This is a genomic window from Aurantimonas aggregata, from assembly GCF_010500835.1.
GTDB classification, from domain to species: domain Bacteria; phylum Pseudomonadota; class Alphaproteobacteria; order Rhizobiales; family Rhizobiaceae; genus Aurantimonas; species Aurantimonas aggregata.
Genome location: NZ_JAAAMJ010000002.1, coordinates 113,225 through 170,895 on the forward strand (window position 1 = coordinate 113,225; position 57,671 = coordinate 170,895).

General features: G+C 68.6%; 41 protein-coding genes (2 of these 41 running past the window's edge). 18 read left to right on the forward strand and 23 right to left on the reverse strand.

The features are described 5' to 3' along the window. Positions 1-148: the 3' end of a sterol desaturase family protein gene (locus GTW51_RS04905; protein ID WP_203565895.1), read on the forward strand. It extends 278 nt beyond the left edge of the window; the window shows 148 of its 426 coding nt (coding positions 279-426); its start codon lies beyond the left edge, outside the window; the stop codon is at positions 146-148. Positions 149-302: 154 nt separating this feature from the next. Here the strand turns inward: GTW51_RS04905 and GTW51_RS04910 are convergent, their stop codons facing one another. From GTW51_RS04910 to GTW51_RS04935, 6 genes are all read right to left on the reverse strand, one after another. Next, positions 303-1,307: a phytoene/squalene synthase family protein gene (locus GTW51_RS04910; RefSeq protein ID WP_246232641.1), complete on the reverse strand. Its 1,005-nt coding sequence runs from the start codon at positions 1,305-1,307 to the stop codon at positions 303-305. Beyond that, positions 1,294-2,808, reverse strand: coding sequence for a phytoene desaturase (locus GTW51_RS04915; protein WP_163042789.1), 1,515 nt, complete (start codon positions 2,806-2,808; stop codon positions 1,294-1,296). Before GTW51_RS04915 ends, GTW51_RS04910 begins: the two co-directional genes overlap by 14 nt. Continuing rightward, complete coding sequence (gene crtY, locus GTW51_RS04920; protein ID WP_246232643.1) at positions 2,805-3,959, reverse strand: lycopene beta-cyclase CrtY; 1,155 nt, start codon at positions 3,957-3,959, stop codon at positions 2,805-2,807. Before crtY ends, GTW51_RS04915 begins: the two co-directional genes overlap by 4 nt. Positions 3,960-3,976: 17 nt before the next feature. Then, the gene (locus GTW51_RS04925) at positions 3,977-5,245 is read right to left on the reverse strand and encodes a glycosyltransferase (protein ID WP_163042791.1); all 1,269 of its coding nucleotides are present in this window, start codon (positions 5,243-5,245) and stop codon (positions 3,977-3,979) included. A gap of 263 nt (positions 5,246-5,508) precedes the next feature. Continuing rightward, complete coding sequence (locus GTW51_RS04930) at positions 5,509-7,044, reverse strand: helicase HerA domain-containing protein (RefSeq protein ID WP_163042792.1); 1,536 nt, start codon at positions 7,042-7,044, stop codon at positions 5,509-5,511. A 132-nt stretch (positions 7,045-7,176) separates the two neighbouring features. After that, positions 7,177-8,463 (reverse strand): glycerate kinase type-2 family protein, encoded by a 1,287-nt coding sequence (locus GTW51_RS04935; protein WP_163042793.1) that lies wholly within the window; start codon positions 8,461-8,463, stop codon positions 7,177-7,179. A gap of 211 nt (positions 8,464-8,674) precedes the next feature. On the opposite strand from GTW51_RS04935, the gene GTW51_RS04940 reads away from it, so the two are divergent. Genes GTW51_RS04940 through GTW51_RS04950 form a run of 3 tightly spaced genes read left to right on the forward strand, consistent with a single transcriptional unit; the run spans position 8,675 to position 11,248 of the window. Then, on the forward strand, positions 8,675-10,099 hold the full coding sequence (locus GTW51_RS04940; protein WP_163042794.1) for a cytochrome ubiquinol oxidase subunit I: 1,425 nt from the start codon (positions 8,675-8,677) through the stop codon (positions 10,097-10,099). Positions 10,100-10,109: 10 nt separating this feature from the next. Continuing rightward, positions 10,110-11,111, forward strand: a complete 1,002-nt coding sequence (gene cydB / locus GTW51_RS04945) for a cytochrome d ubiquinol oxidase subunit II (RefSeq protein WP_163042795.1) — start codon at positions 10,110-10,112, stop codon at positions 11,109-11,111. After that, on the forward strand, positions 11,108-11,248 hold the full coding sequence (locus tag GTW51_RS04950; RefSeq protein ID WP_163042796.1) for a DUF2474 domain-containing protein: 141 nt from the start codon (positions 11,108-11,110) through the stop codon (positions 11,246-11,248). The genes cydB and GTW51_RS04950 overlap by 4 nt, the downstream gene beginning before the upstream one ends. Here GTW51_RS04950 and GTW51_RS04955 read toward each other — a convergent pair whose 3' ends face one another. The 5 genes from GTW51_RS04955 to GTW51_RS04975 form a co-directional block, all read right to left on the reverse strand. Beyond that, positions 11,249-12,721: a UdgX family uracil-DNA binding protein gene (locus GTW51_RS04955; RefSeq protein ID WP_163042797.1), complete on the reverse strand. Its 1,473-nt coding sequence runs from the start codon at positions 12,719-12,721 to the stop codon at positions 11,249-11,251. A 318-nt stretch (positions 12,722-13,039) separates the two neighbouring features. After that, positions 13,040-14,284 carry a putative DNA modification/repair radical SAM protein gene (locus GTW51_RS04960; RefSeq protein ID WP_163042798.1) on the reverse strand — a complete coding sequence of 415 codons (1,245 nt, stop codon included), beginning with the start codon at positions 14,282-14,284 and terminating at the stop codon, positions 13,040-13,042. A 172-nt stretch (positions 14,285-14,456) separates the two neighbouring features. Then, complete coding sequence (locus tag GTW51_RS04965; protein ID WP_163042799.1) at positions 14,457-15,263, reverse strand: FAD binding domain-containing protein; 807 nt, start codon at positions 15,261-15,263, stop codon at positions 14,457-14,459. 116 nt (positions 15,264-15,379) lie between these two features. Further along, complete coding sequence (locus tag GTW51_RS04970) at positions 15,380-17,725, reverse strand: xanthine dehydrogenase family protein molybdopterin-binding subunit (RefSeq protein ID WP_163042800.1); 2,346 nt, start codon at positions 17,723-17,725, stop codon at positions 15,380-15,382. Positions 17,726-17,818: 93 nt separating this feature from the next. Further along, positions 17,819-18,307 carry a (2Fe-2S)-binding protein gene (locus tag GTW51_RS04975; RefSeq protein WP_163042801.1) on the reverse strand — a complete coding sequence of 163 codons (489 nt, stop codon included), beginning with the start codon at positions 18,305-18,307 and terminating at the stop codon, positions 17,819-17,821. 494 nt (positions 18,308-18,801) lie between these two features. Here GTW51_RS04975 and GTW51_RS04980 point away from each other — a divergent pair, with 494 nt between their 5' ends. The 11 genes from GTW51_RS04980 to GTW51_RS05030 all read left to right on the forward strand — a co-directional run bounded on the left by GTW51_RS04980 (position 18,802) and on the right by GTW51_RS05030 (position 41,755). Then, positions 18,802-20,757 (forward strand): autotransporter assembly complex protein TamA, encoded by a 1,956-nt coding sequence (locus tag GTW51_RS04980; protein WP_246232645.1) that lies wholly within the window; start codon positions 18,802-18,804, stop codon positions 20,755-20,757. Then, the gene (locus GTW51_RS04985; protein ID WP_163042802.1) at positions 20,757-27,023 is read left to right on the forward strand and encodes a translocation/assembly module TamB domain-containing protein; all 6,267 of its coding nucleotides are present in this window, start codon (positions 20,757-20,759) and stop codon (positions 27,021-27,023) included. Before GTW51_RS04980 ends, GTW51_RS04985 begins: the two co-directional genes overlap by 1 nt. A 155-nt stretch (positions 27,024-27,178) precedes the next feature. Continuing rightward, positions 27,179-28,540, forward strand: a complete 1,362-nt coding sequence (locus GTW51_RS04990; RefSeq protein WP_163042803.1) for an NAD-dependent succinate-semialdehyde dehydrogenase — start codon at positions 27,179-27,181, stop codon at positions 28,538-28,540. A gap of 206 nt (positions 28,541-28,746) precedes the next feature. Next, on the forward strand, positions 28,747-30,384 hold the full coding sequence (gene pgi / locus GTW51_RS04995; protein ID WP_163042804.1) for a glucose-6-phosphate isomerase: 1,638 nt from the start codon (positions 28,747-28,749) through the stop codon (positions 30,382-30,384). After that, the gene (locus tag GTW51_RS05000) at positions 30,384-32,885 is read left to right on the forward strand and encodes a glycogen/starch/alpha-glucan phosphorylase (RefSeq protein ID WP_163042805.1); all 2,502 of its coding nucleotides are present in this window, start codon (positions 30,384-30,386) and stop codon (positions 32,883-32,885) included. Before pgi ends, GTW51_RS05000 begins: the two co-directional genes overlap by 1 nt. A gap of 171 nt (positions 32,886-33,056) precedes the next feature. Further along, positions 33,057-34,328 (forward strand): glucose-1-phosphate adenylyltransferase, encoded by a 1,272-nt coding sequence (gene glgC, locus GTW51_RS05005; RefSeq protein WP_163042806.1) that lies wholly within the window; start codon positions 33,057-33,059, stop codon positions 34,326-34,328. After that, positions 34,328-35,770 carry a glycogen synthase GlgA gene (glgA, locus tag GTW51_RS05010; protein ID WP_163042807.1) on the forward strand — a complete coding sequence of 481 codons (1,443 nt, stop codon included), beginning with the start codon at positions 34,328-34,330 and terminating at the stop codon, positions 35,768-35,770. Before glgC ends, glgA begins: the two co-directional genes overlap by 1 nt. A 9-nt stretch (positions 35,771-35,779) precedes the next feature. Then, positions 35,780-37,408: an alpha-D-glucose phosphate-specific phosphoglucomutase gene (locus tag GTW51_RS05015; RefSeq protein WP_163042808.1), complete on the forward strand. Its 1,629-nt coding sequence runs from the start codon at positions 35,780-35,782 to the stop codon at positions 37,406-37,408. Positions 37,409-37,424: 16 nt separating this feature from the next. Further along, positions 37,425-39,479 (forward strand): glycogen debranching protein GlgX, encoded by a 2,055-nt coding sequence (gene glgX, locus GTW51_RS05020; RefSeq protein ID WP_163042809.1) that lies wholly within the window; start codon positions 37,425-37,427, stop codon positions 39,477-39,479. A 128-nt stretch (positions 39,480-39,607) separates the two neighbouring features. After that, positions 39,608-41,425, forward strand: a complete 1,818-nt coding sequence (gene mutL / locus GTW51_RS05025; protein WP_163042810.1) for a DNA mismatch repair endonuclease MutL — start codon at positions 39,608-39,610, stop codon at positions 41,423-41,425. A gap of 117 nt (positions 41,426-41,542) precedes the next feature. Further along, complete coding sequence (locus tag GTW51_RS05030; protein ID WP_203565896.1) at positions 41,543-41,755, forward strand: DUF2093 domain-containing protein; 213 nt, start codon at positions 41,543-41,545, stop codon at positions 41,753-41,755. A 16-nt stretch (positions 41,756-41,771) separates the two neighbouring features. Here GTW51_RS05030 and lpxK read toward each other — a convergent pair whose 3' ends face one another. The 6 genes from lpxK to GTW51_RS05060 form a co-directional block, all read right to left on the reverse strand. Continuing rightward, positions 41,772-42,803 (reverse strand): tetraacyldisaccharide 4'-kinase, encoded by a 1,032-nt coding sequence (gene lpxK, locus GTW51_RS05035; protein WP_163042811.1) that lies wholly within the window; start codon positions 42,801-42,803, stop codon positions 41,772-41,774. Next, complete coding sequence (gene waaA, locus GTW51_RS05040) at positions 42,800-44,131, reverse strand: lipid IV(A) 3-deoxy-D-manno-octulosonic acid transferase (protein WP_163042812.1); 1,332 nt, start codon at positions 44,129-44,131, stop codon at positions 42,800-42,802. The genes lpxK and waaA overlap by 4 nt, the downstream gene beginning before the upstream one ends. After that, positions 44,128-44,889 carry a lysophospholipid acyltransferase family protein gene (locus GTW51_RS05045; protein WP_246232647.1) on the reverse strand — a complete coding sequence of 254 codons (762 nt, stop codon included), beginning with the start codon at positions 44,887-44,889 and terminating at the stop codon, positions 44,128-44,130. Before GTW51_RS05045 ends, waaA begins: the two co-directional genes overlap by 4 nt. Before the next feature lie 66 nt (positions 44,890-44,955). After that, on the reverse strand, positions 44,956-45,189 hold the full coding sequence (locus GTW51_RS05050; protein ID WP_163042814.1) for a DUF4170 domain-containing protein: 234 nt from the start codon (positions 45,187-45,189) through the stop codon (positions 44,956-44,958). A gap of 15 nt (positions 45,190-45,204) precedes the next feature. Then, the gene (locus tag GTW51_RS05055; RefSeq protein ID WP_246232649.1) at positions 45,205-46,008 is read right to left on the reverse strand and encodes a 3'(2'),5'-bisphosphate nucleotidase CysQ; all 804 of its coding nucleotides are present in this window, start codon (positions 46,006-46,008) and stop codon (positions 45,205-45,207) included. Between the two features lies 1 nt (position 46,009). After that, positions 46,010-47,347, reverse strand: coding sequence for a TldD/PmbA family protein (locus GTW51_RS05060; protein WP_163042815.1), 1,338 nt, complete (start codon positions 47,345-47,347; stop codon positions 46,010-46,012). 119 nt (positions 47,348-47,466) lie between these two features. Here GTW51_RS05060 and GTW51_RS05065 point away from each other — a divergent pair, with 119 nt between their 5' ends. Together GTW51_RS05065 and GTW51_RS05070 are read left to right on the forward strand one after the other, a co-directional pair. After that, complete coding sequence (locus tag GTW51_RS05065) at positions 47,467-49,356, forward strand: monovalent cation:proton antiporter-2 (CPA2) family protein (RefSeq protein ID WP_163042816.1); 1,890 nt, start codon at positions 47,467-47,469, stop codon at positions 49,354-49,356. A 119-nt stretch (positions 49,357-49,475) separates the two neighbouring features. Then, positions 49,476-50,513 (forward strand): DNA topoisomerase IB, encoded by a 1,038-nt coding sequence (locus tag GTW51_RS05070; protein WP_163042817.1) that lies wholly within the window; start codon positions 49,476-49,478, stop codon positions 50,511-50,513. Positions 50,514-50,602: 89 nt separating this feature from the next. On the opposite strand, the gene GTW51_RS05075 is transcribed toward GTW51_RS05070, so the two are convergent. The 5 genes from GTW51_RS05075 to GTW51_RS05095 form a co-directional block, all read right to left on the reverse strand. Then, positions 50,603-51,481 carry a patatin-like phospholipase family protein gene (locus GTW51_RS05075; protein ID WP_343033912.1) on the reverse strand — a complete coding sequence of 293 codons (879 nt, stop codon included), beginning with the start codon at positions 51,479-51,481 and terminating at the stop codon, positions 50,603-50,605. A 4-nt stretch (positions 51,482-51,485) separates the two neighbouring features. Further along, on the reverse strand, positions 51,486-52,835 hold the full coding sequence (locus tag GTW51_RS05080) for a M16 family metallopeptidase (RefSeq protein ID WP_163042819.1): 1,350 nt from the start codon (positions 52,833-52,835) through the stop codon (positions 51,486-51,488). After that, positions 52,835-54,283, reverse strand: coding sequence for a M16 family metallopeptidase (locus GTW51_RS05085; protein ID WP_163042820.1), 1,449 nt, complete (start codon positions 54,281-54,283; stop codon positions 52,835-52,837). The genes GTW51_RS05080 and GTW51_RS05085 overlap by 1 nt, the downstream gene beginning before the upstream one ends. A gap of 98 nt (positions 54,284-54,381) precedes the next feature. Continuing rightward, complete coding sequence (rsmD, locus tag GTW51_RS05090; RefSeq protein WP_163042821.1) at positions 54,382-54,969, reverse strand: 16S rRNA (guanine(966)-N(2))-methyltransferase RsmD; 588 nt, start codon at positions 54,967-54,969, stop codon at positions 54,382-54,384. Between the two features lie 3 nt (positions 54,970-54,972). Further along, the gene (locus GTW51_RS05095; protein ID WP_246232651.1) at positions 54,973-56,865 is read right to left on the reverse strand and encodes a pseudouridine synthase; all 1,893 of its coding nucleotides are present in this window, start codon (positions 56,863-56,865) and stop codon (positions 54,973-54,975) included. A gap of 212 nt (positions 56,866-57,077) precedes the next feature. On the opposite strand from GTW51_RS05095, the gene GTW51_RS05100 reads away from it, so the two are divergent. After that, on the forward strand, positions 57,078-57,506 hold the full coding sequence (locus GTW51_RS05100; RefSeq protein WP_163043014.1) for a nucleoside deaminase: 429 nt from the start codon (positions 57,078-57,080) through the stop codon (positions 57,504-57,506). Between the two features lie 15 nt (positions 57,507-57,521). Here GTW51_RS05100 and GTW51_RS05105 read toward each other — a convergent pair whose 3' ends face one another. After that, positions 57,522-57,671, reverse strand: partial view of a hypothetical protein gene (locus tag GTW51_RS05105; RefSeq protein WP_163042822.1) — the end only. Its footprint extends 531 nt past the window's final position; 150 of the gene's 681 nt are visible here — the last part of the coding sequence; the start codon falls outside the window, past its right edge; the stop codon is at positions 57,522-57,524.

Below are 57,671 nucleotides of genomic sequence, written 5' to 3' on the forward strand. Positions count from 1 at the left end.
CTTCATCGTCCATGACGGTCTGGTGCATCAGCGCGGGCCGTTCCGGCACATCCCGCACAAAGGGCTACGCCAAACGCTTGGTGCAGGCACATCGGCTGCACCAGACGGTCAAGGGCAAGGACGGGGGGGTTCCTTCGGCTTCCGCTAAGCCCCGCCAATCGAGGAGTTGACCCGGCAGCTGCGCACCGAAGGCACGGTCGCGGCCGGGCGCCGGCGCGACACGGGTGCAGACGCGGGCGCCACCAGGCAATGATGTCCGCCGCTGCGAATGACGGCCGCCGAGGCGCGCCGTCTCGCCTCGATCAGGCGTCGCCGAGCCGTGGTCGGGTCCAGAGATCCGGCGAGCGCGCCTGCGGCGCGGCGCGGCGCGACATCGCGGCCCGGGCGGCGCCCAGCGTCACGTGGCGCAGTTTCTGGCGGCGGCCGGTGGAGACGCGCTGATCCCACGCCGAAGCCCCCAGCGCCTTCACCTGCAGGCCGATCTCCCGGTAGACGCCGTGGGCGGTGGCAACTGCCCAGGCGGAGCGCGGCGGCAGGTCCTTGAGGCCATGGAAGGCCGAGGCGTAATAGGGCTCGGCGAGGTCGACCAGCCGGTTGGCGAGCAGCGCCACCACCGGCCGCTGGCGCGGGTCGACAACGTCGCCGGGGCGAAGATCGGCTTCCGCCAGCCACTCTTCGGGCAGATAGATGCGGCCGGCGCGCGCATCCTCGACGATGTCGCGCGCGATATTGGTCAGCTGAAAGGCGATGCCGAGATCCGATGCCCGGTCGAGCGTCGCCTCCTCCCGCACGCCCATCACCATCGACATCATCACGCCGACCACGCCGGCCACATGGTAGCAATAGTCGAGCGTGTCGGTGATCGTCTCGTAGCGTCGGCCGTCGACATCCATCCGGTAGCCGGCGAGATGCTGCGTCAGGAGCGCCGGCGGCAGCTGGTGGCGCGCCGCGACATCGCCGATCGCCTCGAAGCAGGGATCGCTGATCGGCTTACCGGCCAGCGCCGCCAGCGTCTCGCTTTCCAGCTTCGCCATGCGTTCGTCCGGCCGCGATGCCTCGCTGTCGGGCCGCCGCGCGAAGCCCAGCACCTGGCCGTCGATGGCGTCGTCGCAATGCCGGCACCAGGCATAGAGCATCATGGCGCTGCGGCGGGTCTCAGGGTCGAAGAGCTTGGCCGCGGCGGCGAAGCTCTTTGACCCCTTGGCGATGGCGTCCTCGGCCATGGCGGCAAGGTCGGCGCGGGCGATCGGATCGAGCGGCACGGCGAGAGGTGTTGATACCGACATCAGCGCCTCAGAGCCCGGCATCGGCGATCATCAGCCCGGCCGTCGCCTTGGCCGAGCCGATGACGCCCGGCACGCCGGCGCCAGGATGGGTTCCGGCGCCGACCAGATAGAGATTGGCGATGTCGCGGTCGCGGTTGTGCGGCCGGAACCAGGCGCTCTGGGTAAGCACCGGGTCGAGCGAGAAGGCCGAGCCGACATGCGCGTTGAGTTCGTCGCGGAAGTCGAACGGGGTGAAGATGCGGCTCGTCACGAGGTCTGCCTTGAGGTTCGGAATGTAGCGCTCCTCGAGATAGTCGAGGATACGGTCGCGGTAGCGCGGCCCTTCGACGTCCCAGTCGATGTCGGCATTGCCGAGATGCGGTACCGGCGACAGCACGTAGAAGCTGCCGGCACCCTCCGGCGCCAGCGACGGATCGGTCACGCAGGGATTGTGCATGTAGAGCGAGAAGTCGTCGGCCAGCTTCGGCCCCTTGAAGATTTCGGAGATGAGATCGCGGTAGCGCGCGCCGAAGCAGACCGTGTGATGCTGGATGTCCGGCCGGTGGGTCTTCAGGCCGAAATAGATGACGAACAGCGACATCGAGAAACGCCGGCCCTTAAGCCGCTTGGCTTCCGCCTTGCCGCGCGCGTTGCCGGCGAGCAGCGTGTCGTAGGTGTGGACGACATCGGCATTGGAGGCGACGACGTCGGCGGCAAAGCGCCGGCCGTCCTTGAGCAGCACGGCTTTCGCCCGCCCGCTCTCGATTTCGATCTTGGCGACCTCGGCCGAGAGTTCAATGCGGCCGCCGATCTCCTCGAACAGCCTGACCAGACCGCGCACCAGGGCTCCGGTGCCGCCGCGCGGAAACCAGACACCGCCCTTGCGCTCCAGCGCGTGGATCAGCGCGTAGATCGAAGACGTCGCGAAGGGATTGCCGCCGACCAGCAGCGAATGGAACGAGAATGCCTGCCGCAGGTGCTCCTCCTCGATGAACTCGGAGACCTTGGCATAGACGCTCCGCCAGGCCTGCAGCCGGGCGAGCTGCGGCCCGGCGCGGATCATGTCGCGGAAGGAGAGGAAGGGAACGGTTCCGAGCTTCTCGTAGCCCTCGTGGTACACTTCCTTCGAGTAGGCGAGGAAGCGGCGATAGCCGGCGACGTCGGCCGGGTTGAGCGCGGCGATCTGCCGGTCCAGCGATTCCTGATCGTTCACATAGTCGAAGCTGACGCCGTCTTCCCAGCGCAGCTGGTAGAATGGCGAGACCGGCAGCAGCTCGACGTAATCGGCCATGCGGCGCCCGGACGCCGCGAACAGTTCCTCGAGGGAGTCCGGGTCGGTGATGACGGTCGGGCCGGCATCGAAGGTGAAGCCCTGATCCTCGTAGACATAGGCGCGCCCGCCCGGCTTGTCGCGCTTCTCGATCAGCGTGGTGCTGAAGCCCGCCGACTGCAGGCGCACTGCGAGTGCCAGCCCGCCGAAGCCCGAGCCGACGACCACGGCGCTGGGCCCGCTCTTGCCGGCGCCATTCGATGGGCCGGTCATGCCAGTTCCCCGGTCAGGCGATGGCGCGCCAGCACCTTCAGCGCGTTGCCGAAGGGCACGGGCGGCCGGCCGGTCAGGATTTTGACCTTGTCGAAGGTCCGCAACTGCGCCGCGTAGAAGCGGGAAACGAGCGGGTCGGGCAGGCGATAGAAATGCTGCAGGATCTTGTACCGTTTGGAGGAAACCCCGGCGAAGAAGAGCAGCCGGTTGAGCATGCGAAAGAAGCCACGCGCGTGCCACGTCTCGACGGCGTGGCGGCGGGTCGCGGCGAAGACCGCCGCACCGGAAAGCTCCGGCAGGCCGGCGAGAAGATCGGCGAGCCTCACCGCGTCGGGTAGCGAGTAGCCGGTCGTCGGGTGAAACAGGCCGGCGGCGAGGCCACTGGCCGCGACGCTGTTCTTGTCGTCCCAGAACGCCTCGATATCGCCGTCGATGGCGATCGGCAGCACGCCCCGCTCCTCGCGGAGCACCGTCCGGGCGACCCAGCCATGGGCCTTCAGATAGGCATCGATCGATCCGCGCAGCCGGTCCTCGTCGAAATCCGGGCCGTCGGCGTAATAGGTGTCCTCGACGAGCAGCCGGGTCGGCGTCAGCGGCAGGACGTAGACGAAACGATAGCCGTCGGCCTGGGCGACGGTGGCGTCCATGATGATCGGCTGCGGCAGGCCGTGCGGCGCCGTCAGCTCAAGCTCCTGGCCGAGAAACTTCTGGAAGCCTAGCCGCAGATGCGGGCTCGGCGAGTGGCCGCGCCCGTCGATCACGCAGCGGGCCTGGACCACGCGGCCATCGAGCACGACGCTGTCGGGGGTGACGTCGCGAACCCGCGCGCCGGTTTCGATCGCGTCGCCCAGCGTCGCCTCCAGAACCTCGCGGAACCGCTCCGAGGCGACGCTCCGATAGCCCGTTCCAACCCGGCGGCTTCGGTCCGGGAACCGCACTTCGTAGGCGTTCCAGCGATAGGTGACGAAGGGCGCCAGCCACTCATGCCCGCCGGGTCCGAGGTCGCCCTCGTGATAGGACCAGGTGTGGTTGCCGCCGACGGCCTCGCCGGCCTCGAACAGCCGGACGGTCAGATCGGGGCGCGTCGTCGCCAGCCGATACGCCGCCAGTCCATTCGCCAGCCCCCCGCCGACAAAGGCGACGTCGATCATTGCTTCTCCGCCCCCGGTCATCCGTTACGCCCCATTTCGATCCGCGACGCCCTGCCGAGGATCGCCTCCTCCACGATGTCCGCTGCCAGCCCCACCCCACCGGATGTCGCGATGTCGCGCCCGATGGCGCGGGCCCGATCCCGGAAACTAGCCTCTGCGAGCAGCCGAGCAAGTGATGCCTTCACCCGGCCCGGCGACACGAGGAAGCGGGAGAGCCGTTCGCCGACGCCGTGATGGACGATCCGCGCGGCGATGCCCGGCTGGTCGAAAGCAATTGGGATGGCCAGCATCGGCACGCCCGCGGCCAGCGAATCCAGCACCGTGTTCATCCCCGCATGGGTAACGCAAACTGCGGCGCTCTGCAGTATCTTCTCCTGCGGCACGAAGTCCGTGACCAGATCGGCGTCGATCCGCGCGGCCTGGCTGGGGGTCAGGCGACCGCAATGGGCGACGATACAGCGGATTTCGAGGTCGCGGCAGGCCCGCGCCACGGCGCGGAAGATATCGACCCGGTGGCCCTGCAGCGTGCCCAGCGAGGCGAAGACCAGCGGCCGGCCTCCACCCGCATCGTCATTGGCGATCGCGTCGCGCGGGCCGGCCCGCAGCGGCCCCACCATGTGGCGATGGGGCGCAGCCGCCCGTGGAAAATCGAAGCTCGGAACAAGCTGCGAGATCTGCGCCCCCCGCGAGAGGCAGTCGGCCAAGCCGTCGCGGGGCGGCAGCCCGAACGCATCCGCCCAGCGCGCGATGGTGCGCCGCTGGCGGGTGAGCAGCAAGCGCGCGACGCGTTCGCCCCCGCGGTTGCGCTTCATGCCCCGCTCGCTCGGATCGTAGGACCAGGACAGGAACGGCAGCGGCACGGCCGGGTCGTGATGCACCGGCAGGGCCGCCGACAGCGAGACATGCGGCAGGCCGAGATGGTCGGCGAGAAGGCCCGCCGCCGGTTCCATCGCGTCGCCGACGATGGCATCGGCGCCGATGTCCGTCAGGATCGCCGGGCCGTCGCGGCAGAGTTCGTCGGTGAGTTCGGCAGCGTCCGCGACCGTCCGCAGGATCCCGAGCGGCCCCGTCGGACGGGCGGCGCGGGCGAGCAGGGCCTCGATGTCGCGACCCGAACGGCTGCCGGTCTCGCGGCGCATCAGCCCCGGCGGGCCGGCAGACGGCGAGGCTCCGGCGTTGAGCAGGAACGTCACGCGGTGGCCGCGGCGCAGCAACTCGCCGCCCAGCGCCTCGAAGACACGGAGGTGACTGTGGAAGGGCGGGCAGATCAGCGCGACATGGGACATCGGTAACCAGCTTGTCGTTCGTGGCACGATGTCGGGCCTGCCAGGACCCGGCACGGCCGCCGCGGCACGACCCGGAGAATCGGCGGGGGCGGCCAGCACGTCCCGTGCGCCCGGCGCGTCGCGCCCGACGGACCTGCCCTGGGGCTTTCCTTGATCTCATAACGCGCCAACGGGCGCCAGCCTGTCATCTGGTCGCGTGACGTAAAAGCGAAGGTCGAGCGGCGGCGGCACAGGCACTCCAGGCTTCGTGGTGACCGCCGCGCTCAGCTCGCTCCGCGCGCCAGCCGCTCGGCCCGGCGCGCCCGCGCCTCGTCGAGCGCGTCCAGCCGGACCTGCGGCAGCGAGGTTCGCCAGTCGGTCCCGGCGATCGTCACCACCCGGTTGCCGCGAAAATCGGCCTCGGCGGTAATCAGCCCGCGCTCGGCCATGAACCCCAGCAGGAAGCGCCCGCGCGACGGCGAATGGCTGCCATAGGCCTGGGCGAGTGCCGCGTCGGTGGGACACTGCGATCCGTCGCGTGCGGCGCGGGCGAGCATCATGTAGACGCCCTGCATCTCCTCCGGCAGATCGCCGGCGCGCTCGATCACCGCCTGCCAGGCCTCGTCCTCGGTTTCCGTAGAGACACCGGCGCGCGCCAGCGACAGGCGCCGCCGGAACGCCGCCATGTCGGTCTCGACGCCGCGCAGCCGCTTCAGCCGGCAATGGGTGAGGAATTCCTGGTACAGCACCGGCACCGGCCGGAACGCGGCGTCCGGGTCTTCCAGCATCTCGGCGAAGATCTGGTCGACGGCTGCCGCGCGCTCTTCCGCCGGGCGCGGATCGTCGTCGACCGGATCGACGGCGCCCGCCAGCGCCGGTGCCGCGGCGACGCGCTCCATGAGCTCGCGCGTGCCGACATGCGCCGCCTGCGGACGTGGCGCAGGCCGGCGCTCGGGCGCTGCCTCGTTGGCCCCGGCGGTGAAGATCAGGTCCTCCATCGCCGCGCGCGGCGTTTCCGGCAGCGGCAGCAGCGACGGCCGGCCGCTGCGGCCGGCCGTTTCCACGGGGCCGATGCGGATCGCCACCGGCCGGCGCGACAGGGCCGGTCCGAGCGCCACGAAATTGCCGGTCTCGAGGTCGCGGAAGCGCTCCGCCGCCCGGCGGTCCATGCCGAGCAGATCGGCGGCGCGGGCCATGTCGATGTCGAGGAAGGTCCGCCCCATCAGGAAGTTCGAGGCTTCCGCGGCGACGTTCTTGGCCAGCTTGGCGAGGCGCTGGGTGGCGATGACCCCGGCAAGGCCGCGCTTGCGGCCGCGGCACATCAGGTTGGTCATGGCGCCGAGCGAGGCGCGGCGCGACTCGTCGGAGTGTTCGCCGGCCATCGCCGGCGCAAAGAGATGCGCCTCGTCGACGGCAATCAGCATCGGGAACCAGTGGGCGCGGTCGGCATCGAACAGGCCGTTGAGGAAGGCCGCAGCGCACAGCATCTGCACCTCCGCGTCGAGGCCTTCCAGATCCAATACGACAGAGGCGCGGTGCTCGCGGATCCGCGCGGCAATCCGGGTGAGCTCGGCCGGGGTGCGGTTGGCGTCGACGACGACATGGCCATAACGCTCGGCCAGCGAGACGAAATCGCCTTCCGGGTCGATGATCGCCTGCTGCACCCAGCCGGCACTCTTCTCCAGCAGTCGGCGCAAGAGATGCGACTTGCCCGACCCGGAATTGCCCTGGACGAGGAGCCGCGTCGACAGCAGCTCCTCGAGATCGAGCTCCGCCGGTTCGCCGGTGTGGGTCGTGCCGAGATCGACGGCAACCGTCATGGACAGTCTTTCCGCGTGAGGGTCAGTGGCTGGGACGGCGACCGGGCACAGCCGCCGCCGTCTTGCGACAGACCCTAGCACGCTGCTCGGCGTGGCTTCGGCAAAGACCGGCCTCTGTCCACAGGAACGCCATCAGCCGACGAGGATGATCCGGCAATCGTTGACGTTGGTGTGGGTCGGCCCGGGCACGAAGAGATCGCCGATGGTGCGGAAGAAGCGGGTAGAATCGTTGGCGGCCAAGCACACGGCCGGGTCGATGCCGGCCGCCTTCGCCCGTGCCAGCGTGTCCGGCAGGACGATGGCGCCGGCGGGGTCGCTTGCCAGTCCGGTGCCGCCATCCGTGCCGTCCGTGTCGCCGGACAGGGCGGCGATGCCCGATGCGCCGGAGAGGGCGATGGCCAGCGCCAGGGCATATTCCTGGTTCGGACCGCCCTCGCCTTCGCCGCGAATCGTCACCGTCAGCTCGCCGCCCGAGAGGATCGCGACGCGCTCGCCGCGCGCCTTCGCCGCCAGCGCCATCTTCGCGTGCTCGCCAGCCACGTCACGCGCCTCGCCCTCGACGTCGGCGCCGAGGCTTTCGACGCGGTAGCCGAGGGCCGATGCCGCCTTTGCCGCGGCCTCGAGCGAAGCCGCCGGTGTCGCGATGATGGTGTAGCTCGTGTCGGCGAAGGCCGGATCGCCCGGCTTGGGCGTCTCGTTGGCTTGCGTAGCCAGCGCCGCGCGGCAGGATTCCGGCAGGTCGAGCCCGCGCCTTTCGACGATGGCCCGCGCGTCGGCCAGCGTCGTCGTGTCCGGCACGGTCGGTCCGGAGGCGATGACGCTTGGATCGTCGCCCGGTACGTCCGAGATCGCCAGCGTCACCAGCGGCGCACCGCCGCAGGCGCCGGCCAAGCGCCCGCCCTTGATCTGCGACAGATGCTTGCGCACGCAGTTGATCTCGCCGATGCCGGCGCCGCTGCGCAGCAAGGCCCGCGTCACCGCCTGCTTGTCGGCAAGGCTGACGCCGTCGGCCGGCAGCAGCCAGTTGGCCGAGCCGCCGCCGGAGATCAGCGCGAGGACGAGGTCGTCGGGGCCGGCCGAACCGGCGAGTTCGAGCACCCGGCCGGTGGCTTCGAGGCCCTTCGAATTCGGCAACGGATGGCCTGCCTCGACCACCTCGATCGGACCGGCATCCAGCGCGTAGCCATCGCGCGTGACGGCGAGGCCGACGAGGCGGTCGTCGGAGACGCCGTGGCTGTCGCGGTAATGGGCAACGGCGGCAGCGGCCATCGAGGCGGCGGCCTTGCCGGCGGCGAGGATCACGATGCGGCCAACCGGGGGTGGCGGCAGATGCGGCGCGAGGATCGCCGCGGGATGCGCCGTGGCGACCGCCTCCCGGAAGATCGACGCCAGTTCCTGCCGCGTCTTCGCGCTGTCCATGCCCTGTCTCCCCCTGCACAATGCTTTGCCTCTATAACAGCGGAACCGCTGATCAAGACAGCAGCAGGAGCATCCAAAAAGGTCGTTCGCGAGGGTCGCGAAGAGGAAACCCGATTTGCCGGCCACCCGGCGAATGGTCGCAACGTGCTATTTTTCGCGCCGCACAACGCCTATAGTCCGTGCACCGCATGAGAACCCGTCAGGTACCGCCATGTTCGAAGGCTTCGACCCCGTCCTCCTCGCCCGGATCCAGTTCGCCTTCACGATCTCCTTCCACATCATCTTTCCGGCGTTCACCATCGGCCTGGCTTCATATCTGGCCGTGCTGGAGGGCCTCTTCCTGGCCACCGGCCGGGCGGTCTACATGGAGACCTTCAATTTCTGGGTGAAGATCTTCGCGCTCAGCTTCGGCATGGGCGTCGTGTCGGGCATCACCATGAGCTACCAGTTCGGCACCAACTGGTCGGTCTTCTCCGACAAGACCGGGCCGATCCTCGGTCCCTTGATGGCTTACGAAGTTCTCTCCGCCTTCTTCCTCGAGGCCGGCTTCCTCGGCATCATGCTGTTCGGCCAGAAGCGCGTCGGCCCGAAGCTGCACTTTGCCGCCACCCTGGTCGTGGCGATCGGCACCTTCTTCTCGGCATTCTGGATCCTGTCGGTCAATTCCTGGATGCACACGCCGGCGGGCTACGGCATCAACGATGTCGGCCAATTCGTCCCCGAGGACTGGTGGGCGATCGTCTTCAACCCGTCCTTCCCCTACCGGCTCGTGCACATGGTGCTCGCCGCCTATCTCACGACGGCCTTCGTCGTCGGCGCAGTGGGCGCGTTCCATCTGCTGCGCGACCGCGGCAATGCCCACGCACGGGTGATGTTCACCATGGCGTTGTGGATGGCGACGATCGTCGCCCCGATGCAGATCGTCGCCGGCGACTTCCACGGCGTGAACACGCTGGAGCACCAGCCCGCCAAGATCGCCGCCATCGAGGGGCATTTCGAGACCAACAGCGACGGCTCGATGCCGCTGACGCTCTTCGGCATCCCGAACATGGAGACCGGCCGCACCGACTACGCCGTCGACGTGCCCTATCTCGGCTCGCTCATCCTCACGCATTCGATCGACGGCGTGGTGCAGGGGCTCGACGCCTTCCCGCGCGACGAATGGCCGAACTCGACCATCGTCTTCTGGAGCTTTCGGGTGATGGTGGCGATCGGCTTCGCCATGCTCGGCATCGGCGTCTGGTCGCTGTTCAAGCGCTTCCGCGGATCGCTCTATGCGAGCCCCTGGCTGCAGCGGGCGATGCTGGCGATGGGGCCGATGGGGTTTGTCGCCGTCATCGCCGGCTGGATCACCACCGAGGTCGGGCGCCAGCCGTTCACCGTCTACGGCCTCCTGCGCACATCCGAGAGCCATTCGCCCATCGCGGCGGAAGCGGTCGGCACCTCGCTCGTCGCCTTCATCGTGGTCTATTTCCTGCTCTTCGGCGCCGGGACGTTCTACATCCTGCGCCTGATGGGCAAGACACCGACTCCCTTCGAGGAGGCGAGCCCGCCGCACCAGCCGACACGCACGGCGGGCATCACGCCGGCGCCCTCGCTCGAGGGGCGCAACACGCCCGAACCGGCACGGGACTGAGGAGACGACCATGGATCTCGCTGTTCTCTGGGCATTCATCATCGCCTTCGCCGTCATCGCCTATGTCATCCTCGACGGATTCGACCTCGGCACCGGGATCCTGTTCCCGCTGCTCGGGCGCCACGAGAACCGCGACACGGCGATGAACACCGTGGCGCCGATATGGGATGGCAACGAAACCTGGCTGATCCTCGGCGGCGGCGGCCTGTTCGCGGTGTTTCCTCTGGCCTACGCGATCATCATGCCGGCGATCTACGCCCCGATCATCGCCATGCTGCTGGCGCTGATCTTCCGCGGGGTCGCCTTCGAGTTCCGCTTCCGGACGGTGCGGGGCCGCTGGATGTGGGACGTCTCGTTCTTCATCGGCTCCGTCGTCGCGGCGCTGAGCCAGGGCATCGCGCTGGGCACTCTGGTTCAGGGCATCGACGTCGATGGCCGAGCCTATGCCGGCGGCTGGTTCGACTGGCTGACGCCGTTCTCGCTGATGACCGGCGTTGCCGTCGTCGTCGGCTACGCCCTGCTCGGCGCTACCTGGCTGGTGATGAAGACCGAGGGCGAACTGCATGACATCGCCAATCGCTTCGCCTGGATCACCGGCATCGGCACGCTGGTGCTGATCGGTCTCGTCAGCCTGTGGATGCCGTTCCTCGACGCCGAGTTCTACGTGCGCTGGTTCACCTTCCCGCAGATCCTCTACGTCGCGCCGGTGCCGCTGCTCGTCGCCTTCGCCGCCTTCAGCCTGTTCAGTTCGCTGGCACGCGGCAAGCACGTGCGGCCGTTCCTGTCGGCGCTGACGATCTTCGTCCTCGCCTTCGCCGGCCTCGGCATCAATTTCTACCCGAACATCATCCCCCCGGACATCACCATCTGGGACGCGGCCGCGCCGGACGCCTCGCTGATCTTCCTGTTGGTCGGCGCGTCGGTGCTGATCCCGATGATCCTGATCTACACCGGCTATGCCTATTGGGTATTCCGCGGCAAGGTCGTCGAGGGCGAAGGCTACCACCATTGACCCGGCCGGCAGGCGAGCCCGGCGACGCACCGGCCAGCCTGTGGAAGCGCCTAGGCTGGTTCGTCCTGCTCTGGCTCGGCGGCATCGCCGCGGTCAGCCTGCTCGGCCTGATCATCCGCAGCGTGCTGATCGGCTGATCAGGCGGCGAGCGCCAGTTCCGGCACCGTCCGGCGCACCAGCGCCATGTCGGCGTTGAACGCCGCGCTCTCCCGAGCCTGCGCCGCCGCATCCGGCAGGCGCAGGATGTAAGACGGGTGGACGGTGACGAGCAGCTTCGTCTCCTCGTCGAGGTCGATCAGCTTCGAGCGCGTGTCGCGGATCGTCACGGTCCGGCCGAGCACGGCCGCCGCAGCCGTCGCCCCCAGCGCCACCACCAGTTTCGGGCGGATCAGCTCGCGCTCGACGTCGAGCCACCAGCGGCACGCCTGGACCTCGCCGGCATTCGGCTTGGCGTGGATGCGCCGCTTGCCGCGAGGCACGAACTTGAAATGCTTGACCGCATTGGTGACGTAGGCCCGGGTCCGGTCGATCCCCGCCGCCGCCAGCGCCTGGTCGAACACCTTGCCGGCCGGGCCGATGAAGGGCTCGCCGGCGAGATCCTCCTGGTCGCCCGGCTGTTCGCCGATGAACATCACCGGCGCGTCGGCAGGACCCCGGCCGAACACGGTCTGGGTCGCCGGCTCCCAGAGCGGGCAGGCCTTGCAGTGCTTCGCCCCGTTGCGGGCCGTTTCGAGATCCACCGGCCGCGTGCGTTCTTCCGATGCTTCAGCCGGAACCCGTCTTGCCATCCGCTCCCGCTCCACCTGGCGTTCATGTCGTAAACCCGGCAGGGTCGGTGCGGTTTCGATCATCCGCTGCGACGCAGCCTCGGCGCCCTCGATCAGCGGCCGGATCAGCGCGGTCTCGGGCATGTTGGCCCAGTATTTCTTCGGCATCTCGGCCTGCATCGCCTTCACCTTCAGCCGCGCCGGGTTGAAGATCGAGGCGTAATAGGTGAGCCACAGCGCCTCCATGTCGTCGTCCTTGGGCCGCATGTCCTTGGTGGCCCCCGGCAGGTAGGACAGGTCCGAGCCGTTCCAGTGCACCGAGCGCTCCGGCGTCAGGATCGTCCAGACCATGCCGGCGAAGCGCCGCGCGAAGAACGGCGCGGTCAGCTCGACGATGTGGTGGAAGGGCTCGAACCAGGCGACGTAGTGCCGGCCGAGTTCGGGATCCTCGATCTCGCGGAAGCGCACAAAGGCCTTCATCTTATGGCTGTCGCGGCGCACCGCCTTTTCCATCTCGCGCGCCCGGATGATGTCGGGATCGGAGGCGATCTCCAGCAGCTGCTTTTCCGTCTGCAGTCGCCAGAGCAGCCGGTAGGCGAAGACGAAGCGGTCGGTATCGGCATGGCAGACGAGCTTGGCGGCGAGCTCCGGAAACGCCTTCGGCACGGTGGGCTGCGGGGCGCCAGCGGGTGCGGGCGGAAGCGGCTCGGCGAAGAGGCCAGGCGTTTCCTCGCCGACCGTGAAGCTCATTTCTTCGGGGGGAACGCCCAGCGCCAGCGCCGTGCGGGAAGCGACGCGCCAGCCGTCGAAGTCGGCGGGGAAGGAGAGCGGGGCGGTGAACATGGACGACCGATGAGGTGGGTGGAAATCTCAACTTGGCGCGGAACCGACTTGTTCCCGTTCTTGTCAAACGTCTCTGGGCTTAGCGGCTGACTGCGCCATCCCCTTTGACGTCATCCTCGGGCACCGTCCCGAGGATCCAGTTCCAATCCCGCACGCTGCTCACGACCTGCCCGACCGGTTGTGGCCGCATTGGACAGGCCATTGCCGCGCGGAAGCATGGATCCTCGGGACGGGGCCCGAGGATGACGATCCTGTTGGACGCCGCGGCACAACGCTGACGTTGTCAAATGCAGCTGAGATGAAAGCTCAACCGTCCCCTCAAAACAGCTCCATCTGCGCCGGCGCTCGCAGCTTCGGCAGGAACCGCTCCCTTAACCCCGCACTGTCCGTCGCCGCGCCGGGTGTCCAGTCCAGCGCCTCGATGAACGGGCGGACCTTGGCGACCGACTGGCAGAGCCGCGCCACGTCGTCGAGCCGCAGCGTGCGGTGCCGGCGCGTCGAGAGGATCCGGTCGACCGCCCGCGTGCCCAACCCCGGCACGCGCAGCAGCGTCTCCTTGTCGGCCCGGTTGACGTCGACGGGGAAGCGCTCGCGGTGCTTGAGGGCCCAGGCGAGCTTCGGATCGATGGCAAGGTCGAGCATGCCCGCCTCGCCGCCGGCGACGATCTCGCCGCGGTCGAAGCCGTAGAAGCGCATCAGCCAGTCGGCCTGATAGAGCCGGTGCTCGCGCATCAGCGGCGGCTTGCCGAGCGGCAGCCGGCTGGAGGCGTCGGGGATCGGCGAGAAGGCGGAGTAATAGACCCGCTTCAGCCGGTAGTTGCCGTAGAGGTTTTCGGAACGGGCGAGGACGCGGTCGTCGTCCGAGCCGTCGGCGCCGACGATCATCTGCGTCGACTGGCCGCCCGGCGAGAAGCGCGCCGGCTTCGCCCGGTCGCGCTTCTCGCCTCTGTGCTCCTCGATCTTGGCGCGCAGATGCCCCATGGCGCGGCGGATGTCGCGCGGCTTCTTCTCCGGCGCGAAGGCCTCCAGCGTCGCGTCGGTCGGCAGTTCGATATTGATCGACAGGCGGTCGGCGAAGAGCCCGGCCGCCTCGATCAGCGCCGGCGACGCATCGGGGATCGTCTTCAGGTGGATATAGCCGGCGAAGTTCTCCTCCAGCCGCAGCTTGCGGGCGATCCGCACCATCTCCTCCATCGTGTAGTCGGAGCTGCGGATGATGCCGGAAGAGAGGAACAGGCCCTCGATATAGTTGCGCCGGTAGAACGACATCGTCAGCTGCACGACCTCCTCGACCGTGAAGCGGGCGCGCGGGACGTTGGACGACGACCGATTGACGCAATAGGCGCAGTCATAGACGCAGAAATTGGTCATCAGGATCTTGAGCAGCGAGATACACCGCCCGTCCGGCGCGTAGGCATGGCAGATGCCGGAGCCTTCGGTCGAGCCGATGCCCTTCGACTTCGCCGAGTCGCGGCGGGTCGAGCCGCTGGAAGCGCAGGAAGCGTCGTATTTGGCGGCGTCCGAGAGGATCGCGAGCTTGTCGATGAGGGTGGTTTTGGCCATCAGGCCAACATACCGTTCCTGAAATGTTCCGCCACCGACGATCGCTTGATGCGTCAAATGGCGCACCGGGCGCTGGCCGCTGCGGGGCCTGATGCACCCGCCCGACAGTCAGTCAGTCGAGCCAGGGAATGCCCGGCGCGCGCCTGAAAAGGACGCGCGCCGCAGAACTTTGTCAGTGTGCGGCAGCCTTGGCAACGGCCCGCTTGGTGACGACCTTCACGAGGTTGGCGCGGTAGGCCGACGTGCCGTGCATGTCGGACATCATCATGCCCTCGTCGGCGGCAAGATCCGCCACCGCGGAACCGTCGAAGTTCGACGACAGCGCCTGCTCCGCCGCCTCCCAGCGGAAGGCGCCGTTCGAGCCGGCGCCGGTCACGCCGACCTTCACGTCCGTTCCGCGCTGGGCGACGAACACGCCGCACATGGCGTAGCGCGAGGCGGGGTTGCGGAACTTCTCGTAGCCGCAGCGGTCCGGCGCCTCGAACGAGGCGGCGGTGACAATCTCGTCTTCCTCGAGCGCCGTCTCGAACAGGCCGAGGAAGAAGTCGGCTGCCGGAATGTCCCGGCGGTTGGTGTGGATCGTCGCGCCGAGCGCCAGCATCGCCGCCGGGTAGTCGGCGGCTGGATCGTTGTTGGCGATCGAGCCGCCGAGCGTTCCGAGATGGCGCACAGCCGGATCGCCGATCAGGCCGGCCAGCTCGCTGAAGCCCGGACAGACGCCGGCGATGCCTTCATGCTGCGCGACCTCCGCATGGGTGGTGCCGCCACCGATGCGGATCGAGCGACCATTGACCTCGATCCCCTTGAGCTCCGGCACGTGGCGCAGATCGACCAGTGCGGATGGCGCGGCGAGGCGCTGCTTCATGGTGGGGATCAGCGTCTGGCCACCGGACATGTACTTGCCCTCGCCGCCGCTCTCGCCGATGAGCGCGACGGCGGATTCCAGCGAGGTCGGGCGGTGATAGACTGTCTCGTACATGGGTCTGCTCCGTACGGCGCCGGGTCGGCCAGAAGGCCGACCGCGCGGCGCGAGGTTGAAGGCGTCAGGGCGGCAAAGCCCCCCGGCGACACCGCGCCGCCGGGAAATCTCGTTGTTCAGGCAACCGCGTGGAGTGCGTGCCAGACCTTTTCCGGGGTCGCCGGCATCGACAGATCGTTGTTGCCGATCGCATCGGTGATGGCGTTGATCACGGCCGGCGGCGAGCCGATCGCGCCGGCCTCGCCGCAGCCCTTCATGCCCAGCGGGTTGCCGGGGCAGAGGGTCTCGGACGTCGAGACCTTGAACATCGGCAGGTCCCAGGCGCGCGGCATCGCATAGTCCATGTAGGACGCCGTCACCAGCTGGCCGGTGTCGTCGTAATGCGTGCCCTCGAGCAGCGCCTGGCCGATGCCCTGGGCAAGCCCGCCATGGACCTGGCCCTCGACGATCATCGGGTTGATTACCCGGCCGAAATCGTCGGCGGCGACGAACTGGACAATCTCGGTGGTGCCAGTCTCGGGGTCGACCTCGACCTCGCAGATGTAGCAGCCGGCCGGGAACGTGAAGTTGGTCGGGTCGTAGAAGGCGCCCTCCTTGAGGCCCGGCTCCATGCCGTCCGGCAGGTTGTGGCCGGTATAGGCGCCGAGGCAGACCTCGTGCCAGGCGAGTTTCCTGTCGGTGCCGGCGACCTTCACCTCGCCATTCTCGATGACGATGTCGCCGGCGTCCGCTTCCAGCACGTGGGCGGCGATCTTCTTGGCCTTGGCCTCGACCTTGTCGAGCGCCTTGACGATCGCCGACATGCCGACCGCGCCGGAGCGCGAGCCGTAGGTGCCCATGCCGAACTGTACCTTGTCGGTGTCGCCGTGGATGACCTGGACGTTGTCGACCGGCAGGCCGAAGCGCTCGGCGACGAGCTGGGCGAAAGTGGTCTCGTGGCCCTGGCCGTGGCTGTGCGAGCCGGTGAGGATCTCGATCGTGCCGACCGGATTGACCCGGACCTCGGCCGATTCCCAGAGGCCGACGCCGGCGCCGAGCGAGCCGACCGCCTTGGACGGGGCGATGCCGCAGGCTTCGATGTAGCAGCTCATGCCAAGGCCGCGCAGCTTGCCGCGACCCCGCGCCTCGGCCCGGCGGGCCTCGAAGCCGGCGACATCGGCCTCGGCCATGGCGGCGTCGAGGCTCGCGTCGAAATCGCCGGCGTCATAGTTCATGATCACCGGCGTCTGGTGCGGGAAGGTGCGGATGAAGTTCTTGCGGCGCAGTTCCGCCGGGGAGACGCCCATTTCGCGGGCCGCCGTCTCCATGGTCCGCTCGACGACATAGGTCGCCTCCGGCCGGCCGGCGCCGCGATAGGCGTCCACCGACACGGTATTGGTGTAGACGGCACGGACATTGGCGTGGATCGCCGGGATGTCGTACTGGCCGGACAAGAGCGTCGCATAGAGATAGGTCGGCGTCGCCGAGGAGAAGAGCGACATGTAGGCGCCGAGATTGGCGATGGTGTCGACCTTCAGGCCGAGGATGCGCTGGTTGGCGTCGAAGGCCATCTCGACCTCGGTGACGTGGTCGCGGCCATGCGCATCGGTCAGGAACGCCTCCGAGCGATCCGACGTCCACTTGACCGGCACGCCGGTTCGCTTGGACGCCCAGAGGCAGACGATCTCTTCCGGGTAGATGTAGATCTTCGAGCCGAAGCCGCCGCCGACATCGGGCGCGATGACCCGCAGCTTGTGCTCCGACGCGACGTTGTAGAACGCGCTCATCACCAGCCGGGCGACATGCGGGTTCTGCGACGTCGTCCAGCACGTGTAGTGGTCGTCGGCCATGTCGTAGTGACCGAGCGCGGCGCGCGGCTCCATCGGGTTCGGCACGAGGCGATTGTTGACGATGTGAAGTTTCGTGACGTGGGCCGCCCGCTCGAAGGCAGCGTCGGTCGCGGCGCGGTCGCCGAGCTCCCAGTCGAAGATCAGATTGCCGGGCGCTTCGGGATGCAGCTGCGGGGCGCCCTCCTTGAGGGCGTCGGTCGCCTGCACGACGACCGGCAGCTCCTGATAGGTGACGTCGACGGCTTCCGCAGCGTCACGGGCCTCAAGCCGGGTATCCGCCACCACGACGGCGACGGGCTGGCCGACATGGCGCACCGTGCCGACGGCGAGCGCCGGATAGGCGCCCATCTTCATCGGCGAGCCGTCCTTCGACGAGACGCCCCAGCCGCAGATCAGATTGCCGATCCCGTCGCCCTGCAGCTGCTCCCCGACCAGCACCCCGATGACGCCCGGCATCGCCGAAGCCGCGGCAACGTCGATGCCCGTGATCGTCGCATGGGCGTAGGGCGAGCGGACGAAGGCGGCATATTTCATGCCCGGCACGACCATGTCGTCGACATAGCGGCCCCTGCCCGTGATGAACCGCTTGTCTTCCTTGCGCAGAACCCGTGCGCCGATGCCTTCGATACCCATTCCGAAACCTCCCAGTGTTCGAAAACCGGCCAGGAACCGCCTCCTCCGGCGGTCCGGCCGCTCGTGATCGCTATGCCATGCCGCGCGGCCTGCCTATTCGGCGGCCAGGCGCTGCGGCTCGCCGGCGCCGGCGGCGGCCAGGATCGCCTTGACGATATTGTGGTAACCCGTGCAGCGGCAGATATTGCCGTCGAGTTCCTCGCGGACCGTATGCTCGTCGAGGTCGCTGCCGTGCCGGCCGATGATGTCCACCGCCGTCATGATCATCCCCGGCGTGCAGAAGCCGCACTGCAGGCCGTGATGCTCGCGGAACGCCGCCTGCACCGGGTGCAGCTCGGCACCGTTCGCCAGTCCTTCGATGGTGGTGACGGCGGAGCCCGACGCCTGGACTGCCAGCATGGTGCAGGACTTCACCGCCTTGCCGTCGACATGCACGACGCAGGCGCCGCACTGCGAGGTGTCGCAGCCGACATGCGTGCCGGTCAGTCCGAGGTTCTCCCGCAGATACTGGACGAGAAGCGTGCGGTCTTCGACCGTCCCCGTCATCTCCCGTCCGTTCACGGTCATCGTCACTTCGCTCATAGGACCCTCCCCGGAACCGACTGCCCGTCCGTGTCGTGCGACACGCCAGGCCGGTTGCTTTGCGTGGCGCGCCTTCGGCGGCGCGCTCTGGTGGCGACAGTGCCCTCTCTCCGGGACGGCTTCAAGCGCTTTTCAGAACCATTCCATTCAGCCGCACCCGGCGCATTGGGGGAGCCTCCAAAGGAGGGCGAACGACGCGGTGAGCTTGCAACAGCGCTCGGCAGGCGGGCGCGACGAGATGTCTCGGCGGCCCTGCCCTACCCTGCGGAAGCTGTGACCGTTGCGGCACAAGCAGCCAGCGGAATCACTTCCGCACGGGGTGGAGACGACATCGAGTAACGGCTTGTAGTTGTTATTTCACGATTTCCCGCCATGCTAGGAAACGCAGGGGGAGAATTTCGACCGCACGAACGACGTCGCCAGCGCGACAGCGCGGCGGTGGGTGTCGGTTGCGCCCCCCACAGCGAGTTCGAGCGGCAGCGGGAAGCGAATTATTGCATTATAGGGTCAACTCCTGCGCGAAGCTGGTGATACTGGCGGCCGGCTCGTGTCTCGTGGCCGCCAGCCCCCGCTCGGCTGCCGCCTTCGAGATCTTCGGCTTCCGCTTCTTCGAGGACGAGGCGCCGGACGCCGACATCATCGACCCGATCCGCTACTCGGTGAGCCTGACCGTGGCCCCGGCGCCAGGCGACGACGGCTCGATCGAATCCAGCATTCGGGACGCATCGACGCTGATCTCCGGCGAGGAGGAAGCAGTATCCGGCTCGCTGGGTCTTTTGTCCCGGGCCCGCAACGACCGCCGCCGGCTCGTCGCAGCGCTGTTCGAGAACGCCCGCTATGACGGGCTCGTCGACATCTTCATCGAAGGCCGCAACATCGTCGACCTTCAGCCGGATGCCGAGTTCGACACATCGCGCCCCGTCCCGGTGTCGATCCGGGTGCGCCCCGGCCCGCTCTATACGCTGGGGCGCGTCTCGATCTCTACACAGGGGATCCCGATCGATCCGGCGCGCTACGACCTGACGCCCGGCGCCTCCGCCGGCTCCGCCGACGTGCTCGCGGGCGAGGCGCGGCTTTTCCGCGAATTGCGCGAGCAGGGACGCCCCTTCGTCGCCGTCACCGATCGCGACATCATCGCCGATGCCGCCACCGACCGGCTGGAATACGACGTGGATCTCGCGCCGGGAAACCCCGTCCCGTTCGGGCAGACCTACGTCGAAGGGGCGAAGGACGTCGATCCGGGATTCATTGCCTACATGGCGGGCGTCAAGGCGGACGAGGTGTTCTCGCCCGAGGAGCTTTCCGAAGCCCGCGACCGGCTGCTGAAGCTCGACGTCTTTTCAAGCGTCACCGTCAGGGAGGCGAAGGCGCAGGCGGCGGACGGCTCGCTGCCGGTGCAGATCGAGGTCGGCGAACGCAAGTTCGGCTTCTACGGCGTGGGCGCCACCTATTCCAACACCGCCGGCGCCGGGGCTTCCGGCTATGTCGGCCACCGCAACCTGTTCGGCCGGGCCGAATCGATCCGGCTGGACGCATCGATCTCGCGCCTCGGCGCCACCGCCCTGTCCGACGAGGCACGTGAGACCGACGGTGCCGACTATGCCGCCTCGCTGGTCTTCAAGAAGCCGGGCGTGCTGGGTCCCAACTCGGTCTATATCGGCTCGCTGGAAGCCAAGAGCGAGCAGCCGCTAGCCTACGACCGCGTCAGCTATGCCGCGACCAGCGGCGTCGAGTACGAGATTGACCCGAACCAGACGGTTTCGGTGATCCTGCGCGGCGAATACGAGGAAATCACCGATTATCTCGGCACGCAGGACTATCTGCTGGCATCGCTGCCGATCACCTACACGTTCGACAACCGCGACAACGAGCTGAATCCGACCGAGGGCTTCTACGCCCAGGCCCTGGTCGAGCCGACCTACGGCTTCAACACCGAGACTCCCTTTGCCAAGACGCGGCTGGACGGGCGCAGCTATCTGTCGCTCTCCGACAGCGACCGCTTCATCCTCGCCGGCCGCGTCGGCTACGGCACGATCTTCGGCGCCGATCTCCAGGACATCCCGAACGACCGGCGCTTCTTCGCCGGCGGCGGCGGTTCGGTGCGCGGCTACGAGTTCCAGTCGGTCGGACCGTATTATCCGTCCTTCGCGCCGCCGGGCTTCAACGAGGTCTTCACCGACACCCCGACCGGCGGACTGTCGCTGTTCGAGGCCTCGGCGGAAGCGCGGATCGGCGTGACCGAAAACATCCAGATCGTGCCGTTCGTCGATGTCGGAACGGTCGGCGACGACTTCGTCCCCGACTTCTCCGAGTTCAAGATCGGCGCCGGCGTCGGCGCCCGCTACCTGACCAGCTTCGGGCCAATCCGGCTTGACGTCGCCATCCCGCTCGATCCCGGCCCGCGCGATGCGAGCTACCAGATCTATGCCGGCATCGGGCAAGCCTTCTGATGAAAGCACTCCGGTCCTTCTCGCTCGCCCTCCTTGCATGCCTCGCGGCTTCGATGCTGACGCTGGCGCCGATGCGCCCGGCGGCGGCGCAGGGCTTCGTAGCCAACCAGCTCGAGAACTTCCTGTCGAGCGACACGATGCAGGTGGAGATCGAGGGCCTCTCCGGCGCCCTGACCGGGCGCCTGCGCATTGCCAGCGTCACGGTAAGCGATCCGCAGGGCACCTTCCTGACCGCCAGTGACCTCGCGATGGACTGGTCACCCTTCGCGCTGGTGCGCTCCAATCTCTCCATCGAGAACCTGTCAGCGGGCCAGATCGTCCTCGAGCGGCTGCCGACGGGCCAACCGGAGACCGAAGGGGACAGCTCGGGCTTCTCCCTGCCGTCGATCACCGCCGACATCGGCAATCTGGCGATCGAGGAATTCGTCGTCGGCGCCGCGATCGCCGGGACGGAGGCACGGCTGCGGGCAAATGGCAGCCTGACGCTGGCCGCCGATCCGACCAGTCTCGATGTCCGGGCCAATATCGACCGGCTCGACCAGCCGGGGCAGATCGCCCTCGACATCGGCTACGCGCCCGACCAGAACCAGCTGCGACTGGACGTAACGGCGAGCGAACCGGCCGGCGGTCTCGTCGCGACGCTGCTCGACATCCCGGACCGGCCGGCCGTGGACCTTGCGATCAACGGCTCCGGGCCGCTGTCGGCCTTCATGGCAAACGGCTCGCTCTCCGTCGGCGGTGAGCAGGCAGCGACGCTGACCGCCCGTGTCGACGGCGCCGATGACGGCCGCCGGGTTTCAGCCTCGCTCAGCGTCGCGGCACAGCAATACGTACCCGAGCAGTACCAGCGCTTCCTGCAAGGCGGCGCCAATCTCGACGTGCAGATGCTGGTGCGCGACGACGGCCTCTACGTCGTCGACCAGGCGGAGCTCTCCTCGGACGCGCTGGCTGCGACCGCGAGCGGCACGCTCGATCTCTCCGGCGCCGGCAACGACCTGACCGTCGCGATTGCCTCGCGCGACGGCAGCCCGATCGCCCTCTCCTTCGGCACGCCGCCAGGCGCGACGGAACTCGAGATCACCGGACTCGAAGGCCAGATCACCGGTGCGCTCGGCGCCGCCGGCCTCAACGTTACCGCACAGCTGCCGCGAGCCGGCTACGGCGAATACGTCGCGACCAATGTCGATGCCACGCTGACCAGTACCGGCTTCAATCTTTCCGGCTTCCAGGGACCGCTTGCAATCGAGGCGACGGCCGCCGAGGTCGCCGCCCCCGAGGGGCTCGCCGACCGTTTCCTCACCGGGCCGCTGCGCCTTGCCGTCGACGGCGCGCTGACCGAGGACGGCCTCGTGTTCAATCCGAGCCGCGCCATCACCGATGTCGCCTCGATCAATCTTCAGGGTACGGCCGCGCTGAACTTCGCGACCTTCGATCTCGCGCTCGAATCGGCTTTCCAGACCGCCGCGCTGTCGGCGGCGGCGATCCCGCTGGCCGGCGACGAACTCGCCGTCTCCGGCCGCTTCGCCCGCACCCCGGATGCCGGCATCTCGGCCCAGGACCTGTCGGTGCGCGGCGAGGGTCTGACGATCGGCGGCCGTGCCGCGCTGTCGGACGGCACTGTCTCGGCCGATATCGATGGCGAACTCCAGCAGGCGAGCACGGTAAATTCCGCCTTCTCCGGCGCTGCGACCTTCTCGCTCACCGCTTCCGGGCCGGTCGAGCAGCCCGACGTCGATCTCCAGATCTCCGGCAACGGGCTCAGCATCAACGGGCGCGAACTCGCCGATCTCAACGTCACGGCACGCGGGACGTTCAACGCATCCGCGCCGGCAGGGACGGTGGAGATCACCGGCACGCTCGACGGCCAGCCGCTGTCGGGCACGGCGCAGCTCGAGACGCTTGCCAATGGCGAACGCCGGATCAACGACCTTGCCATCCGCCAGGGCCCGAACGCGATCACCGGCGACCTGACGCTCACTTCCGCCTTTGCCCCGGTGGGCACGCTGAATGTCGACGTCGAGGATATCGGCCCGCTGGCAGCGCTTGGCGGCGTCGATGCTTCCGGCGACGTCACCGGCACGATCGATCTGTCGGTGGACGGCGACGACACACCAGTGGCGACACTGGAACTCGTGGGCGACTCGATCGGCTTTGCCGGCAACACGCTCCAGGCCGCGATCATCGACCTCGAAGTCAGCGATTACCTCGGCACGCCGCGGCCCACGGGGCGCGTCAGCGCCGAGGCGATCGATGCCGCGGGCCTTTCGGTGCGCTACCTCGCCATCGACCTCACGCGCCAGGGCGACGCCACCGGCCTTGCAGCCACCGCCGAGGCCAACGGCGTGCCGCTGCGCCTCGAAGGCAATGCCAGCTTCGAGCCGGGCACGACACTGATCACGCTCTCGCGCCTCGAAGCGGAAATCCCTGACGCCGAAGTCAGCCTGCGCGAGCCGGCGACGATCCGCATCGCCGACGGCACGACGACGCTGCCGCAGATCGTTCTCGACACCGGCGAAGGCACGGTATCCCTCGCCGGCACGGCCGGCGAGACGCTCGACCTCGCGCTGCGGCTCGACTCGGTTCCCGCCGCCATCGCCAACCCGTTCGTGCCGGGCCTTGCCGCTGCCGGCCAGATCGACGGCTCCGCCGACATTTCCGGCGCCGCCTCGGACCCGGCGGCACGCTTCTCGATCAACGCCACGGAACTCGCGGTCGGCCAGTCGCGCGCCGCCAATGTCCCGCCCGTCGAGGCGGTGCTCGCCGGCACCTATGAAAGCGGCACGCTGATGCTCGAGACCGCGCGGGTCGACCTCGGCGACGGGTCGATCGTCGCCAACGGCTCGGTCGGCGAGCAGCTCGACATCAGCGTCGCGCTGGACAACGTCCCCGCCGCGCTCGCCAACGGCTTCGTCGACGGGCTCGACGCTGCCGGCACCGTCTCGGGCACGGCGAGCGTCAGCGGCTCGCGGGCCGATCCGTCCGCGACTTTCGACATCGAGGGCCGCGAGATCACCGCCGAGGAGATCGCTGCGGCCGGTATTTCGCCGCTGACGCTCGACCTTTCCGGCTCCTACGCCGACGGCACGCTGGATCTGGCCGAAGCCAATGTCGCGGTCGGCGACGGATCGCTCACCGCCTCGGGCACGATCGGCGAAACGCTCGACCTGACGCTGCGCGCCAACGACCTGCCGGTCGGGCTCGCCAACGGCTTCGTGCCGGGTCTCGAGGCCGAGGGCATCATTTCCGGAACAGCCGACGCCAGCGGATCGCTGTCCGATCCGGCGGCGACCTTCGACCTGTCGGGCAGCGGCATCACCACCCGCGAGATCGCCGAGTCCGGCGTCGCGCCGCTCGATCTGCGGCTTGTCGGCAGCTATGCCAACGGCACGGCCGACCTCGAAACGGCCGTGGTCAATGTCGGGGACGGCTCGCTCACCGCTTCCGGCCAGATCGGCGAGACCCTCGACGTCGCGGTCGACGTCAACAGCATTCCCGTCGGCCTCGTGAACGGATTCGTCGACGGGCTCGGCGCCGAGGGCACGATCTCGGGCACCGCCCGCGCCACCGGCACGCTGTCCGACCCGGCCGCCACGTTCGACCTTGCCGGCTCCGGCATTACCGCCGACGGCATCGAAGCAAGCGGCATCGCGCCGCTCGAGCTCACCGCGTCGGGCAATCTTGCCGACGGCACGCTGAACCTTTCGACCGCCCGCGTGAACGTCGGCGAGGGATCGCTCACGGCCAGCGGCACGGTCGGCGAGCGGCTGAACCTGCAGCTTTCGGCCGACCAGCTGCCCGTCGGTCTGGTGAATGGCTATCTGCCCGATCTGGCGGCGGAGGGCACGATCTCCGGCAACGGCACGGCGACCGGTTCGCTTTCCGACCCGCGGGCCGAATTCACCCTCAACGGCACGGGCATCACGACACGGCAGATCGCCCAGTCCGGCATCGCGCCGCTCTCGCTCGACGTCTCCGGCGCCTATGCAGACGGCACCGCGACCATCGCCAATGCGAATCTCACCGTCGGCAACGGCTCGCTGTCGGCATCGGGCACGATCGGCGAAAATCTCGACATCGACCTCCGCCTCGACGACCTGCCGGTCGGCCTCGCCAACGGCTTCGTCGACGGGCTGAACGCCGAGGGCACGATTTCCGGCAGCGGCACGGCGACCGGCTCGCTGTCCGACCCGCAGGCGACATTCGACCTCACCGGCACCGGCATCACCAGCCGGCAGATTGCCCAGTCCGGCGTCGCGCCGCTGTCGCTCGACGTTGCCGGCTCCTATGCCGACGGCACCGCGACCATCGCCAATGCTGATGTCACGGTCGGTGACGGCTCGCTGACCGCACGGGGTACGGTCGGCCAGCAACTGGATGTGAATGTCCAGATCAACCGACTCCCCGTCGGCCTCGCCAACGGCTTCGTCGACGGGCTCGGGGCGCAAGGCACGATCGACGGCACGGCCACCGCGACCGGCTCGATCGGCAACCCGGACGCCCGCTTCGACATCGCCCTGAACAATGTCTCCGTCGCCCAGGGTCGCGCCGCGGGTGCGCCTGCGATCAACGGCACGGTCGCGGGGCAGTATGCCGGCGATACGCTGCGGCTGGACACGGCCAATGTCGCGATCGGCGGGGGCTCGATCGATGTCACCGGCACCGCCGGCGCCAATGCGTTGAACCTGACGGCCCAGATCAACGACGTGCCCGCATCCATCGCCGGCTCGGCGGCGCCCGACATCGCGCCGCAGGGCACGATCAACGGCACGGTCCGGGCGGCGGGATCGCCTTCCAGCCCGTCCGTCACCTACGATATCGCCGTCACGGGCGCGTCGATCCAGCAGACCCGCGACGCCGGTGTCGGCGCGCTGGCGATCGACAGCAGCGGCCAATACACGGGCAACGCCGTCACCACCACGACGACGCTGACCGGCAACGGCATCGACTTCCGGGCCGACGGCTCGGTCAACCTGGCGGGGACGCCGCAGCTCGACCTCACCCTTGCCGGCACCGCGCCGCTGTCGCTTGCCAACAGCATCCTCGCCGACGGCGGCCGCTCGCTCGAGGGAACGGCCCGGATCGACGCGCGGGTCACCGGCCCTGCCAGCCAGCCGAACGTCGTCGGAACGATCTCGACCGAGGGGTCGCGCTTCGTCGACACCGGCGCCAACATCGCCATCGACGGCATCTCGACCACGATTGCGCTCAACGGCCAGACGGCGACGATCCAGTCCTTCAGTGCCAACCTTTCGTCCGGCGGACAGCTGTCGATCGGCGGCAGTGTCGGCCTGTCGGACGGATTTCCCGCCGACCTGACGATCAGCCTCGTCGATGGCCGCTACAGCGACGGCGAACTGATCGGCGCGCGGCTCAGCGCCGATCTCACGCTGACCGGGCCGCTGACCCAGACCCCGCTCCTCGCCGGGACGATCAACGCTTCCGAGATCAACGTCCTCGTGCCGGAGAACCTGCCGGGCTCGCTCGCCCGGATCGACGTGACCCACGTCAACGCCAGCGCGGCGGTTCTGCAGCAGCAGCGCGAGCTGTTCCCGAACCGCGGCGAAGGCGCCTCGCAGGGGGGCATCGCCTTCGACCTGACCTTCAACGCCCCGAGCCGGGTCTTCGTGCGCGGCCGCGGCCTCGATGTCGAGCTCGGCGGCACGATCCAGATCACCGGGCCAGCCAACGCGCCGAGCATCGTCGGCGGCTTCGAGCTGCAGCGCGGCCGCTTCATCATCCTCAGCCGGCGCCTCGATTTCGAGCGCGGCCGGCTGAGCTTCACCGGCGCGCTGATCCCGACGCTCGACCTGCTCGCGGCATCGGATACCGGCGACGCGACCGTCTATGTCGCGGTAACCGGGCCGGCGAACGACCCGAGCTTCACCTTCTCCGCGTCCCCGGCCCTGCCGCAGGACGAGGTCCTGGCCCGGCTGATCTTCGACCAGGGTACGTCGAACCTGTCGCCGCTGCAGATCGCGCAGCTTGCCGAGGCCGCCGCATCGCTCGCCGGCGTCGGCGGCTCGACCGGGCTTCTGGAGAATCTGCGGGCGCAGCTTGGAGTCGACGATCTCGACATCCGCACCACCGCCGACGGCCAGACCGCCGTCGGCGTCGGGCGCTACATCAACGACAACACCTATCTCGGCGTCGACTCGACGGGTCGCGTGTCGATCGATCTCGATCTCGGCGCCGGACTCAAGGCGCGCGGCGCGGTGGACGCTCAGGGTGGCGGCGAGGTCGGCGTGTTCTACGAGGGCGAGTTCTAGCGCCCGCCATCCGCCGCCTGACAACTCCGCCTACCCTCCGTCTCAGGGCCTTGGCGGCGCCGAGCGAAACCACCCTTTCGAATCCTGGCCGGTAGCCTATCTTGGCGCCGAACCGCGGCATCCTTCGCTGCGATCTGCTGAACCAGGAGCATCCCATGCCGACGAGCATCAATCCGGCCACCGGCGAGACGATCGAGGAATTCGCCGAGCACAGCGACAAGGACGTCGAGCATGCGCTGGCCAACGCCGACGCGGCCTTTGCCGACTGGCGTCGCTCGCCATTCAGCCGCCGCGCCGACCTCCTGCGCCGCACCGCGGATCTGCTCGAAGCCAAGAAGGAGGAACTGGGTCGTCTTGCGACGCTGGAAATGGGCAAGCGTCTGAAGGAAGCCGTCGCCGAGGTCGAGAAATGCGCCGTCGGTTGCCGCTATTACGCCGACCATGGCGAAAGGCTGCTCGCCGACGATCATCGTGACGGACCGGCCAAGCAGAACTACGTCGCCTATCTGCCGATGGGGCCGATCCTCGCGGTCATGCCATGGAACTTCCCGTTCTGGCAGGTCCTCCGTTTTGCCGCGCCAGCGATCATGGCGGGCAATGTCAGCATCCTGAAGCACGCCTCGAATGTCAGCCTCTGCGCGATGAAGATCGAGGAAATCCTGCTCGAGGCGGACGCGCCGCAGGGCGTGTTCCAGACGTTGCTGGTCTCCTCCAAACGGGTCGAGGGCATCCTGCGTGACCCGCGCATCCGCGCCGCCACGCTGACCGGCAGCGAGGGTGCCGGCTCCGCCGTCGCCGCCGTCGCCGGCTCGGAGCTCAAGCCGACGGTATTGGAGCTCGGCGGCTCCGACCCGTTCATCGTCATGCCCTCCGCGGATCTCGAAAAGGCTGCCGAGGTCGGCGTCGTCGCCCGCATGCAGAACAACGGCCAGAGCTGCATCGCCGCCAAGCGCTTCATTGTCCACGAGGACGTCTACGAGGACTATCTCGGCCGCTACCGGGAAAAGGTCGAGGCGATCAAGCTCGGCGATCCTATGGACGCGGAGACCGGCATGGGCCCGCTGGCGCTGCCCTCCAGCGTCGACGACCTCGGCGATCAGATCAGCCGCTCGGTGAAGGCCGGGGCGAAGCTGGTCACCGGTGGCGGCGCGCCCGAGGGGCCGGGCTATTTCTTCCAGCCCTCGATCATCGCGGACGTGCCGGAAGCGGCACCAGCCTATCGCGAGGAGCTGTTCGGCCCCTGCGCGATCTTCTTCAAGGTGCGCAGCACCGACGAGGCGATCGCGCTCGCCAACGATTCCGATTTCGGCCTCGGCGGATCGGTTTGGACAAACGAGCCTGCCGAGCAGCAGCGTTTCGTGCGCGAACTCGACCAGGGTGCAACCAACTTCAATCGCATGACCGCGTCGGATCCCCGCCTGCCCTTCGGCGGGGTGAAGCGCTCCGGCTATGGTCGCGAACTCTCCGGCGAAGGCATGCACGCCTTCATGAACGTCAAGACCGTCACCATCGACTGACCGGTAGCTGGACACCCAGCGGGAGCGGCGCATGTCGCCGCTCCCGCTGCTTCGGATCAAGATTCAGGCAGGCTTCCAATCTGCACGAATTCCCATCACAATTTCCGACAAGACTGTTTGCCACGCCCGGTGAACCGGCCTAAAGGGACGGCTAGCCGGCTCTCGAATTCTGCCGCGCGTCGGACTGCGGCAACAGGAGCCTGTGGATGAGGCCTGACGAAACCCGCGGGGCGGATCTCGCGACACTGGCGGCGGCCGCACAGCAGAACGGGCCGCGCGCCTTGTTCGCCGCCGATCCGGACCGGTTCGCACGATTTTCCGCCCGTCACGGCGATCTTCTGCTGGATTTTTCCAAGACGTCCATCGATGCCGCAGCACTGCAGGCGCTGCTCGATCTCGCCCGCGCGCGGTCGCTCGAAGAGCGGCGCGACGCGATGTTCGCCGGCGCGCTGATCAACGAGACGGAAGGCCGCGCGGTCCTGCATGTCGCGCTGCGCGGCGAGCCGAAGGACGGCTACCGCACCGAAGGCAATCCGGTGAGCGGCGCCGTAGAGGACGTGCTCAAGGCGATGACCGCCTTTTCCGAGCGGATTCGCACGGGCGAACTGCGCGGCGCGACCGACAGGAACATCACCGACATCGTCAATATCGGCATCGGCGGCTCCGACCTCGGCCCGGCAATGGCGACGCTGGCGCTCGCGCCCTATCACGACGGGCCGCGGACGCATTTCGTCTCGAATGTCGACGGCGCCCACATCGCCGACACGCTGGCGAAGCTCGATCCCGAGACGACGCTGGTTATCGTCGCCTCCAAGACCTTCACCACCATCGAGACGATGACCAACGCCGCCACCGCCCGCGAATGGCTTGCCGGCGCGCTGGGCGAGGACGCGGTGAAGGCGCATTTCGCCGCCGTCTCGACGGCGCTCGACAAGGTCGCCGAGTTCGGCATCGCCGCGGACCGGGTGTTCGGCTTCTGGGACTGGGTCGGCGGGCGCTACTCTCTCTGGTCGGCTATCGGCCTGCCGCTGATGCTGGCGATCGGCAGCGCGCGGTTCCGCGAATTCCTTGCCGGCGGCCGCGACGTCGACCAGCACTTCCGGACGGCGCCGCTGGAGGCGAACCTGCCGGTGCTGCTCGGCCTCGTCGGCTACTGGCACCGCGCGCTCTGCCATTATCCGACCCGCGCCATCATCCCCTACGACCAGCGCCTCGCACGCTTCCCGGCCTATCTGCAGCAGTTGGACATGGAATCGAACGGCAAGCGCGTCGGGCCGAACGGTGAGCCGGTGGCGATCTCCGGCCCGGTCGTGTGGGGCGAGCCCGGCACCAACGGCCAGCACGCCTTCTTCCAGCTGCTGCACCAGGGCACGGATGTCGTGCCCGTCGAATTCCTGGTCGGCGCCCTGGCGCACGAGCCGGCGTCGATGCGCATCCATCAGGATTTGCTGCTCGCCAATTGCCTTGCCCAGAGCGAGGCGCTGATGCGCGGCCGCGACCTCGCCGAGGCGCGCCAGCAACTGCTCGACGCCGGCAGGTCGCCCGAAGAGGCCGAAGCCATCGCGCCGCATCGGGTGTTCCCGGGCAACCGGCCGTCGGTGACGCTGCTCTATCCGCTTCTCGACCCGGCCATGCTCGGCAGGCTCATCGCACTCTACGAGCACCGCGTCTTCGTCGAAGCCCAACTCTACGGGATCAACGCTTTCGATCAATGGGGCGTCGAGCTCGGCAAGGAACTCGCCAGCCGGCTGGTGCCGGTCGTTACCGGCGAAACGACGGCCGAGGGACGCGACGCGTCGACCGGCGGCCTCGTCGACGCCATCCGGAAAATAAGAGGTATCTGATGTCCGCACCGGTCCAGACCAACGAAGCCGCGCTGAATGGCAACGGTGTCCAGAAGCCCGAGCCGCGGCTGAACGACCCGGACACGCTGGCCCGGCAGATCGTCGAGAAACTCACCTACTCGATCGGCAAGAACCCGGCCTCGGCCCGCAAATACGACTGGCTGCGCGCCACGACCCTGGCGGTTCGCGACCGGATCATCGACCACTGGTTCGAGTCGGCCGATCGCTTCGCCGAAGAGGGCGGCAAGCGGGTCTGCTATCTCTCGATGGAATTCCTGATCGGCCGCATGCTGCGCGACGCGATCAACAATCTCGGCCTCACCGAGCCGGTGCGCGAGGCGCTGGCGCGCTACGGCGTCGAGCTCGACATGATCGAGCTCCTGGAGCCGGACGCCGCGCTCGGCAATGGCGGCCTCGGACGGCTCGCCGCCTGCTTCATGGAGTCGATGGCCTCGACCGGGGTGCCCGGCTACGGCTACGGCATCCGCTACGTCCACGGCTTCTTCCGCCAGGAGATCGCCGATGGCGCCCAGGTGGAGCTGCCGGAAAACTGGCTGGTGCATGGCAATCCGTGGGAGTTCGAGCGGCGCAACGCCAGCTACGAGATCGGCTTCGGCGGCAAGGTCTCGATGATTCAGGAAGCCGGTCGCCCGGCGCGGCAGGTCTGGCGTCCTGCCGAGCGGGTGCTCGCCGTCGCCTACGACACGCCGATGGTCGGCTGGCGCGGCCGCCAGGTGAACACGCTGCGGCTGTGGAGCGCGCAGGCGCTCGACCCGATCCTGCTCGATGCCTTCAACTCCGGTGACCACATCGGCGCGCTGGTGGAATCCAACAAGGCCGAGGCGATCACGCGGGTGCTCTACCCGGCAGACTCCCACCAGGCAGGTCAGGAGCTGCGCCTGCGGCAGGAATATTTCTTCTCCTCCGCCTCGCTGCAGGACATCATCCGCCGGCATCTCGAAGAGAACGACAATCTGTCGAACCTTGCCGACAAGGTCGCGATCCAGCTGAACGACACCCACCCCGCCGTGTCGGTGGCCGAACTGATGCGGCTGCTCGTCGACGTGCACGGGTTTGGATGGGACGAGGCCTGGACGATCACCCGCGCCACCTTCTCCTACACCAATCACACGCTGCTGCCGGAAGCGCTGGAGCACTGGCCGATCCATCTGTTCGAGCGGCTGCTGCCCCGGCAGATGCAGATCATCTACGCGATCAATGCCGGGATCATTCGCGAGGCGGCCCAGGAGCATGGCTATGACGACGGCCAGGTGGCCGCGATCTCGCTGATCGACGAGGGCAACGGCCGGCGCGTCCGCATGGGCCAGCTCGCTTTCGTCGGCAGCCACGCGGTCAACGGCGTCTCGGCGCTACACACCGACCTGATGAAGCAGACGGTGTTCCGCGACCTGCACGAACTCTATCCGGACCGGATCCAGAACAAGACCAACGGCGTGACGCCGCGGCGCTGGCTGATGGAGGCCAATCCCGGCCTGACGGGGCTGATCACCGAGGCGATCGGCCCGGGCTTCCTCGACGATATCGAGAAGATCATCGAGATCGACGATCTCGCCGACGACGCCGCCTTCCGCGAGCGCTTTGCCGCGATCAAGCGGCAGAACAAGGAGCGGCTTGCCAACGTCATCGGCGAACGCATGGCGACGAGCGTCGACCCGTCGGCGATCTTCGACATCCAGGTCAAGCGCATCCACGAATACAAGCGCCAGTTCCTCAACATCATCGAGGCCATCGCCCTCTACGACCAGATCCGCTCGCATCCCGAGCGCAACTGGACGCCGCGGGTGAAGATCTTCGCCGGCAAGGCGGCGCCGAGCTACGTGCAGGCCAAGGAGATCATCCATCTGGCCAACGATGTCGGGCGGGTGATCAACGCCGATCCGGCGGTGCGCGACCTTCTGAAGGTGGTGTTCATCCCGAACTACAATGTCAGCCTCGCCGAGATCATCATGCCGGCGGCGGATCTCTCCGAGCAGATCTCGACGGCCGGGCTCGAGGCCTCCGGCACCGGCAACATGAAGTTCGCACTGAACGGTGCGCTGACCATCGGCACGCTGGACGGCGCCAACGTCGAGATGCTGGAGCATGTCGGGGAGGACAACATCTTCATCTTCGGGCTGACCGCCAGCGAGGTGGCGCAGCGCCGCCGCGAGGCCCATAGCGGCCGCTCGATCATCGACAACGAGCCGATGCTGCGCGAGGCGCTGGACGCGATCTCCTCCGGCCTGTTCTGCCCCGACAGCCCGTCGCGCTTCCACTCGCTGGTCTCGAACCTCTACAACAACGACTGGTGGATGATCTGCGCCGACTTCAAGGCGTACTGGGACACCCAGCGCACGCTGGACGACCTCTACACCCGGCAGGACGAGTGGCAGGCCAAGGCGGTCCACAACACCGCCCGCATGGGCTGGTTCTCCTCCGACCGCTCGATCCGCGAGTATGCCCGCGACATCTGGAAGGCGGGGCCCGGCCAGGCCGGTTGAGGGCCTCTGCTTTCTGTCGCATTGGCACGCTGACGGCGTAGCCGCTTGCGCGCGGTGCGCTATCTCGCTCTGACTGGCGCGTGGGGATATTGCTGGTCACAAGCGGGCATCAGACTGGTCTCGGCCGGTCCGATGCACGGGGGCCCCCGCTGCCGTTAGGGAGGGAGAAGAATGCCTGAGAATCGACGCATCGCGCCTTTGGCGCGCGACACCATGGCCTACGTGCTGGCCGGCGGCCGGGGCAGCCGGCTCTTGGAACTGACCGATACGCGCGCCAAGCCGGCGGTGTTCTTCGGCGGCAAGACGCGGATCATCGATTTCGCCCTGTCCAACGCCATCAATTCCGGCATAAGGCGCATCGGCGTCGCCACGCAGTACAAGGCCCACAGCCTGATCCGGCACCTGCAGAACGGCTGGAACTTCCTGCGGCCGGGCCGCAACGAGAGCTTCGACATCCTGCCGGCGAGCCAGCGCGTCTCGGAAGACCAGTGGTATGCCGGCACCGCCGACGCGGTCTACCAGAACATCGACATCATCGAGGATTATGCGCCGCGCTACATCGTCATCCTCGCCGGCGACCACATCTACAAGATGGACTACGAGTTCATGCTGCAGCAGCACGTGGACTCCAAGGCGGACGTGACGGTCGGCTGCCTGGAAGTGCCGCGCATGGAAGCCAGCGGCTTCGGCGTCATGCATGTCGACGAGAAGGACCGGATCACCGACTTCATCGAGAAGCCGGCCGACCCGCCGGCGATCCCGGGCCGGCCGGACACGGCGCTCGCCTCGATGGGCATCTACGTCTTCGAGACGCATTTCCTCATGGACCAGCTGCGGCGCGACGCCGCCGACACAACGTCCAACCGGGATTTCGGCAAGGACATCATTCCCCATATCGTGCGCCACGGCGTCGCCTACGCGCATCGCTTCAACCGCTCGGTGGTGCGCTCGGCAAACGAGCCGGACACCGAGGCCTACTGGCGCGACGTCGGCACGGTCGACGCCTACTGGCAGGCCAATATCGACCTCACCGACATCATCCCGCCGCTCGACATCTACGATCGCGACTGGCCGATCTGGACCTACGCGGAGACCGTGCCGCCGGCGAAGTTCGTGCATGACGAGGAGGGTCGCCGGGGCTCCGCCGTCTCGTCGCTGGTCTCCGGCGACTGCATCATCTCCGGCGGCATGCTGCGGCGCTCGCTGCTGTTCACCGGCGTGCGGCAGCGCTCCTATTCGATGCTGGACCACGCCGTGGTGCTGCCGCAGTGCCATATCGGCCGCCATGCGCGCATCACCAAGGCGGTGATCGACCGCGGCGTCCACATCCCCGACGGGCTGGTCATCGGCGAGGATCCGGAGCTCGACGCCAAGCGTTTCCGCCGCACCGAGAGCGGCATCTGCCTGGTGACCAAGCCGATGATCGACAGGCTGTCCTACTGATGAGCCTCAGCCTGCTCTCCGTCGCCTCGGAGGTGTTTCCGCTGATCAAGACGGGCGGCCTTGCCGACGTGGCGGGCGCGCTGCCGCTGGCGCTCGCCGAGCACGACATCGCTGTGCGGACGCTGATGCCCGGCTATCCTGACGTGATGCGCCAGATCGGCTCGGGCGACGCGCTCTGCCGCTTCGACGATCTGTTCGGCGGGCCGGCCGTGGTGATCGGGACGACGCTCGGCGGACTCGACCTGCTGGTCCTCGACGCCCCGCATCTCTACGACCGTTCCGGCGGGCCTTACGTGACCGCCGGCGGTTTCGACCATCCGGACAACTGGGCGCGCTTTGCGGCGCTGTCCAAGGCCGGGGCGGCCATCGCGCAGGGCGCGATTCCGGGCTTTCTGCCGGATATCGTCCAGGCCCATGACTGGCAGGCGGCCCTCACCCCGGTCTATCTGGCGGTGTCGAACCGGCCGCGGCCGAAAACGGTGGTGACCGTCCACAACCTCGCCTTCCAGGGCAGCTACCCGAGTTCGATCTTCGCCTCCCTCGGCCTGCCGGACACCGCCTGGTCGATCGAGGGCGTCGAATATTACGGCAATGTTGGCTACCTGAAGGGCGGGCTGCATGCCGCCGATCTCGTCACGACGGTCAGTCCGACCTATGCGGACGAGATCCTGACGCCAGCCGGCGGCATGGGGCTCGACGGCCTGTTGCGCGGCCGCGGCGACCGGCTTGTCGGCATCGTCAACGGGATCGACACGAGCGTCTGGGACCCGCAGACCGATCCGGCCATCGCCTGTCATTACAGCTCGAGGGCGTTGAAGGCCCGCACCCACAACAAGCGGGCGCTCGAGGGCGAGTTTGGGCTGCGTCGGGAGGACGGCCCGATCCTGGCCGTTGTAAGCCGGCTTACATGGCAGAAGGGCCTCGATCTCGTTGCCGAGGCTTGCGACGCGATCGTCGCGCGCGGCGCCCGGGTGGTGGTCGTCGGTTCGGGTGAGTCCGCGATCGAGGGACAGTTCCTGGCCGCCCACGCCCGCAATCCCGACCGGGTCGGCGTGCGGATCGGCTATGACGAGACGCTGTCGCACCGGGTTCAGGCCGGTGCCGACGCCATCCTCATCCCGTCCCGGTTCGAGCCCTGCGGCCTGACCCAGCTCTACGGCCTGCGCTACGGCTGCATCCCCTTCGTCTCCAAGGTCGGCGGCCTGGCCGACACGGTGATCGACGCCAACCACGCCGCGGCCAGCGCCGGGGTTGCGACCGGGGTAATCTTCGGCCCGCCCACCGGCCCGGCACTGATGGCGGGGGTCGACCGCGCGCTCAGGCTCTATGCCGACCCGAAAGGCTGGCGAAGCATGCAGGTTTCGGCCATGAACGCGGATGTATCCTGGCGCGCCAGCGCCCGGATCTACGCAGATCTCTTCCGCGATCTCACGAGAGAGTAGATTGACGCCATGATCGAGACGATCGCCACCAAGCCCTTCGACGACCAGAAGCCGGGCACGTCCGGCCTGCGCAAGAAGGTGCCGCATTTCCAGCAGCCGCATTATGCGGCGAACTTCCTGCAGGCGATCTTCGACGCGGTCGCGACCGGCGACGGCGACACGCTGGTGATCGGCGGCGACGGCCGCTTCTATAACCGCGAGGTGATCCTGCTGGCGATCCGCATGGCGGCGGCCAACGGCTATGGCCGCGTCATCGTCGGTCGCGGCGGGCTCCTGTCGACGCCGGCTGCCTCGCACCTCATCCGCAAGCGCCAGGCATCCGGCGGCATCATCCTCTCGGCGAGCCACAATCCGGGCGGCCCGACCGGCGATTTCGGCATCAAGTACAACATCGCCAATGGCGGCCCCGCCCCGGAGCGGATCACCGAGGCGATCTTCGCCAAGGCCTCGAGCCTGACACGCTACCGGGTCTGGACCGAAACCGCCCCCGACATCTCGCGTATCGGCGAGAGCCGGCTGGGCGACATGGTCGTCGAGGTGGTGGATCCGGTCGCCGACTATGCCGACCTGATGGAGAGCCTGTTCGACTTCGCGCTGATCCGCGAGTTCATTGCCTCGGGCTTCACGCTGCGCTTCGACGCGATGCATGCGGTAACTGGACCCTATGGCCGGGAGATCCTCGAAAACCGCCTCGGCGCCCCGCGCGGCACGGTGATCAACGGCGTGCCGCTGCCGGATTTCGGCGGCGGCCACCCCGATCCCAACGCGGTCCACGCCGCCGCCCTGATCGAGGAGATGATGGCGCCGGACGGGCCGGATTTCGGTGCGGCCTCGGACGGCGACGGCGACCGCAACCTGATCGTCGGCAAGGGCATCGTCGTCTCGCCGTCGGACTCGCTGGCGATCCTTGCCGCCAACGCGCCGCTGGCCCCCGCCTATGCCGGCGGCATCGCCGGCATCGCAAGGTCGATGCCGACCAGCCAGGCCGCCGACCGGGTCGCCGAGAAGCGCGGTATCGGCCTCTACGAGACACCCACCGGCTGGAAGTTCTTCGGGACGCTGCTCGACGCCGGCAAGGTGACGATCTGCGGCGAGGAGAGCGCCGGCACCGGCTCCGACCACGTGCGCGAGAAGGACGGGCTCTGGGCCGTGCTGCTCTGGCTCAACATCTTGGCGGCGCGACGCGAGAGCGTCCGGGCGGTGGTCGAGAGCCATTGGGCCGAGTTCGGCCGCACCTTTTACCAGCGGCACGACTACGAGGAGATCGATTCCGCCGCGGCGGAGGGGCTGATGGAATCGCTGCACGACCGGCTCGCCTCGATGGCCGGCCAACGCTTCGGCACGCTCGTCGTCTCGGAGGCCGACGATTTTTCCTACAAGGACCCGATCGACGGCTCCGTCGCCACCGGCCAGGGCATCCGCATCGTCTTCTCGGGCGGCTCGCGCATCGTCTTCCGCCTGTCTGGCACGGGGACGCAAGGGGCGACGCTCCGGGTTTATATCGAGCGTTACGAGAAGGACCCGGCGCGCCATGCCACGGCGCCGGAAATCGCGCTCAAGGAGCTTGTCGACACCGCCGACGCGATCGGCGAGATCAGGAAGCGCACGGGCCGGACCCGGCCCGACGTCATCACCTGATCGCGACGACGAGCCCATGACCTACGACATCACCGCCGAGCGCGGCAGGCCTTCATCGCTCGGCGCGACGATCGAGGCGGACGGCGTGCATTTCGCCGTCTATTCGAAAAATGCCGAGGCGATCCATCTCTGCCTGTTCGACGAGGCAGGCAGCCTGGAGACCGACAGGCTGCCCTTGCCCGGCCGCGACGGCGGCACGCGCTACGGCTTCGTGCCGGGGCTGGCCGCCGGGGCCCGCTACGGCCTGCGGGCCGTCGGGCCGTTCCAGCCGGAGGAAGGTCACCGCTTCGACTATTCCAAGCTGCTGGTCGACCCCTACGCGATCCAGCTCGATCGGCCGTTCGTCTACACGCCGGTGCTGACCGCGCCACCGGGGCGCGAACTCGACAGCGCAGCCTTCGTGCCGCGGGCCGTAGTCACCGATCTCGCCCGCGATGCGGCCCCGCTGCCCTTCGCGCCGCCCGGCCTCACCTACGAGATGCAGGTCCGCGCCTTCACCCAGCGCCATCCGGACGTGCCGGCGGCGATCCGCGGCACCGTGGCGGCGCTGGCCGAACCTTACCTGCTCGATCATCTGCAGCGGATCGGCGTCGAGACGGTCGAGCTGATGCCGCTCGCCGCGTGGATCGACGAAGGCCATCTGCTCAATCTCAATCTCACCAATGCCTGGGGCTACAACCCGATCACCCACATGGCGCCCGATCCGCGGCTTGCGCCCGGCGGGCTTACCGAAATCCGCCGCACGGTCGAGGCGCTGCACGCGCGCGGCATCCGCGTGCTGCTCGACGTCGTCTTCAACCATTCCGGCGAGGGCGACGAGACCGGCCCGACGATCTCCTATCGCGGCCTCGACAATTTGCTCTACTACCGCCACCCGGAAGGCGAGCCAGCCTTCATGCTGAACGACACCGGTACCGGCAACACCATGGCGACCGATAAGGCGCCGGTCGCGCGGATGTTCGTCGACGTGCTGCGGACATGGGTCGAGACCACCGGGATCGACGGTTTCCGCTACGATCTCGCCACCGTGCTCGGCCGGGTCGATGGGGGATTCTCGACCGACGCGCCGTTCTTCAAGATGGTCGCCGCAGATCCGCTGCTGAAGGACCGCATCCATGTGGCCGAGCCCTGGGATGTCGGGCCGGGCGGTTACCAGGTCGGCAATTTCCCCAAGCCCTGGTTCGAGTGGCAGGACCGCTTCCGCGACGACGTCCGGCAGTTCTGGCAGGGTGCCGGCTTCATGACCGGGGCACTGGCGACGCGCCTGGCCGGCTCGGCCGACATCTACGACCATGACGGGCGGTCCCCGTCGGCCAGCGTCAACTACATCGCGGCGCATGACGGCTTCACCCTCGCCGACATCGTCATGTATACCGACAAGCACAACGCGGCCAACGGCGAGGACAATCGCGACGGCCACAACGAGAACCATTCCTGGAACAACGGCGTCGAGGGCGAGACCGACGACCCGGGCATCATCGAGGCGCGCGGCAAGGATATCCGGGCATTGCTGGCGACGCTGCTGGTGGCGCGCGGCACGCCGATGATCGTCGCCGGCGACGAGTTCGGCCGCACCCAGGGCGGCAACAACAACGCCTACTGCCAGGACAACGAGATCTCCTGGCTGGACTGGGAGAACGCCGACGACGCGCTGATCGACTTCACCGCGCGGCTCTCCCGGCTGCGGCGCGAGCATCCGGCGCTCTGCGCCGACCGCTTCCTCACCGGCGCGCCGGTCGACGGCGGCGACGTGCCGGACGTCGAGTGGCTGCGCGAGGACGGCATGGTGATGCACGCATCCGACTGGGACGATGGCGGGCGGCACTTCCTCGGCATGTCGGTCTACGCGCCGCGGCGCGACGCGGACGACGAGAGCGAGCGGGCGGTGATTTATCTCAACGCTGCGCGGGCGCCTTCGACGGTTACGCTGCCCCTCCCCCGCCCCGGCCACCGCTTCTGCCTGCATGTCCGCTCCGACGCGCCGCAGGAGAAACCCTGCGTGGTCGATGCCTCAGAGACGCTGATCGTCGAGGGACGGTCGGTCTACGTGATGCTCGAGGAACGCGTCTGAGACGGCGCGCCGTCCACAGGCGCGCACCGCCCGCGTTTGCCCGCATCGCCCCGCCGCGATAGACACGGGATCCGAGCGGGGTGAGCCCGCTCGCGGATCCCCGACACATCACCGGCAGCCGAAACCCCATGGCGATCGCCCAGCTCTCCGATGCCCTGATCGACCAGATCGCCGCCGGCGAGGTGGTCGAGCGGCCGGCGAGCGTCGCCAAGGAACTGATTGAGAACGCGCTCGACGCGGGCGCGCGGCGCATCGAGATCGCCACGGCCGCGGGCGGCAAGAGCCTCCTGCGCGTCACCGACGACGGCAGCGGTATCGCCGCCGACGAATTGCCGCTGGCGGTGCGGCGCCATTGCACCTCCAAGCTAGCGGGCGGGCTCGACGCCATCGAAACACTCGGCTTTCGCGGCGAGGCGCTGCCCTCGATCGGATCGGTGGCGCGGCTGACGGTGAAGTCCCGTGCGGCCGGTGCCGCGGAAGCCTTCGAGATCGCCGTCGATGGCGGCCGGGTGAGCGGGCCGCGCCCGGCGGCCCTGTCACGCGGCACGGTGGTCGAGGTCCGCGATCTCTTCCATGCCGTGCCGGCGCGGCTGAAATTCCTCAAGAGCGACAGGGCCGAGGGCGCGGCTATCACCGAGATCGTCCGGCGCCTCGCCATCGCGTTTCCGGCCGTACGGTTCGAGCTCGCCGGTCCCGACCGCACCCAGACGGTGTTCGAGGCGGTCGACGGCCGCGACAGCCTGCGGCGCATCGAGGCGGTGGTCGGCAAGGATTTCGGCGCCAATGCCATCGCCATCGCGGCCGAGCGCGAAGGCGTGCAGCTCAAAGGTTTCGCCGGCCTGCCGACCTTCCACCGCGGCAACGCGTTGGCGCAATATGTCTATGTCAACGGACGGCCGGTGCGTGACCGGCTGCTCCTCTCGGCGCTGCGCGGCGCCTATGCCGACGTGATGGCCAGGGACCGGCATCCGGTGGCCGTGCTGTTCCTGACGCTCGACCCGGCGCTGGTCGACGTCAACGTCCATCCGGCCAAGGCCGACGTGCGCTTCCGCGATCCCGGCCTGGTCCGCGGCCTGATCGTCGGCGCGATCCGCCAGGCCTTCACCGCGGCGGGCCTGCGCGCTACGACCACGGGCGCCAGCGGCCTGATGGACCGCTTCCGCCCCGAGGGCGCTCCTGAAGCCGCGCCGCGTCGCTTCGACGGCTTCGCCCCTGGCGGGTTCGCGTCGCCGGCCCAGACAAGCTACAGCGCGTCCACCTCGCCTTATCGCCCGTTACAGGACGACGGCGCCGCAGGGCCGATCGATAGCGCAGCGCCGCCATATCGAGCCGACCCCATCGATCCGGAAGCTGGCGCCGAGCGCCGCTATCCGCTCGGCGCGGCGCGGGCGCAGCTGCACGGCAATTTCATCGTCGCCGAGACCGAGGACGGAATGGTCATCGTCGATCAGCACGCGGCACATGAGCGGCTGGTCTACGAGGCGCTGAAGACGGCGCTGCACGGCAAGACGCTGGCCTCGCAGCTCTTGCTGATCCCCGAGATCGTCGACCTGCCCGAGGACGACGCCGAGCGGCTGGCGGAGCATGCAGAGCCGCTCGGCCAGCTCGGCCTCGCGGTCGAACGCTTCGGTCCGGGCGCGGTCGCGGTGCGCGAGACACCGGCGATCCTCGGCCAGGTCGACTGCCGGCGGCTGATCCTCGACATCGCCGACGAGCTCGCCGATCTCGGCACCGCCGGGACGCTGAAGAGCCGCATCGACCACGTTGCGGCGACCATCGCCTGCCACGGCTCGGTGCGAGCGGGTCGGTCGCTGCGCCCGGAAGAGATGAACGCGCTCTTGCGCGACATGGAGGCGACGCCCGGAACCGGCCAGTGCAATCACGGCCGCCCGACCTTCATCGCCCTGAAGCTCGCCGATATCGAGAAGATGTTCGGCCGGCGCTGAGCGCACGTCTGTGGCTGTTCGGCGTTGACGCTACCGCCGAGCCCTCCTAGGACAGTCGGGCAATGCCGCATGCGTGCCCGATGACGACACGCACCCGGCCGAGAAGCGGAGATTACGATGAACCGCATGGACAGCGGCGGCGAGGCGCTCCTTCGTTACGCCACGCCCGACTTCCAGGTGCTGCGCGCCGGCTCCTACGTCCGCTGCGCCGTGACCGGCGAGGCGATCCCGCTCGACCTCCTGCGCTACTGGAGCGTTGCGCGCCAGGAAGCCTATGTCGATGCCGAGGCGGCGTTCCGGCGCGAGCGCGAGACGTCGGCAGGCAGCTGACACCAGAGACTCAGGTTCAGCCGTATCTACGCCGCCGGAAGGCACGCTGCGTATCGCGGACGATACGCGCGCCGAGGCTCGGCGGCAGGAAGCCGAGCACCACGTCCAGCACCTCGCATTCCTTCATGAACAGCTTTGTCGCCTCGCCGCCCGTCGACAGGCGGACGGCGTCCTTGCGGGTGGTCACGAGTTGCAGGCCGGAGCGCCAGGCGGCGGCCGAGAGCTCGTCCATGTCGCTCTTCGAGAAGACATGGTGGTCGGGGAAGTCCCTCGTCTCGGCGATCTCGGCACCCAGCCCGGCCAGGCTGTCATAGAACTTGCCGGGATCGGCGATGCCGGCGAAGGCGAGGACCCGCAGGCCCCGGAAGCGCTCGCCGCCGGGCGCGGTGATCGCTGCCTCGAAGACCGGTTTGTTGGCCCGCGCCGTGCGACGGATGAGCGGGTCCGCCGCCTCGCCGGGGCCGATCACCAGCAGCGCGTCGGCGGCGCGGATCTGGTCGAGGAGCGGCGCCCGCAGCGGCCCTGCCGGAATCACCGCGCCGTTGCCGAGACCGCGCCGCGCATCCACCGCGATCAGGGCGTAGTCGATCTGCAGGTGGGCGCTCTGGAAGCCGTCATCCATGATGATGAAATCGACGCCCCGCTCGGCGCGGAGCATCGCGGCGGCACGCTTGCGATCGGCCGCGACCGCCGTCGGTGCCACCGTCGCCAGCAGCAGCGGCTCGTCACCGACTTCCGCCGCCGAATGATGCGCTGGATCGACGAGCACCGCCGTGCGACCGGCCCGACCATAGCCGCGTGAGACGAACCCCGGCGTGAAGCCCGCTTCCTTGGCCGCCTTTCCCAGCGCCATCGCCGTCGGCGTCTTGCCGCCGCCGCCGACGGTGAAATTGCCGACGCACAGAACCGGCACGCCGACATCGGCGCGTGTGCCCTTTGCCAGATTGCGGCCGGCAACGCGCCCGTAGATGTAGGCCGCCGGGGCCAGCAGCCGCGCCGCGATGGACCGCTCCTGCCACCAGAATGGCGGCGTCTCGCGGTGCATCATCGCCGCCAGGCGGCCTGGCCCCGCTGCTCGAGCCCGATCGACAGTTTCAACGGGTGCAGGAACGGCTGCAGCGCCTGCATGGTGCGCGACAGGGCGCCACGCATTTCCTCGACCGTCTCGCCGGCGGCGTCGGCCATCCGGTGCAGCGTCTTCGGCTCGTCCAGCAGCTGCTCGACATGCGCCGAGAGCGCGTCGCCGTCCCGGACGATGCGAGCGCCGCCGTTCTTCAGGAGACGCTGGTAGGAATCGCGGAAATTCTGGACGTAGCGGCCGGACAACACTGCCGTCCCCAGCATCGCTGCCTCGAGCGGGTTCTGCCCGCCCTCGCCGGCCAGCGACTTGCCGAGAAAGGCGATCTCGGTCAGCCGCAGATAGAGCCCCATCTCGCCGGTCGTGTCGCCGAGGAAGATATCGGTCGTGTGGTCCGGCACCTCGCCGCGGCTGCGACGGGCCACGACCAGCCCGGCATCGGTCAGCAGCTTCTCGATCGCGTCGCCGCGCTCGGCATGCCTCGGCACGAGGATCGTCAGCAGGCCCGGATGGCGCTCGGCGATGCGCTTGTGGGCGGAAGCGACGAGTTCCTCCTCGCCGGCGTGGGTCGAGAGGGCTGCCCAGCGCGGCCGGTTGCCGAAAGCCTGCCGCAGGTCAGCCAGTTCCTCCGCGACGCAGGGCGGGGGCAGGGAATCGGCCTTGAGATTGCCGGCGACCGTCACGGCGTGCGCGCCGAGAAGGCGGAAGCGCTCGCCATCGACCTCCGATTGCGCCACGACATGGGCCAGTTTCTCGAGCAGGGCCTCGGCCATCCAGGGCGCTGATTTCCAGCGCTTGAACGAGCGATCCGACAGGCGGCCATTGACCAGGACCTGCGGGATGCGGCGCCGCGCGAGTTCGAGCAGCGTCATCGGCCAGATCTCGCTCTCGGCGACGATCGCGACGTCCGGGCGCCAATGGTCGAGGAAGCGTCCGACCGAGGGCTTGAGGTCGAGCGGGACATACTGGTGCACGGCGCAGTCCGACAGCCGCTCGTCGACGAGCCTCGCCGAGGTCATGGTGCCGGTGGTGATGACGACGTTGATCCCGTCGGCGGCGATGGCGCGGACAAGCGGCGCCACGGCGACGCTTTCGCCGACGCTGGCGGCATGGACCCAGACCAGCGGGCCGGTTTCCGGGCGGGCGACGCTGGCATAGCCGTAGCGCTCGCGGCGACGGCCGGAATCCTCCTTGCCGCGCGACACACGGTAGCCGACATAGGGGCCGAGCAGCGGATAGGCGAGCGCCCCGGCGAGCCGGTATGCGACCAGGGCGGCACGGGCGAGCGGATCACTCACGCGGCGCCTCGCGCCAGGCGCTCCGCGACGACATTCGCCGCTTCGATCGCCCGGGTAATCTCGTGCCGCTTGGCCTCCATGACGGCCTCGTCCGCATCGGCGGGGACGTGGATCGGCTCGCCGACCACCACGGCGATCCGGCCGAAGGGAAGCGGCAGGGCCGTCCTGTCCCAGGAACTCTTCACGACGTAGCGACGGCTGGTCACCGCAGCGCTCGGCAGGACCGGCCGCCCGGAGATCCGGGCGAGCATGACAATGCCCTGCCCCGCCTCGCGGGGCGTTCCCTTCGGGACGTCGGCGATCATGCAGACGCCGATCCTGTCCGCAAGGCGTCGGCGCAGCGCGATCAGCGCCCGCGCGCCGCCTTTCTGGGACCCATCGGCACCGGCGCGGCCGCCGGAGCCGCGCACGGTGTCGATCCCGAAGCGCTCGACGACATTGGCATTCAACTCGGCGTCGCTGCTGCGCGACAGCAGCGCGACATAGGGCAGTTCGACCGGCCGGAAGAACGGTGCCAGCAGGTGCTGCCCGTGCCACAGGGCGACGATGGCAGGATGCGTCCGGGTCAGGTCGCCGCGCCAGTCGCTGGACCCTGCCGCCTTGCGCTGCGTGGCATGGACGAAACGCAGGCCGAGATAGATGATCGCCCCGAGGACCGACGTGGCAAAGCGGCCGCGGATGACCCGGCGAAGACCCCGTCGCAGGGACTTGCGCCATCGCCTGCGGACGGGGGGACGTTCGGGCGAACCAGTCTGCATTCCGATCCTGTCATCGGCCATGATCTCACCCGTCATGGCGGTAGGCACTCGCGGCAATCGGATCGGTCACGCCTGGCCGGGGCTCAGCAGCCGGTGCATGTGAACAATGAAATAGCGCATCGAGGCGTTGTCCACGGACTGTTGTGCCTTGCTGCGCCAGGCCGAGAGAGCAGACGCGTAGTCCGGGAAAATTCCGACGATATCAAGGCTTTCCAGATCCTTGAACTCGACTTCCCGGAGGTCCTTCAGCTCACCGCCGAAGACGAGATGGAGAAGCTGCTTCGGCGCTTGATCATCCATGGCGACAGTCCTTGCTCAGGTCTCGGTTCGATCGGGTATCACGTCGGCAAGCCGGCGCACCCGATCCCGGGCGCTCAGCGACGACGCGACCAACAGGCCATGCCTCTTGCCACGGCTCCTGTAAAGGCTGGCAGCCCCATGACGATCGGACAAGAGCCCACCGGCCCGCTCGATCAGCAGGTCGGCGGCCGCGATATCCCAGTCGTTGGCGCGCGGGCGCACCAGCGTGCCGTCGATCCGTCCGGCGGCGACCAGCGCCAGGCGATAGGCCAGCGACGGCACGGCTTTTTCCAGCAGCACACCGTCGCCCGCGGCCTCGTGCAGGCGCTTGCGCATGCTGTCGGGGACCGCCAGCCGCAGCGCATCGTCCGGGCCGGGTGACGAGGCCCTGCAGACCACGCCGTTCATCCGCGTCGGCGTGTCGGCCGTCACCTCGAAATGCTCGCCCAGCGCGGTCGCCGCGATGACTCCGGCGACGGGCCGGCCGTTCTCGACCACCGCCACCGAAACGCACCAGGTGTCCTCGCCGCGCAGGAAGGCTCGCGTGCCGTCGATCGGATCGACGACGAAGAAGCGCGCCGACCCGACATCCTGGAGGTCGGCGGACTGCATCTCTTCCGACAGCCAGCCATAGCCCGGCCGCGCGTCGAGCAGGGTCTGCTTCAGCAGCGCGTCGACGGCGTAATCGGCCTCGCTGACCGGCGAATCGCCTTCCTTCCACCAGACCTTCGGGTCTTGGCGGAAATAGCGCATGGCAAGATCGCCGGCCGCCTTCGCGGCCTGGCTGATCAGCGCCAGATCTTCAGCGAAACCGGTCAATTCATCGCCCTGCGACGGTCATGGTATCGATCCGCAGCGTCGGCGCGACGATCGAGAAGCGTTCGTCGCGATCGTTCGCGGCGGTGAGCGACAGCAGCATGTCCTTCAGATTGCCGGCGATCGTCATTTCCGAGACCGGCGTGGTGATCGCGCCGTTCTCGATCAGGAATCCTGACGCGCCGCGGCTGTAGTCGCCGGTGACGAGATCGGCGCCGTGGCCGATCAACTCGTCGATATAGAGCCCCGAGAAGGTGTCGCGGACGAGTTCCGCAGGCGTCATTGTGCCGGCCGAGACGATGACGTTGCTGGATGATGGTGAAACGCCGCCGGCCGAGCGTGAGCCGCGGCCGTTGGTCTCGAGCCCCAGCTCGCGAGCCGTCGCCGAATCGAGGATCCAGCTCTCGAGGATGCCGTCGCGCACGAGGCAGAGCGTCTCGCCACGCACGCCTTCACCGTCGAAGGGTCGTGATCCCGGCCGCCGGCGCAGCAGCGGCTCGTCGGTGACCGTGAACGACGCCGGCAGCACCGCCGAGCCCATCCGATCCTTGAGGAAGCTCGTGCCGCGGGCAATCGCCGCGCCGTTGATCGCCGAGACCAGGCTGCCGATCAGGCCGCGGGCGATGCGCGGATCGAAGATCACCGGATAGCGTCCGGTCGGCACCTTGCCGGGCGCCACGCGGCGGACGGTCCGCTCGCCGGCACGCTGGCCGATCGCCGCGGGTGAATCGAGGTCTGCCGCATGGATGCGGGAGTCGAAGTCGTAATCGCGCTGCATGCCGACGCCTTCGCCGGCGATGACGCTGACCGAGCGGGAAAAGCCCGAGCGCATCCGCTGTCCGGCGAAACCGGTGGAGGTCGCCAGCACCAGGCCCGAGGCGCCGGCCGAGACCGACGCGCCGCCGGAGTTGGTGACACCGGCAACGGCACGCGCCGCGTCCTCCATCGCCATTGCCTGGTCGACCATGTCGCCCGCCGCGATCTCGGTCGGATCGTAGAGATCGAGGTCGAGGTCGTCGCTGGCGAGCCTTGCCGGATCGGCGAGGCCGGCAAACGCGTCCTCCGGCGATACCCTGGCCATGGCGACGGCGCGCTCGGCGAGGCGCTCGGTGTCCGACGCGATGTCGGCCGAGACCGTGGCGACGCGGCGCCCGACAAAGACCCGGAGGGCTATTCCCTCGCTTTCGGCGCTTTCGGTGTCCTCGACCTTGCCGAGGCGCACCGAGGCCGAGCGGCCGAAGGAGCGCATTACCGCCACGTCGCTCGCGTCCGCGCCGGCCCTTCGTGCGGTCTCGATGAGCCGCTCGGCGACCGTCAGGAGCCGCGCCGTGTCATTGTCCATGATTGTGCCTGCTGGTTTTCGTATGAAGACCATCTATTGTGCGACGCGACAGCCATCAAGATGCGGGTCGCGTCAGCAACCCCTCGGTCGATCAACGCCGCGCCCGGACGAGACCCGCCTTGGAAGCTTCCACCCCCCTGTTCCTCGAGATCCTGATCCTTCTCGGCGGCGGCATCGTCGCCGCCACCCTGTTCAAGTGGATCGGGCTCGGTACCGTGCTCGGTTATCTCGCCGCCGGCATCGTCATGGGGCCGGTGCTGCGGCTCGTGCTCGACGGCGAGGAGATCCTGCATGTCGGCGAACTGGGCGTCGTCTTCCTGCTGTTCATCATCGGGCTGGAGCTGAAGGCCGGCCGCCTCTGGGCGCTGCGGCGGCAGATCTTCGGCGTCGGCCTGGCGCAGGTGCTGGTGACTGGGGCGGTTCTCGGCGCCGCGGCCTATGCATTCGAACAGGACTGGCACGCCGCCATCGTCATCGGCTTCGGCCTTGCTCTGTCGTCGACCGCCTTCGGGCTGCAGCTGCTCGAAGAGGCGGGCGAGACCAACACGCGGCACGGCGAGACCGGCTTTTCGGTGCTGCTGTTCCAGGATCTGGCGGTCGTGCCGCTGCTGGCGCTGCTGCCGTTCCTCGCCCCGTTCGCACAGGACACCGGTTTCGACCCGGTCCAGGTGGCGATCTCCATCGGTGCCGTCGTCGCCCTCGTCCTCGTCGGGCGCTACTGCCTCAACCCGCTGTTCCGGATCGTCGCGACCTCCGGGGCGCGCGAGGTGATGCTCGGCGCGGCGCTGCTCGTCGTGCTCGGGTCGGCGCTGCTGATGGCGGCGGCCGGCTTCTCGATGGCGATGGGGGCCTTCATCGCCGGCGTCCTTCTGGCGGAATCGACCTACCGGCACGAGCTCGAGGCCAATATCGAGCCGTTCCGCGGCCTGCTGCTCGGCCTGTTCTTCATCGGCGTCGGCCTGTCTCTGGATCTGGCGGGGATCGCGCAATACTGGCTGGCGATCCTCGTCGCGACGCCGCTCCTGATGATCGTCAAGGCCGTCCTGCTCTATTGGCTCGGACGCGGCTTCGGGGAGACCCACGCGACGGCGGCGCGCGTGTCGACCCTGCTCGCCCAGGCAGGGGAATTCGGCTTCGTGCTGTTCAGCGCCGCCGCGGCAATCGGGATCTTCTCGATCGAGACCGCCTCGCTGCTCATCGCCATCGTCACGCTGTCGATGGCCCTGACCCCGCTGGCGACCTATTTCGGCCGGCTGGCGACGCGGGGTAGCGAGGCGGAGACCCTCGATGAAGATTTCGACGGCGCCGGTTCCGAAGTCCTGATGATCGGCTTCTCGCGCTTCGGCCAGATCGTCGCCCAGGTGATGCTGTCGAGCGGCATCGACGTAACGATCCTCGATTCCTCGGCCGAGCGCATCCGCAACGCCACCCGCTTCGGCTTCCGCATCTATTTCGGCTCCGGCATGCGCAAGGAGGTGCTGGAGGCCGCGGGAATCCGCAAGGCACGACTGGTCGCCGTCTGCACCAACAAGCGGGAGACCACCGACCGCATCGTCGATCTCATCCGCTCGGAATTTCCCAATGTCAGCCTCTACGTGCGCTCCTATGATCGCGCCCACGCGCTGTCGCTGCGGGCGCGTGGCGTCGACTTCGAGATCCGCGAGACGGTGGAATCGGCCCTGGTGTTCGGCGGCGAGACACTGACCGGGCTCGGCATCGACGACGCGCTGGCCGAGCGCATCGTCGAGGACGTGCGGGCCCGCGACATCGAGCGGCTGAAGCTGCAGGAAGTCGAGGGTCTCTATGCCGGCAACGACATGGTGACGACACGCCCGGTAACGCCGGAGCCTCTGGTCAAGCCGCGCCAGACGGCCCAGGCGGTGGAGCGGCCGGCCGGCGACGACGAGCCGCGGGACCCCGCCACCGACGGCGCGTCTTCTCGCCGCAGGCGACCGGGTCGACCGTTCTCCCTGAAGCGGCTCGCCGCCTACAAGACGCGGTCGGGGTGATCGCATACCGGTAGTTCTCCGTGTGCCCGGCCAACCATTCGGCGCGTCCGGGAGAGGAACCAGCGCGCCAAAGGCGGCGTTCACGCCGCGACCATTTCCGGTTGCGGTGCCTGCCCTTCATGAACCTGAAACTTGCCCAGCACGCCGAACGCTTTGGCCTGACCATGGTCGATCCCGAGCTGTTCGCGATCGAACGGCGGCCCAGCGGCAAGGGCTACAAGATCTGCCTATGCAACGGCGAGAAGATCGCCGACAAGCGCCTCAAGGCGCGGTTGAGGGCGCTGGTGATCCCGCCGGCCTGGACCGACGTGCGGATCTGCGTCGAGGAGAACGGCCATATCCAGGCGATCGGTCGCGACGAGAAGGGCCGGCTGCAATATCGCTATCACGACGACTGGGTGAACGTCCGCAACGCCGTGAAGACCGAGCGCCTGCTGCGCTTCGGTCGCGCGCTGCCGCGGCTGCGGCGCCGGACCGCCAAGGACCTGAAACGCCGCACCGTGGACCGCCTCAGCACCTCGGCCCTGGCGACGCGCCTGATCGACGTCGCGGCGATGCGGCCCGGGCACGAGAAATACGCCGAAGACGGCGGTCGCGGCGTCGCCTCGCTGCGCAAGCAGAACCTGCGTATCGTCAAGAACGTCGCGGTACTGAAATTCGTCGGCAAGTCCCATAAGGAAAACCGCATCGAGATCGCCGACAAGGCGTTGGTGCGCTCGCTGCAACGGGTGCGCGAGGGCAAGGGCCAGCGGCTGTTCCGGTTTCCCGACGGCAAGAAGAAGCAGCGCGAACTGACCGCCAATCTGCTCAACGACTATCTGCGGGAGGCAGCCGAGGCCCGCATCTCGGCGAAGGATTTTCGCACCTTCCACGGCTCGGCCGAGGCGCTGCGCTACCTCATCGAGGAAACAGATGGCGCCGATACCGAGGCCAAGCGTAAACGGGCCGTGGCCAAGGCGATGCGCTCCGTGTCGAAGGTACTGCGCAACACGCCGGCGGTGGCGCGCTCGTCCTACGTCCACCCGGAGATCGTCGAAGCCTTCGAGGCGGAACGGCTCCCGATCGACCTGTTGAAGGGACGGCAGCGCGAGGGGCTCACGCGGGTCGAGACGGGCCTGATGCGTTTCCTGGAGGAAGTGGCGCGACAGACCCACTGAACGCATGGCTTCCGCTGGGCAGGTTCCCGGGTGCCGTCCTCGCGGCAAGCGTCGCCTCGATCTGACGTGACACGCAGCGAGTGCTTCTGTCAGGCGGTCGACGCGCCTGCTTCAGGCTTTGGGGCAACAGGCCGGTAGCCGGGCGTTTCGCCGAGCAACCGGTCGATGGCCCGCTTGGCATCCTCCTTGAAGGACGCGGTTTCGTCGAGAATCTGCCGCGTCAGCAGGAAGTCCAGCACGCGGTAGTGGTCGACCGGCGGGCGAAGCAGAAGGTCGGGCGCGCGGAGCTTGAGCTTGGTGTCGATGATCGACTGCATCATCAGCTGCGTTGCGCCGAACATCGCTTCCATGGGTGTCGGCAGGCCGCTGCCGTCGCCCTCCGGGCCGCCATTGACGTCGACCGCGATGACGATGTCGGCCCTGTCGCAGAGCCGGTCGAAGGGCAGCGGGTTGAAGATGCCGCCGTCGATCAGCACGCGACCCTTGCGGCGGACCGGCCGGAAGATCGCCGGCAGCGCGCAGGATGCGGCAAGCGCGCTGAGCAGGTCGCCGGAATCGATCTCGCATTCGAGCCGCTCGTAGAAATCCGTCGCCATCACGCCGAGCGGAATGCGCAGATCCTCGAAATGCGGCGGCAGGTCAGCGGGCAGGAAGGCGGCAAGCACCCGCCTGGCGTTGAGCTGGCCGAGCCGGAACCCGCCTTCCTCGACGAAATCCTTGAAGCTGAGCGGCCGGGTCCGCCAAAGCCCGGCCAGCACCTCGCGCTTGCGGGCGAACGTCTCGAGCGCGAACCCCCTTATATCGGCGCCCGACATGCCGGCGGCATAGCCCGCCGCCATGACCGCGCCGATGGACGAGCCGACGATACGGCTCGGCACGACACCCAGCTCGTCCAGCGCCTCGAGGACGTGGATATGGGCAATGCCGCGGGCGCCGCCGCCACCGAGCGCCAGCGCGACGTCGCTCACCGCCTCAGGCTCCGGCGGGGCCGACCGTGATGACCGTCGGCTCGACGGACAGCAGCCGCCGGGCCATTTCCTTGACATCGTCTATGGTCACCGCGTCGATGAGGTCCTTGCGGCGTTCGATGTAGTCGATGCCGAGATCGTCGAGCTGGATGCCGACGAGGGTCGAAGCGATAGCCAGCGACGAGTCGAGGTTCTGGATCGCGTAAGAGCCCGTGACGTAGGTCTTGGCCTTGGCGAGTTCTTCCTCGGTCGGCCCCTCCTCCGCCATGCGAGTCAGTTCCTCGCGGATGATCCGGATGCTTTCCTCGGCCGCATCGGCGCGCGTCGCGGTGTTGATGCCGAGCAGCGCCGCGTGGTCGTAGCTCGCGAGCCAGGAGCCGGCGCCATAGGCGAGGCCACGCTTCTCGCGGATCTCCCGGTAAAGGCGCGAGGTGAAGCTGCCACCGCCGAGGACATGGTTCATCAGATAGGCGGCGAAGAAGTCCTCGTCGTCGCGCATGACGCCGGGAAGCGCCATCTGGATCGTCGTCTGCGGCACCGCCAGATCAACGGCGACGGTCTTGCCGGTAACCGGATCGATATTCGGCACGTCCTTGAGTTCGGCCGTCTCCGGCAGGTCGCCGAACACTTCGTCGAGCTTGGCGCCCAGCTCTTCCGGGCTGATCGCGCCGACGACGCCGACATAGAGATTGTCGCGCGCAAAGGTGCGGTCGCGAAATTCCTTCAGGTCGGGCGCCATCACTGTCGCCAGGCTCTCCAGCGTGCCTTCGCTGGGGCGCGCATAGGGATGGTCCGCAAAGACCGTGTTGCGGAAGGCCTCGCCGGCCAGCTGGCCGGGGTCGTTCTCGTCGGCGACGATGCCGGCGGCGATCTGGCCCCGGATGCGTGCCACCGGCTCGTCGTCGAAGCGCGGCTGGTTGACCGACAGGCGCAGGAGGTCGAAGGCCTCGTCGCCGAACTCGGTGATGGTGCGGAAATTGCCGGTGAAATCATCGAGGCTGGCGTCGTAGCTCAGCGACACGCCGAGATCGTCGAGCCGCGCCTGGAAGTCCTGGCTCTCGATGTCCCCGGCGCCTTCGTCGAGCAGTCCGGACATCAGGTTGGCGGTGCCTTCCTTGCCGTCTTCATCCTGCGTCGAGCCCGCGCCCTTGAAGGCGAATTTCATGGCGATCAGCGGGTTGGTGTAGTCCTCGACCAAGAGGGCCTTGATCCCGCCCGGGCTGGTGACTTCCTCGATCTCGACGGCGGCGGCGGGAAACGCCGCCATGGCGGCGGCGGTCAGCGTCAGGCCGAGCACGGCGACAGTGTGGGCGAATGGCTTCAACGGTCTGATCCTTCGGGCGATGCTGAACATCAGGAGCGGGTGTCGGCTGAGGCTTCCGGCAGCAGATAGCCGGTCACCGAACGCTTCGGTTGCAGATATTTGCGCGCCACGGCGTTGACCTGGTCGACGGTCACCGCCTCGATGCGATCCGGCCACGCCTCGACATCGGCGATCGTGCGGCCCGTCGACAAGGCCGCGGCGTAGCGGCGTGCCATCGCTGTCTGGCTGTCGCGCAGATAGATGAGGTTCTTGCGGACCCGATTCTTGGCCTGCTCGAGTTCTTCCTGGTCGACGCCGTTCTCGACGATGTCGGTGATCTCGGCCTCGATCGCGGATTCGACCTCATCGATGTTCGCCTCGCCGCGCGGCGTGCCATAGACGGCGAACTGCCCCTCCTTGAGGGCCGTGCCGCCGTAATAGGCGCCGGTCTGGGCAGCGATGCCCTTGTCGACGACGAGCGATCGGTAGAGCCGGCTGGTCGTGCCGCCGCCCAGGATATCGGAGAGAATATCGAGCGCCTCTGCTTCGCCGCCCTCGGCCGTGGTGTCCGAAGGGACCAGGTAGAGCGTCTGGACCGATGGCTGGGTGACGCGCGGATCGGCCAGCGTCACGGTCCGTTCCGCCAGCGGCTCGGGCTCTGCGGCACGGAACCGCTCGCCCGGCTCGGCACGGCGCTCGACCTTGCCGTAGGTCTTCTCGGCGAGCCGGCGCACCTCCGCCTCGGTGACGTCGCCGGCGACCAGCAGGATGGCGTTGTTGGGCGTGTAATACTTGTCGTAGAAGGCGATGGCATCGTCGCGGGTGAGCTGCTCGATCTCCGAGCGCCAGCCGATGACCGGCGTGCCGTAGGGGCTGTTCTGGAACATCGTCGCCTGGACGATCTCTTGGAGCTGCGAGGACGGGTCGTTGTCGACCCGCATCCGGCGCTCTTCCAGGATGACGTCACGCTCCGGCAGGACGGCTTCTTCCGACAGGACCAGGTTAGCCATCCGGTCGGCCTCGAATTCCATCACCATTTCCAGCGCCTCGGCCGGCACCTGCTGGTAGTAGCCGGTGTAGTCGGACGAGGTGAAGGCGTTCTCCTGCCCGCCGAGATCGGCGACGGCACCCGAGAATTCGCCCTCCGGATGGCTGGTCGTGCCCTTGAACATCAGGTGCTCGAGATAGTGGGCGATGCCGCTCTCGCCGGGGGCCTCGTCGGCCGCACCGACGCGGTAGTAGACCATCTGCGTGACGATCGGCGCGCGGTGGTCGGGCAGGACCACGACCTGCAGGCCGTTCTCGAGCGTGAAGGATGATACCTCTGCGGCGTCCTGCTTGGCTTCGGTGCTCTCGGCCGCTGCGGCGGGCTGCGGGGCGGTCGTTTCGCTTGCCGGCGCGGCAACCGTCTCGGCCCATGCGGCGGGCGACAACGGCAGGACCAGCGCCAGGGCCAGCACGCTCGCCGACAGGCGGTACTTTCGCGAAAAATCAGTCATCGTCGGGGGTGCCTCGCTTTTGCGTCTCGTCCGCATCTGCCGGACGCGGTCGCCCTTTGGTGAGCCGCATATTGGCGGATCGCAGGAGTCGAGGCCAATTACGGTTTAGTTAGGTCGCCGTCAGCCGCGTTCGCGTCCGCCACGAGGAACCGCAGAACTGTCTCGCCCATGGCGCGCGCTTCCTCGAGCCGCAGCCCCGGCGGTACGTCGAACGGCGCGGTTGCGGCTTCCTCCAGCACCACGACGGCGCCCGGCTTCAGCCAGCCGCCGGCCAGCGCCGAGGCGAGCGCGGCCTCTCCCAGCCGCTTGCCATAGGGTGGATCGGCCAGGAGCAGGTCGAAGGGCTCGACCGCGCCGGACGGGCCGAGCCGCGTCGCGTCGCGGCGGAAGATCCGCGAGCGGCCCTGCAGGCCGAACGTCTCGACATTCTGGCGGATGAGGCCGCGGCCCTCGGTGCTTTCCTCCACGAACAGGCAGAATCTGGCGCCGCGCGACAGCGCCTCGAGCCCCAGCGCACCGGTGCCGGAAAACAGGTCCAGCACCCGCGCCCCGTCCAGAACGAACCCCGCCCGATGGCCGAGCATGTTGAACAGCGTCTCGCGATAGCGGTCGCTGGTCGGCCGGATCGCGTCGCCGGCCGGCGTCGCCAGGCGGCGCCCGCGATATTCACCGCCGACGATGCGCATGCGTCAGTCCTTCCGGGGACGCCGGGGCGGCGCGCCGCCCGGCTTCGGCCGGCCACCCGGCTTGCCGGCGCGCTTGCTCGGATCGGTCGGCGACGGACGGCCCCGGGACGGGCGGTCGCTGCCGGGACGCTCGCCAGCCGCGCGGTTCTGCGCTGCCTGCGCGTTGCGGGCCCCGAGCGGCCTGGCGCCCGGCGCGATCCAGACGTTGGCCGAACGTTTAGGCTCGCCGAACGGCTTCTTCGCCGATGACCGATCGTCACCGCCGGCATCGCGATCGCCGAAGGACTTCTTCGGTCCGTCGAAACGGCTGCCCGTCCGCCGGTCTCCCTCGTCGCGCGCACCGCGCTCGGGACGTCCCGGCCGCTCGCCGCGCTCCGGCCGGCCGCCGGCCGGCTTGCGGGCGGATCGGTCGTCGCGTTCACCGCGCGGCGAGCGCGTGTCGAGCCGGCCGAGCGCATCATCGCGCTTCGCCTCGCGAACCTTCTTCTTGTTCGGTGCCGTCTCGCTGGCCGACACCCAGTCGCCGCGGCGCTTCGGGCGCAGATCCGGGCCCGGCTCCTCGGCCTGGACCGGCTTGTTGGAGAAGACGTTTGTCACCGGCGCCTCGAAGTCGGCGCCCGCCTCCTCGATCAGCCGCTCGCCCAGCTGCTCGCGCAGCATCTTTCCCTTGATCTCCTGGACGGCGCCTTCCTTCAGGTCGCCCAGCTGGAACGGCCCGAACGACAAGCGGATCAGCCGGTTCACGTCGAGGCCGAGATGGCCGAGCACGCGCTTGACCTCGCGGTTCTTGCCCTCGCGAAGGCCGAGCGTCAGCCAGACGTTGGCGCCCTGCTCGCGGTCCAGCGTCGCCTCGATGGCGCCGTAGAAGACCCCGTCGATGGCGATGCCCTGGCGCAGCTCGTCGAGCTTGGCCTGGTTGATCGTGCCATGCGCCCGTACGCGGTAGCGGCGCAGCCAGCCGGTGGACGGCAGCTCCAGCACCCGGGCGAGGCCGCCATCGTTGGTCAGCAGCAGCAGCCCCTCGGTGCTGATGTCGAGCCGGCCGATCGACAGGACCCGCGGCATGTCGCCCGGCAGCCGTTCGAACACCGTCGGCCGGCCTTCCGGATCGCGGTTGGTGGTGACGGTGCCAGCCGGCTTGTGGAACAGCCAGAGGCGGGTGCGCTCGATCGCCGGCAAGGGCGAGCCGTCAACCTCGATGATGTCCTGACCGGTCACGTCGAGCGCCGGGGTGTCGAGCACCTTGCCGTTCACCCGGACGCGGCCGTCGGCGATCATCCCCTCGGCGTCGCGGCGCGAGGCGATGCCGGCGCGGGCGAGACGGCGGGCGATGCGCATCGACCCCGTCGCATCGACCTCCGCCGCCACCCGCGGCGGCCGCTTGGGCCCGCTGTCGCGCGCATCGCTGCTCGACGCGCGCGACTTGCGGTCGTCGCTCATCGGGCGGGCCTTGCGCTCGTCCTTCGGACCGTCGTGCTGCAGGCGGCCGTAGCTGCGCGGCCGCTCCGGCCGCCCCTCCCCGGCGCTGCCGCCATGCGAAAGCATGCCGCGGCTGCGCGGCTTGAACGCCGGCTTGCCGCCGCCGTCGCCGTCACGGGGCCGTGAGTCACCGTCCGGCCGCGGTCGGAAGGATTTCGGGCGGTCGCCCTCGGCACGAGCCGGACGCTCGGCGCGGGGCCGGTCGTTGTCACGGGGCCGGTCATTGCCGCGCGGCGGGCGGGCTGGGCCGTCCTTCGGCGCGGCGCGCGATGGCCGCTCGCCACGGTCACCGCCCCTGCCGCCAGCCGGCTTGCCGCCCGATGGCCGGCGCGGACCGTCGCCGGGCTTGCCGCCGCGGCCGCCCTTGCCACCGGGGCCGCGGCCTTTCCTGTCGTCGCCGTTCGTCGTATCGCTCATGGTATTCGCCCTTGCTGGCAGCCTCACGGCCGTCAAAGCCCTTTGGGGTCAAAATTGTATCGGATCGGCTGGCCGCTCCGGTGAAATCACGGCGACAGCCGAAGCTGTCCGGACCATCGACGGCAGACGCGCCGATCCAGCGTTTGGCTGGTGCTCTAACAGGTCGCCGGCAAACGAGCGAGAGGAACCGCAGCGTGGCAGGCGCGAATTTCATGGATATGGCCGTCGCGGCGGCGCGCCTGGCCGCCGAGCGGGACGAGACGCCCGTCGGCGCGATCATCGTCAAGGACGGCGTGGTGCTGGCTGAGGCCGGCAACGAGACCCGCGCGCGCAACGATCCCACGGCGCATGCCGAGATGCTGGCGATCCGGGCGGCCTGCACCGCGCTCGGCTCGGAGCGCCTCACCGGCTGCGACCTCTACGTGACGCTGGAGCCCTGCGCCATGTGCGCCGCGGCGATCTCCTTCGCCCGGATCCGCCGGCTGTATTTCGGGGCTGTCGATGCCAAGGGCGGCGCGGTGGAATCCGGCCCGCGCTTCTTCGCGCAGCCGACCTGCCATCACGCGCCGGACGTCTATTCCGGCATCGCGGAGACGGCGAGCGCGACGCTGCTCAGGGAGTTCTTTCGCCGACGGCGCTGACGCGTAACCGGTCGATCAGAACGGCAAGAGGTTGCGGATCTTGGTGCCGAGGCCGTCACTGCTGGCGCCGCGAATGCGCCGTTCCTTGACGCTCTCGTCGAGGCCCGGCTCGCCAACGGGAGCGGTGGCGGCGGGCTTGCGATAGTCGAGCGGTGGCTCGCTGAG

Coding starts and splice junctions, on each gene's coding strand:
- GTW51_RS04910 (WP_246232641.1), bottom strand. CDS start 1,307: ATGCCGGGCTCTGAGGCGCTGATGTCGGTATCAACACCTCTCGCCGTG.
- GTW51_RS04915 (WP_163042789.1), bottom strand. CDS start 2,808: ATGACCGGCCCATCGAATGGCGCCGGCAAGAGCGGGCCCAGCGCCGTG.
- crtY (WP_246232643.1), bottom strand. CDS start 3,959: ATGATCGACGTCGCCTTTGTCGGCGGGGGGCTGGCGAATGGACTGGCG.
- GTW51_RS04925 (WP_163042791.1), bottom strand. CDS start 5,245: ATGTCCCATGTCGCGCTGATCTGCCCGCCCTTCCACAGTCACCTCCGT.
- GTW51_RS04930 (WP_163042792.1), bottom strand. CDS start 7,044: ATGACGGTTGCCGTCGATCTCGGCACGACCCACACCGGCGAACCGGCG.
- GTW51_RS04935 (WP_163042793.1), bottom strand. CDS start 8,463: ATGGACAGCGCGAAGACGCGGCAGGAACTGGCGTCGATCTTCCGGGAG.
- GTW51_RS04940 (WP_163042794.1), top strand. CDS start 8,675: ATGTTCGAAGGCTTCGACCCCGTCCTCCTCGCCCGGATCCAGTTCGCC.
- cydB (WP_163042795.1), top strand. CDS start 10,110: ATGGATCTCGCTGTTCTCTGGGCATTCATCATCGCCTTCGCCGTCATC.
- GTW51_RS04955 (WP_163042797.1), bottom strand. CDS start 12,721: ATGTTCACCGCCCCGCTCTCCTTCCCCGCCGACTTCGACGGCTGGCGC.
- GTW51_RS04960 (WP_163042798.1), bottom strand. CDS start 14,284: ATGGCCAAAACCACCCTCATCGACAAGCTCGCGATCCTCTCGGACGCC.
- GTW51_RS04965 (WP_163042799.1), bottom strand. CDS start 15,263: ATGTACGAGACAGTCTATCACCGCCCGACCTCGCTGGAATCCGCCGTC.
- GTW51_RS04970 (WP_163042800.1), bottom strand. CDS start 17,725: ATGGGTATCGAAGGCATCGGCGCACGGGTTCTGCGCAAGGAAGACAAG.
- GTW51_RS04975 (WP_163042801.1), bottom strand. CDS start 18,307: ATGAGCGAAGTGACGATGACCGTGAACGGACGGGAGATGACGGGGACG.
- GTW51_RS04985 (WP_163042802.1), top strand. CDS start 20,757: ATGAAAGCACTCCGGTCCTTCTCGCTCGCCCTCCTTGCATGCCTCGCG.
- GTW51_RS04990 (WP_163042803.1), top strand. CDS start 27,179: ATGCCGACGAGCATCAATCCGGCCACCGGCGAGACGATCGAGGAATTC.
- pgi (WP_163042804.1), top strand. CDS start 28,747: ATGAGGCCTGACGAAACCCGCGGGGCGGATCTCGCGACACTGGCGGCG.
- GTW51_RS05000 (WP_163042805.1), top strand. CDS start 30,384: ATGTCCGCACCGGTCCAGACCAACGAAGCCGCGCTGAATGGCAACGGT.
- glgC (WP_163042806.1), top strand. CDS start 33,057: ATGCCTGAGAATCGACGCATCGCGCCTTTGGCGCGCGACACCATGGCC.
- glgA (WP_163042807.1), top strand. CDS start 34,328: ATGAGCCTCAGCCTGCTCTCCGTCGCCTCGGAGGTGTTTCCGCTGATC.
- GTW51_RS05015 (WP_163042808.1), top strand. CDS start 35,780: ATGATCGAGACGATCGCCACCAAGCCCTTCGACGACCAGAAGCCGGGC.
- glgX (WP_163042809.1), top strand. CDS start 37,425: ATGACCTACGACATCACCGCCGAGCGCGGCAGGCCTTCATCGCTCGGC.
- mutL (WP_163042810.1), top strand. CDS start 39,608: ATGGCGATCGCCCAGCTCTCCGATGCCCTGATCGACCAGATCGCCGCC.
- GTW51_RS05030 (WP_203565896.1), top strand. CDS start 41,543: ATGAACCGCATGGACAGCGGCGGCGAGGCGCTCCTTCGTTACGCCACG.
- lpxK (WP_163042811.1), bottom strand. CDS start 42,803: ATGATGCACCGCGAGACGCCGCCATTCTGGTGGCAGGAGCGGTCCATC.
- GTW51_RS05045 (WP_246232647.1), bottom strand. CDS start 44,889: ATGCAGACTGGTTCGCCCGAACGTCCCCCCGTCCGCAGGCGATGGCGC.
- GTW51_RS05050 (WP_163042814.1), bottom strand. CDS start 45,189: ATGGATGATCAAGCGCCGAAGCAGCTTCTCCATCTCGTCTTCGGCGGT.
- GTW51_RS05060 (WP_163042815.1), bottom strand. CDS start 47,347: ATGGACAATGACACGGCGCGGCTCCTGACGGTCGCCGAGCGGCTCATC.
- GTW51_RS05070 (WP_163042817.1), top strand. CDS start 49,476: ATGAACCTGAAACTTGCCCAGCACGCCGAACGCTTTGGCCTGACCATG.
- GTW51_RS05080 (WP_163042819.1), bottom strand. CDS start 52,835: ATGTTCAGCATCGCCCGAAGGATCAGACCGTTGAAGCCATTCGCCCAC.
- GTW51_RS05085 (WP_163042820.1), bottom strand. CDS start 54,283: ATGACTGATTTTTCGCGAAAGTACCGCCTGTCGGCGAGCGTGCTGGCC.
- rsmD (WP_163042821.1), bottom strand. CDS start 54,969: ATGCGCATCGTCGGCGGTGAATATCGCGGGCGCCGCCTGGCGACGCCG.
- GTW51_RS05095 (WP_246232651.1), bottom strand. CDS start 56,865: ATGAGCGATACGACGAACGGCGACGACAGGAAAGGCCGCGGCCCCGGT.
- GTW51_RS05100 (WP_163043014.1), top strand. CDS start 57,078: ATGGATATGGCCGTCGCGGCGGCGCGCCTGGCCGCCGAGCGGGACGAG.